52 protein-coding genes, 3 tRNA genes and 1 pseudogene (1 of these 56 running past the window's edge) are annotated in these 56,630 nt (G+C 61.0%); 39 read left to right on the top strand and 17 right to left on the bottom strand.

Annotation, left to right across the window (positions count from 1 at the left end):
* Positions 1-167 carry the 5' portion of a DUF2293 domain-containing protein gene (locus ACT54B_RS13460; protein ID WP_476045491.1) on the bottom strand. The gene continues 115 nt to the left of window position 1, outside the view, so 167 of the gene's 282 nt are visible here — the first part of the coding sequence; the start codon lies at positions 165-167; its stop codon lies beyond the left edge, outside the window.
* 138 nt (positions 168-305) lie between these two features.
* Positions 306-381: transfer RNA gene (locus tag ACT54B_RS13455), tRNA-Val, on the bottom strand.
* A 502-nt stretch (positions 382-883) separates the two neighbouring features.
* Here ACT54B_RS13455 and ACT54B_RS13450 point away from each other — a divergent pair.
* The 27 genes and pseudogenes from ACT54B_RS13450 to dnaE all read left to right on the top strand — a co-directional run bounded on the left by ACT54B_RS13450 (position 884) and on the right by dnaE (position 29,239).
* A tRNA-Asp gene (locus ACT54B_RS13450) sits at positions 884-960 on the top strand.
* Between the two features lie 43 nt (positions 961-1,003).
* A tRNA-Asp gene (locus tag ACT54B_RS13445) sits at positions 1,004-1,080 on the top strand.
* Positions 1,081-1,469: 389 nt separating this feature from the next.
* Positions 1,470-1,835: an NADH-quinone oxidoreductase subunit A gene (locus ACT54B_RS13440; protein ID WP_476045490.1), complete on the top strand. Its 366-nt coding sequence runs from the start codon at positions 1,470-1,472 to the stop codon at positions 1,833-1,835.
* Positions 1,826-2,401 (top strand): NuoB/complex I 20 kDa subunit family protein, encoded by a 576-nt coding sequence (locus ACT54B_RS13435; RefSeq protein ID WP_476045489.1) that lies wholly within the window; start codon positions 1,826-1,828, stop codon positions 2,399-2,401. The genes ACT54B_RS13440 and ACT54B_RS13435 overlap by 10 nt, the downstream gene beginning before the upstream one ends.
* Positions 2,402-2,416: 15 nt before the next feature.
* Positions 2,417-3,019, top strand: a complete 603-nt coding sequence (locus ACT54B_RS13430; protein ID WP_476045488.1) for an NADH-quinone oxidoreductase subunit C — start codon at positions 2,417-2,419, stop codon at positions 3,017-3,019.
* A gap of 50 nt (positions 3,020-3,069) precedes the next feature.
* A pseudogene (locus ACT54B_RS13425) lies at positions 3,070-3,456 on the top strand (four helix bundle protein).
* Between the two features lie 69 nt (positions 3,457-3,525).
* A complete protein-coding gene (locus ACT54B_RS13420; RefSeq protein ID WP_476045487.1) occupies positions 3,526-4,716 on the top strand; it encodes an NADH-quinone oxidoreductase subunit D in 1,191 nt (396 codons plus the stop codon).
* On the top strand, positions 4,716-5,018 hold the full coding sequence (locus ACT54B_RS13415; RefSeq protein ID WP_476045486.1) for a hypothetical protein: 303 nt from the start codon (positions 4,716-4,718) through the stop codon (positions 5,016-5,018). The genes ACT54B_RS13420 and ACT54B_RS13415 overlap by 1 nt, the downstream gene beginning before the upstream one ends.
* A gap of 16 nt (positions 5,019-5,034) precedes the next feature.
* Positions 5,035-6,123, top strand: coding sequence for an NADH-quinone oxidoreductase subunit NuoE (nuoE, locus tag ACT54B_RS13410; protein ID WP_476045485.1), 1,089 nt, complete (start codon positions 5,035-5,037; stop codon positions 6,121-6,123).
* Between the two features lie 9 nt (positions 6,124-6,132).
* Positions 6,133-7,437 carry an NADH-quinone oxidoreductase subunit NuoF gene (nuoF, locus tag ACT54B_RS13405; RefSeq protein WP_476045484.1) on the top strand — a complete coding sequence of 435 codons (1,305 nt, stop codon included), beginning with the start codon at positions 6,133-6,135 and terminating at the stop codon, positions 7,435-7,437.
* 6 nt (positions 7,438-7,443) lie between these two features.
* Positions 7,444-8,097 (top strand): hypothetical protein, encoded by a 654-nt coding sequence (locus ACT54B_RS13400; RefSeq protein ID WP_476045483.1) that lies wholly within the window; start codon positions 7,444-7,446, stop codon positions 8,095-8,097.
* A gap of 189 nt (positions 8,098-8,286) precedes the next feature.
* On the top strand, positions 8,287-10,368 hold the full coding sequence (gene nuoG / locus ACT54B_RS13395) for an NADH-quinone oxidoreductase subunit NuoG (protein ID WP_476045482.1): 2,082 nt from the start codon (positions 8,287-8,289) through the stop codon (positions 10,366-10,368).
* A 12-nt stretch (positions 10,369-10,380) separates the two neighbouring features.
* The gene (gene nuoH, locus ACT54B_RS13390) at positions 10,381-11,424 is read left to right on the top strand and encodes an NADH-quinone oxidoreductase subunit NuoH (RefSeq protein ID WP_476045480.1); all 1,044 of its coding nucleotides are present in this window, start codon (positions 10,381-10,383) and stop codon (positions 11,422-11,424) included.
* A gap of 41 nt (positions 11,425-11,465) precedes the next feature.
* The gene (gene nuoI / locus ACT54B_RS13385; protein ID WP_476045478.1) at positions 11,466-11,957 is read left to right on the top strand and encodes an NADH-quinone oxidoreductase subunit NuoI; all 492 of its coding nucleotides are present in this window, start codon (positions 11,466-11,468) and stop codon (positions 11,955-11,957) included.
* Between the two features lie 144 nt (positions 11,958-12,101).
* The gene (locus tag ACT54B_RS13380) at positions 12,102-12,716 is read left to right on the top strand and encodes an NADH-quinone oxidoreductase subunit J (RefSeq protein WP_476045477.1); all 615 of its coding nucleotides are present in this window, start codon (positions 12,102-12,104) and stop codon (positions 12,714-12,716) included.
* Between the two features lie 28 nt (positions 12,717-12,744).
* Positions 12,745-13,053, top strand: coding sequence for an NADH-quinone oxidoreductase subunit NuoK (gene nuoK, locus ACT54B_RS13375; protein WP_476045475.1), 309 nt, complete (start codon positions 12,745-12,747; stop codon positions 13,051-13,053).
* Positions 13,054-13,059: 6 nt separating this feature from the next.
* Positions 13,060-15,066, top strand: a complete 2,007-nt coding sequence (nuoL, locus tag ACT54B_RS13370; protein ID WP_476045473.1) for an NADH-quinone oxidoreductase subunit L — start codon at positions 13,060-13,062, stop codon at positions 15,064-15,066.
* Entirely contained in the window at positions 15,066-16,577 is a 1,512-nt protein-coding gene (locus tag ACT54B_RS13365) for an NADH-quinone oxidoreductase subunit M (RefSeq protein ID WP_476045471.1), read from the top strand. Before nuoL ends, ACT54B_RS13365 begins: the two co-directional genes overlap by 1 nt.
* A 17-nt stretch (positions 16,578-16,594) precedes the next feature.
* On the top strand, positions 16,595-18,037 hold the full coding sequence (gene nuoN / locus ACT54B_RS13360; protein ID WP_476045470.1) for an NADH-quinone oxidoreductase subunit NuoN: 1,443 nt from the start codon (positions 16,595-16,597) through the stop codon (positions 18,035-18,037).
* Between the two features lie 2 nt (positions 18,038-18,039).
* Positions 18,040-18,801, top strand: coding sequence for a biotin--[acetyl-CoA-carboxylase] ligase (locus tag ACT54B_RS13355; protein ID WP_476045617.1), 762 nt, complete (start codon positions 18,040-18,042; stop codon positions 18,799-18,801).
* A 15-nt stretch (positions 18,802-18,816) separates the two neighbouring features.
* Complete coding sequence (locus ACT54B_RS13350) at positions 18,817-20,490, top strand: ribonuclease J (protein ID WP_476045469.1); 1,674 nt, start codon at positions 18,817-18,819, stop codon at positions 20,488-20,490.
* Between the two features lie 100 nt (positions 20,491-20,590).
* A complete protein-coding gene (gene mce / locus ACT54B_RS13345) occupies positions 20,591-20,995 on the top strand; it encodes a methylmalonyl-CoA epimerase (protein WP_476045468.1) in 405 nt (134 codons plus the stop codon).
* Positions 20,996-21,107: 112 nt separating this feature from the next.
* Positions 21,108-21,377, top strand: coding sequence for a DUF1467 family protein (locus tag ACT54B_RS13340; protein ID WP_476045467.1), 270 nt, complete (start codon positions 21,108-21,110; stop codon positions 21,375-21,377).
* 486 nt (positions 21,378-21,863) lie between these two features.
* A complete protein-coding gene (gene proS, locus ACT54B_RS13335) occupies positions 21,864-23,186 on the top strand; it encodes a proline--tRNA ligase (protein WP_476045465.1) in 1,323 nt (440 codons plus the stop codon).
* Between the two features lie 115 nt (positions 23,187-23,301).
* Positions 23,302-24,609 (top strand): lipoprotein-releasing ABC transporter permease subunit, encoded by a 1,308-nt coding sequence (locus ACT54B_RS13330; protein ID WP_476045464.1) that lies wholly within the window; start codon positions 23,302-23,304, stop codon positions 24,607-24,609.
* 14 nt (positions 24,610-24,623) lie between these two features.
* A complete protein-coding gene (locus tag ACT54B_RS13325; protein WP_476045462.1) occupies positions 24,624-25,307 on the top strand; it encodes an ABC transporter ATP-binding protein in 684 nt (227 codons plus the stop codon).
* A gap of 425 nt (positions 25,308-25,732) precedes the next feature.
* Positions 25,733-29,239 (top strand): DNA polymerase III subunit alpha, encoded by a 3,507-nt coding sequence (gene dnaE, locus ACT54B_RS13320; RefSeq protein WP_476045460.1) that lies wholly within the window; start codon positions 25,733-25,735, stop codon positions 29,237-29,239.
* A gap of 90 nt (positions 29,240-29,329) precedes the next feature.
* On the opposite strand, the gene ACT54B_RS13315 is transcribed toward dnaE, so the two are convergent.
* From ACT54B_RS13315 to ACT54B_RS13300, 4 genes are all read right to left on the bottom strand, one after another.
* Positions 29,330-30,556, bottom strand: coding sequence for a L,D-transpeptidase family protein (locus ACT54B_RS13315; RefSeq protein WP_476045458.1), 1,227 nt, complete (start codon positions 30,554-30,556; stop codon positions 29,330-29,332).
* A 198-nt stretch (positions 30,557-30,754) separates the two neighbouring features.
* A complete protein-coding gene (locus ACT54B_RS13310) occupies positions 30,755-32,062 on the bottom strand; it encodes a DNA polymerase IV (protein WP_476045457.1) in 1,308 nt (435 codons plus the stop codon).
* 96 nt (positions 32,063-32,158) lie between these two features.
* Entirely contained in the window at positions 32,159-32,809 is a 651-nt protein-coding gene (locus ACT54B_RS13305; RefSeq protein WP_476045455.1) for a hypothetical protein, read from the bottom strand.
* Complete coding sequence (locus tag ACT54B_RS13300; protein ID WP_476045616.1) at positions 32,809-33,108, bottom strand: DUF3572 domain-containing protein; 300 nt, start codon at positions 33,106-33,108, stop codon at positions 32,809-32,811. The genes ACT54B_RS13305 and ACT54B_RS13300 overlap by 1 nt, the downstream gene beginning before the upstream one ends.
* A 125-nt stretch (positions 33,109-33,233) precedes the next feature.
* Between ACT54B_RS13300 and ACT54B_RS13295 the strand changes: the two genes are divergently transcribed.
* Positions 33,234-33,605 (top strand): response regulator, encoded by a 372-nt coding sequence (locus ACT54B_RS13295; RefSeq protein WP_476045615.1) that lies wholly within the window; start codon positions 33,234-33,236, stop codon positions 33,603-33,605.
* A gap of 15 nt (positions 33,606-33,620) precedes the next feature.
* A complete protein-coding gene (locus tag ACT54B_RS13290; RefSeq protein ID WP_476045453.1) occupies positions 33,621-34,988 on the top strand; it encodes a PleD family two-component system response regulator in 1,368 nt (455 codons plus the stop codon).
* A gap of 624 nt (positions 34,989-35,612) precedes the next feature.
* On the opposite strand, the gene rpmG is transcribed toward ACT54B_RS13290, so the two are convergent.
* The 6 genes from rpmG to topA all read right to left on the bottom strand — a co-directional run bounded on the left by rpmG (position 35,613) and on the right by topA (position 43,308).
* The gene (gene rpmG, locus ACT54B_RS13285) at positions 35,613-35,780 is read right to left on the bottom strand and encodes a 50S ribosomal protein L33 (protein WP_034795357.1); all 168 of its coding nucleotides are present in this window, start codon (positions 35,778-35,780) and stop codon (positions 35,613-35,615) included.
* Between the two features lie 94 nt (positions 35,781-35,874).
* Positions 35,875-37,059: an MFS transporter gene (locus ACT54B_RS13280; RefSeq protein ID WP_476045452.1), complete on the bottom strand. Its 1,185-nt coding sequence runs from the start codon at positions 37,057-37,059 to the stop codon at positions 35,875-35,877.
* Between the two features lie 10 nt (positions 37,060-37,069).
* The gene (locus ACT54B_RS13275; protein WP_476045450.1) at positions 37,070-37,744 is read right to left on the bottom strand and encodes an NUDIX hydrolase; all 675 of its coding nucleotides are present in this window, start codon (positions 37,742-37,744) and stop codon (positions 37,070-37,072) included.
* Between the two features lie 42 nt (positions 37,745-37,786).
* Positions 37,787-38,242, bottom strand: coding sequence for a DUF983 domain-containing protein (locus ACT54B_RS13270; protein ID WP_476045448.1), 456 nt, complete (start codon positions 38,240-38,242; stop codon positions 37,787-37,789).
* A gap of 24 nt (positions 38,243-38,266) precedes the next feature.
* Positions 38,267-40,528, bottom strand: a complete 2,262-nt coding sequence (rnr, locus tag ACT54B_RS13265) for a ribonuclease R (RefSeq protein ID WP_476045613.1) — start codon at positions 40,526-40,528, stop codon at positions 38,267-38,269.
* A gap of 104 nt (positions 40,529-40,632) precedes the next feature.
* A complete protein-coding gene (gene topA / locus ACT54B_RS13260; RefSeq protein WP_476045446.1) occupies positions 40,633-43,308 on the bottom strand; it encodes a type I DNA topoisomerase in 2,676 nt (891 codons plus the stop codon).
* 256 nt (positions 43,309-43,564) lie between these two features.
* Between topA and ACT54B_RS13255 the strand changes: the two genes are divergently transcribed.
* The gene (locus ACT54B_RS13255; RefSeq protein ID WP_476045444.1) at positions 43,565-43,747 is read left to right on the top strand and encodes a hypothetical protein; all 183 of its coding nucleotides are present in this window, start codon (positions 43,565-43,567) and stop codon (positions 43,745-43,747) included.
* A gap of 28 nt (positions 43,748-43,775) precedes the next feature.
* Here the strand turns inward: ACT54B_RS13255 and dprA are convergent, their stop codons facing one another.
* From dprA to ACT54B_RS13235, 4 genes are read right to left on the bottom strand one after another with little or no spacing between them, the layout of a single operon-like run.
* Positions 43,776-44,927, bottom strand: a complete 1,152-nt coding sequence (dprA, locus tag ACT54B_RS13250; RefSeq protein WP_476045443.1) for a DNA-processing protein DprA — start codon at positions 44,925-44,927, stop codon at positions 43,776-43,778.
* Complete coding sequence (gene plsY, locus ACT54B_RS13245) at positions 44,924-45,541, bottom strand: glycerol-3-phosphate 1-O-acyltransferase PlsY (RefSeq protein ID WP_476045442.1); 618 nt, start codon at positions 45,539-45,541, stop codon at positions 44,924-44,926. Before plsY ends, dprA begins: the two co-directional genes overlap by 4 nt.
* A gap of 20 nt (positions 45,542-45,561) precedes the next feature.
* Positions 45,562-46,866, bottom strand: coding sequence for a dihydroorotase (locus ACT54B_RS13240; protein ID WP_476045440.1), 1,305 nt, complete (start codon positions 46,864-46,866; stop codon positions 45,562-45,564).
* Positions 46,863-47,804 (bottom strand): aspartate carbamoyltransferase catalytic subunit, encoded by a 942-nt coding sequence (locus ACT54B_RS13235; protein ID WP_476045438.1) that lies wholly within the window; start codon positions 47,802-47,804, stop codon positions 46,863-46,865. Before ACT54B_RS13235 ends, ACT54B_RS13240 begins: the two co-directional genes overlap by 4 nt.
* Positions 47,805-48,002: 198 nt before the next feature.
* Between ACT54B_RS13235 and ACT54B_RS13230 the strand changes: the two genes are divergently transcribed.
* From ACT54B_RS13230 to ACT54B_RS13215, 4 genes are all read left to right on the top strand, one after another.
* Positions 48,003-49,643 carry an acyl-CoA dehydrogenase family protein gene (locus ACT54B_RS13230; RefSeq protein ID WP_476045437.1) on the top strand — a complete coding sequence of 547 codons (1,641 nt, stop codon included), beginning with the start codon at positions 48,003-48,005 and terminating at the stop codon, positions 49,641-49,643.
* A gap of 103 nt (positions 49,644-49,746) precedes the next feature.
* Positions 49,747-50,373, top strand: coding sequence for a TetR/AcrR family transcriptional regulator (locus ACT54B_RS13225; protein WP_476045435.1), 627 nt, complete (start codon positions 49,747-49,749; stop codon positions 50,371-50,373).
* A 103-nt stretch (positions 50,374-50,476) separates the two neighbouring features.
* The gene (locus tag ACT54B_RS13220; RefSeq protein ID WP_476045433.1) at positions 50,477-50,650 is read left to right on the top strand and encodes a hypothetical protein; all 174 of its coding nucleotides are present in this window, start codon (positions 50,477-50,479) and stop codon (positions 50,648-50,650) included.
* Positions 50,647-50,976 carry a DUF6105 family protein gene (locus ACT54B_RS13215; RefSeq protein ID WP_476045432.1) on the top strand — a complete coding sequence of 110 codons (330 nt, stop codon included), beginning with the start codon at positions 50,647-50,649 and terminating at the stop codon, positions 50,974-50,976. The genes ACT54B_RS13220 and ACT54B_RS13215 overlap by 4 nt, the downstream gene beginning before the upstream one ends.
* Here the strand turns inward: ACT54B_RS13215 and ruvX are convergent.
* The gene (ruvX, locus tag ACT54B_RS13210; RefSeq protein ID WP_476045430.1) at positions 50,916-51,407 is read right to left on the bottom strand and encodes a Holliday junction resolvase RuvX; all 492 of its coding nucleotides are present in this window, start codon (positions 51,405-51,407) and stop codon (positions 50,916-50,918) included. The two genes, ACT54B_RS13215 and ruvX, sit on opposite strands and share 61 nt — an antisense overlap.
* A 109-nt stretch (positions 51,408-51,516) precedes the next feature.
* Here ruvX and ACT54B_RS13205 point away from each other — a divergent pair, with 109 nt between their 5' ends.
* From ACT54B_RS13205 to gatB, 5 genes are all read left to right on the top strand, one after another.
* Positions 51,517-52,221, top strand: coding sequence for a metal-dependent hydrolase (locus ACT54B_RS13205; RefSeq protein WP_476045429.1), 705 nt, complete (start codon positions 51,517-51,519; stop codon positions 52,219-52,221).
* Positions 52,222-52,290: 69 nt separating this feature from the next.
* Positions 52,291-52,578: an Asp-tRNA(Asn)/Glu-tRNA(Gln) amidotransferase subunit GatC gene (gatC, locus tag ACT54B_RS13200; RefSeq protein ID WP_476045427.1), complete on the top strand. Its 288-nt coding sequence runs from the start codon at positions 52,291-52,293 to the stop codon at positions 52,576-52,578.
* A 58-nt stretch (positions 52,579-52,636) separates the two neighbouring features.
* Positions 52,637-54,118: an Asp-tRNA(Asn)/Glu-tRNA(Gln) amidotransferase subunit GatA gene (gene gatA / locus ACT54B_RS13195; RefSeq protein WP_476045426.1), complete on the top strand. Its 1,482-nt coding sequence runs from the start codon at positions 52,637-52,639 to the stop codon at positions 54,116-54,118.
* Positions 54,119-54,282: 164 nt separating this feature from the next.
* Positions 54,283-54,792 carry an N-acetyltransferase family protein gene (locus tag ACT54B_RS13190; protein WP_476045425.1) on the top strand — a complete coding sequence of 170 codons (510 nt, stop codon included), beginning with the start codon at positions 54,283-54,285 and terminating at the stop codon, positions 54,790-54,792.
* Positions 54,793-54,873: 81 nt separating this feature from the next.
* Positions 54,874-56,379, top strand: coding sequence for an Asp-tRNA(Asn)/Glu-tRNA(Gln) amidotransferase subunit GatB (gatB, locus tag ACT54B_RS13185; protein WP_476045424.1), 1,506 nt, complete (start codon positions 54,874-54,876; stop codon positions 56,377-56,379).
* Positions 56,380-56,630: the final 251 nt, after the last annotated feature.

Raw genomic sequence — 56,630 nt, 5'->3', positions numbered from 1 at the left:
TGATGCCGGAGGACTGTCTGCATGGTGATTCCCACAGCCATACCGATGGTGGCATCGCGCCAATCCTTGCCAGCAATTTCGTTGACAAAGAAGCGCACCGCAAAATCAGGGCAGCCAGGATGCTTCTTGCGGATGTGCTTTTCGATTGCCATAGGCGCAAAACGCATGGCGAAAAACCTTGTGCAGCCCAGGAACCGCGTCGGAACCGCCTTTATGCGGGCCGTTGGCGGCAAAGACAGCCGCAGCTTAGCAGCGGAAAGCAGGTTGCGCAATGAAACGCTAATAAAGAGGTATGTGAGGAGGAATGGTGGGCGATGAGAGACTCGAACTCCCGACATCTTCGGTGTAAACGAAGCGCTCTACCAACTGAGCTAATCGCCCGTCCCGGTGGCCGTTTTGGCCCCGCCGTTGCGGTGGCCGTGATCTATGCGGATCGGAGAAAAACCGCAAGAGCGTTTTTGCGCTTTTCTTGAATTTTTTTTGACGGGCGGCGGGAAAGCCCGGAAATCCGGGATTTTCCATTATGGGGATTTTTTCCGGCGCCGGCGGTGTCCGGCGCACCGGTGCCTGCTCTTCCAGTTGACGGGCGCCCGATCTGCGGGAATCGCTCTCGGCAGGATGGAGAAAGGGAGAGCAGGAAGGAGGAACCTCGCCGACAACTCCCTGATTCCATTCAGCGCTGCATCGAAGAGTGAAGGCGCCGCGAGAATAGGGGCGTCTGTTGCGGGGCCTGTCACAGGATTTTCACAGCTGCCTCGATATTGTGTCGGAAACCTGCTTGACACCCGGGAACGAACCCCTTAGTTAGCCGCTCATCGAACGGCGCGGGCCGGTCGGTACCGCTCCGGAGCGCCAAGCGAAGGGGCGGGTTTCAGAAGGCAATGCGGGTGTAGCTCAGTCGGTTAGAGTGCCGGCCTGTCACGCCGGAGGTCGCGGGTTCGAGCCCCGTCACTCGCGCCACTTCTGAAAACCGGTTGAGCTGACAGGCTCTCCTATGAAATGCGCGGGTGTAGCTCAGTCGGTTAGAGTGCCGGCCTGTCACGCCGGAGGTCGCGGGTTCGAGCCCCGTCACTCGCGCCATTCTCTCTCACGATAAAATAAGTCCTGTAGAGGCAAGATCTTGCCCTTGTTGCGTTTGTCGCAATTCTTACATTTCGACTAAATTCCGTTTTGATTTGAAAGCCTTGTGCGTTGCACAAGTGTTAATGCGGGCTTGCCCGGTGCCGGGATGGGACGCTTTAAACGCAGCCTTCACCGTGCGTCGTAAGGTCTTAGAATGCCGCAACATTTTCTTTCGAAATGGATTCCCTAAGCCGCGATAATCCGGTAGTGGTTGAAAAGCGCGCGCAAGCCTTGCGCTCCCGCGCGTGCTGCGCTAACGACAACCGCATTGTTATATTCTAATCGGCTTGCCGGCTCGCCCGAGTCGTTGCTGCCCCAGGCACGCAAAGCAGGCAGGGATGGACATCATGACTGATCTTCTCAGTTCCTACGTTCCGATCGCGATCTTCATCGGTATTTCACTTGTCATTGGGCTTGCCCTCCTGATCGCGCCCTTCGCTGTTGCGTTCAAGGCGCCCGACTCGGAAAAGCTCTCGGCCTATGAGTGCGGCTTCAACGCCTTCGATGATGCGCGCATGAAGTTCGATATCCGCTTCTATCTGGTGTCGATCCTGTTCATCATCTTCGACCTGGAAGTGGCCTTCCTGTTCCCCTGGGCGGTTTCCTTCAGTGCGATCGGCTGGTTCGGTTTCTGGTCCATGATGGTCTTCCTTGGTGTGTTGACCATCGGCTTTATCTATGAGTGGAAGAAGGGAGCTCTCGAATGGGAGTGATGGATGGAACCCTGGTTGCCCCGCAGCCCAAGGGCATTCTCGACCCGCGCACGGGCAAGCCTGTCGGCAGCGACGATGCCTATTTCGGCGAGATCAACAATGAGCTCGCCGACAAGGGCTTTCTGGTCACCTCCACCGATGAGCTGATCAACTGGGCGCGAACCGGATCGCTGATGTGGATGACCTTCGGGCTCGCCTGTTGCGCCGTGGAAATGATGCAGATGTCCATGCCGCGCTACGATGCCGAGCGCTTCGGTTTTGCGCCGCGCGCCTCGCCGCGCCAGTCGGATGTGATGATCGTCGCAGGCACGCTGACCAACAAGATGGCGCCGGCGCTGCGCAAGGTCTATGACCAGATGCCCGAGCCGCGCTATGTCATCTCGATGGGCTCTTGCGCCAATGGTGGCGGCTACTATCACTATTCCTACTCGGTCGTGCGCGGCTGTGATCGCGTCGTGCCGGTGGATATCTATGTTCCGGGCTGTCCGCCCACGGCAGAGGCATTGCTCTACGGCGTGCTGATGCTGCAGAAAAAGATCCGCCGTACCGGCACGATCGAGCGCTAAGGGCAGGGATCATCCATGAGCATTGAAGTGCTGAACACGCTCGCGACCAAGCTTCAGGAAGCAAAGGGCAACCTGATTGCCGCCTCTGCAGTGAACTACGGTGAGCTGACCCTGGTCTCCACGCCGGACAATCTGATCGCCCTGCTGACATTCCTCCGGGATGACGTCCGCTTCGGCTTCGTCAACCTGATCGATGTCTGTGGTGTCGACTGGCCGGAGCGCGCCGAGCGTTTCGAGGTGGTCTATCACCTGCTCTCTCCGAAGCTGAACCAGCGCGTCCGGATCAAGGTATCCGTTGCCGAAGACCAGCCGGTGCCCTCCGCAACGGCCGTGTTTCCGGGTGCCGACTGGTTCGAGCGCGAAACCTGGGACATGTACGGCATTCCCTTCACCGGGCATCCTGACCTGCGCCGCATCCTGACCGACTATGGTTTTGAAGGTCATCCGCTCCGCAAGGACTTCCCGATGACCGGCTATGTCGAAGTTCGCTACGACGATGCGGCAAAGCGCGTGGTTTACGAACCGGTCGAACTGAAGCAGGAATTCCGTAACTTCGACTTCCTCAGCCCCTGGGAAGGCACCGACTATGTGCTTCCCGGCGATGAGAAGGCAAAGTGAGGGAAAGTGAGTAGTGAGTAGTGAGTAGTGAGTAGTTTGCAGAGGGCTTCATGCAGCCTGAAGGTCGGATTTCCTCGTATCGGGATTTGAAGGTCTGGCAATTTGCGGTCGAATTGGCGGCAAGATGTTATGAACTAACAAAGTCATATCCGAGAGATGAGATCTTCTGCCTGGTCGCCCAGATGCGGCGATGCTCGGTGTCGGTGGCAGCGAATATCGCCGAAGGATACGGGCGGGAGTAGCGAGGAGCCTTCGTGCAGTTTCTGCGCATTGCTCAGGGGTCACTGAAGGAATTGGAAACGCATGTGGTGATTTCGCAGCGTGTGGGCTTTCTCCAGGCAGAAGCTGCTGCGGACTTGCTGGATGCAAGTGAAGAATGCGGAAAGATGCTGCGATCACTGATAAGGGTCGTGCAACGCAAACAGGCGGATGAATAGGCTGGTACCGGATGACCACTACTCACTACTCACTATTCACTACTTACTCCGTATCGGGAGCGCGTTGACATGAACGAACATAATGTCCGCAACTTCAACATCAATTTCGGGCCGCAGCATCCGGCTGCGCATGGCGTTCTGCGTCTTGTGCTGGAGCTTGACGGCGAAATTGTGGAGCGTGTGGATCCCCATATCGGGCTTCTGCATCGGGGCACCGAAAAGCTGATCGAGGCAAAGACCTATCTGCAGGCGCTGCCCTACTTCGACCGCCTCGACTATGTGGCGCCGATGAATCAGGAGCACGCCTATTCGCTGGCCGTCGAGAAGCTGCTCGGGATCCAGATCCCGATCCGTGGGCAGCTGATCCGCGTCCTGTATTCGGAAATCGGCCGTATCCTGTCGCATCTCCTGAACGTGACGACCCAGGCCATGGACGTGGGCGCGCTGACGCCGCCGCTCTGGGGCTTCGAGGAACGCGAAAAGCTGATGGTGTTCTATGAGCGCGCCTCGGGTGCCCGCATGCACGCCGCCTATTTCCGCCCCGGTGGTGTCCATCAGGATCTGCCGCACGAGCTCGTCGAGGATATCGGCAAGTGGTGCGATCCCTTCCTGCAGACGCTGCAGGATATCGATGACCTGCTGACCCCGAACCGCATCTTCAAGCAGCGCAACGTCGATATCGGCGTGGTCGACCTGAAGGATGCCTGGGCCTGGGGCTTCTCGGGTGTGATGGTGCGTGGCTCGGGTGCCGCCTGGGATCTGCGCAAGTCGCAGCCCTATGAATGCTATGCGGATCTGGAATTCGATATTCCAATCGGCAAGAACGGCGATTGCTACGACCGTTACCTCATTCGCATGATCGAAATGCGGGAGTCGGTGAAGATCATCAAGCAGTGCGTCAACCGCCTGCTCGGCGATGCCAAGATCGGCCCGGTCTCTTCTCTCGATGGCAAGGTGGTTCCGCCGAAGCGGGGCGAGATGAAGCGCTCGATGGAATCGCTGATTCACCACTTCAAGCTTTACACTGAGGGCTATCACGTGCCCGAGGGCGAAGTTTACGCCGCGGTCGAGGCGCCGAAGGGCGAGTTCGGCGTGTACCTGGTTTCGGATGGAACCAACAAGCCGTATCGCTGCAAGATTCGGGCTCCGGGCTATGCGCATCTGCAGGCGATGGATTTCCTGTGCCGCGGTCATCAGCTGGCAGACGTCTCGGCCGTACTCGGGTCGCTCGACATCGTGTTCGGTGAGGTTGACCGCTGATGCGAAACCTTGGCCTTGCCCTGATCGGTCTCGTTCTCGTCGTTGCACCTGCCTGGGCGCAATCGGCAAGCGACACCTCGTCGGAAGGGAAAACCACCTTCGACGGCACCGACAGTGGCACGGCCGAAGGCCAGCCCGGCAAAACGGCAACCATGGCCGAGTTGCTGCAGGATGGATACGAGATCAAGTCGTCGGTGCCGTCGGGGACCGACAAGCTGATCATTTTTATGCAGAATGAGAAGTCGGCCTATGCCTGCGAATTCACCAATGTGGAGAATACGCGGTGTGGATCCATAAATTGACAAGGCGTGAGGAAGAATGTCCGTTCGTCGACTAGCCGAAGACCAGTTCCAGCCCGCGAGCTTCGCGTTCAACGCGGAAAATGCCGTCTGGGCAGAGGCAACCATCAGGAAATATCCGGAAGGCCGGCAACAATCGGCGGTCATTCCGCTGTTGATGCGTGCCCAGGAGCAGGATGGATGGGTCACCCGTGCCGCGATCGAGACCATCGCCGACATGCTCGGAATGGCCTATATCCGCGTGCTCGAAGTGGCGACCTTCTACACCCAGTTCCAGTTGAAGCCGGTCGGTACGCGCGCCCATGTTCAGGTCTGCGGCACGACGCCCTGCATGCTGCGTGGCGCGGAAGACCTCATCCGGGTCTGCAAGTCGAAGATCCATGCGGAACCCTTCCACACCAACGCCGATGGCACCTTGTCGTGGGAAGAGGTGGAATGCGCCGGCGCCTGCGTGAACGCGCCGATGGTCACGATCTTCAAGGATACCTATGAGGACCTGACCCCGACCCAGCTTGAGCATATCATCGACCGCTTCGAGGCTGGCCGCGGGGCCGACATCCGTCCAGGCCCGCAGAACGATCGCATCTATTCCGCTCCCCAGGGCGGTCTGACGTCGCTGACCGAAGACATCAAGCCGGTCAACAATTTCGCCAAGGCTGCTGCCGCCGCTCCGGCTGCCGCAGAGCCCGCCGTATCCGTGCCGCCGGCCAATGCTGCAAAGCCTGATTCGTCTGCCGTTGAAACGGCACCGGCGCTGAAGACTCCCGCAGAAGGCAAGACGGCACAGAACGGCCAGGCGCCGATCAAGAACGTCGCGAAGCCTTCGCTGGACGATCCGAACCGGCCGAAGGGCATCGAACGTCCGGCGACCGTCGACAATCTGGAACTGATTTCGGGCGTCGGTCCGAAAATTTCCGGCATCCTGCACGAACTCGGCATCTTCACCTTTGCCCAGATCGCCGGCTGGACCGCCACCGAGCGCGCCTGGGTCGACGGCTACCTGAATTTCAAGGGCCGGATCGATCGCGACGACTGGGTCAAGCAGGCCGAGGCCCTCTCGAAGGGCGAAGAAGAATATATCAGGGTTTTCGGCAAGAAGCCGCGGTAAGAGGTTAGCATGCTCAGAGATCAGGATCGTATCTTTACGAACATCTACGGCCTCAAGGACAAGTCGCTGAAGGGCGCCATGGCCCGTGGCCACTGGGATGGCACCAAGCAGCTGCTCGAAATGGGCCGCGACTGGATCATCAACGAGGTGAAGAACTCGGGGCTTCGCGGTCGCGGTGGCGCCGGCTTCCCGACCGGCCTCAAGTGGTCCTTCATGCCGAAGGAAAGCGACGGTCGCCCGCATTACTTGGTGGTCAATGCCGACGAATCCGAACCCGGCACCTGCAAGGATCGCGAGATCATGCGCCATGATCCGCACACGCTGATCGAGGGCTGCGTGATCGCGTCCTTCGCCATGGCTGCCCATTACGCCTATATTTACGTGCGTGGCGAGTTCATGCGCGAGCGCGAGGCGCTGCAGGCGGCCATCGACGAGTGCTATGAGGCCGGCCTGCTCGGCAAGAATAACAAGCTCGGCTATGACATCGACATCGTGGTTCACCACGGCGCCGGCGCCTATATCTGCGGCGAGGAAACGGCGCTGCTCGAAAGCCTGGAAGGCAAGAAGGGCCAGCCGCGCCTGAAGCCGCCGTTCCCGGCAAACATGGGTCTCTATGGCTGCCCGACGACCGTGAACAACGTCGAATCGATCGCCGTCACCCCCACCATCCTGCGCCGTGGCGCCAGCTGGTATGCGAGCTTCGGCCGTCCGAACAACACGGGAACCAAGCTGTTCTCGATCTCGGGTCATGTGAACCGTCCTTGCACGGTGGAAGAATCCATGTCGATCAGCTTCGAAGAGCTGATCGAGAAGCATTGCGGCGGCATTCGCGGCGGCTGGGACAACCTGCTGGCCGTAATCCCCGGCGGCTCGTCCGTTCCCTGCGTTCCGGGCGAGCAGATCCGCAACGCAGTGATGGATTATGATGGCCTGCGTGAACTGGGCTCCGGTCTGGGTACCGCCGCTGTCATCGTCATGGACAAGTCGACGGATATCGTGAAGGCCATCTGGCGCCTCTCTGCCTTCTACAAGCATGAGAGCTGCGGCCAGTGCACGCCTTGCCGCGAAGGCACGGGCTGGATGATGCGCGTGATGGATCGCATGGTGAAGGGCAATGCCCAGAAGCGCGAGATCGACATGCTCTTCCAGGTCACCAAGCAGGTCGAAGGCCACACCATCTGTGCGCTCGGCGATGCGGCGGCCTGGCCGATCCAGGGTCTGATCAAGCATTTCCGTCCGGTGATGGAAGCGCGCATCGACGAATATACCCGCAATGCGATGGCGCATGGCGTGGTCATGGAAGCGGCGGAGTAACGAATCATGGTTGCGGACCGGGGCGAAAAGGCAGGTATGGCGGGTCGGGAGGCGGAAGCCTTCCAGTCCATGCTGTCCGGCGTTCCGCCCATGGTCCTGCCCCCGTTGATGGCGCCGACCGCTGGAGCTTTCGCTGCAGCAACCGTCATGGGCCTCGGATTCGCCAATCAGATCGCCGGCGCCTATCTCGGTTTCCTGAAAGGCGCGGTCGAAACCGGTCGCCTGATGGCGGAGGTGATGGGTGCACCGGACGCGGAACGGCTGGCGGACGAGGATGGGATCCCCGTTGAAGCGAAAGTCTCGGCCGAACACGAAAATGTCGTTGCGCTGAAGCCGGTGCGCAAATCGGGCGAAGAGGCCTCTCAGCCGGTTGCCCGCAAGCTCGCGGCAAAGCGCGTCGGCGAAAAGAAGGCTTCGGGACGCACGGCAAAAGCCGCCGCCGCACCGAAAGCCGAGGCCGATGTCACGGGCCTGCGCCAGCTTCCGGGCGTCGGGCCGAAACTGGAGAGCCTGCTGAAGGCGAGGGGGCTCGGCACGCTGCAGGCGATTGCCGCGCTGTCCAGCGGTGAGGCCGAGGCACTGGATGACGATCTCGGCCTCGACGGCCGGATTGCACGGGATGGCTGGATCGAAAGAGCCGCCATTCTCGCGAAGGGATAAGAGGCGACCCTTCGGGGTCGGAGACGACGGAAATGCAGTCATCTGCTGTGTTTCCGGGGGGCCGGGGACGGTTCCATGAGGAATGAATGTCAGCGGTACGGGCCGGGGTCATGACCTGCGGCCTGAACCGGTTGGAAAAAATTTGCAGCCATGCCCGGCGGCAACGCGAACAGGACTGAAGTTGAGACAATGGCAAAGCTGAAAGTTGACGGTAAAGAGATCGAGGTTCCGGATCATTTCACGCTTCTGCAAGCGTGCGAGGAAGCCGGTGCCGAAGTCCCGCGCTTCTGTTTCCATGAACGCCTCTCCGTGGCGGGTAACTGCCGCATGTGCCTTGTCGAGGTGAAGGGTGGCCCGCCGAAGCCGGCGGCCTCCTGCGCCATGGGCGTGCGCGACATCCGCGGCGGCCCGAACGGCGAGCTGCCGGAAGTGTTCACCAACACGCCGATGGTCAAGAAGGCCCGCGAAGGCGTGATGGAATTCCTGCTGATCAACCATCCGCTGGATTGTCCGATCTGCGACCAGGGCGGTGAATGCGACCTGCAGGACCAGGCCATGGCCTTCGGTATCGATAGCTCGCGCTACACCGAAGACAAGCGCGCCGTCGAAGACAAGTATATCGGCCCGCTGGTGAAGACGGAGATGAACCGCTGCATCCACTGCACGCGCTGCGTCCGCTTCACCACCGAGGTGGCCGGCATTGCCGAGCTCGGGCTCATCGGCCGTGGCGAGGATGCGGAAATCACCACCTATCTCGAGCAGGCCATGACCTCCGAGCTGCAGGGCAACGTGGTTGACCTCTGCCCGGTCGGTGCACTCACCTCGAAGCCTTTCGCCTTCACCGCCCGTCCTTGGGAACTCGGCAAGACCGAAAGCATCGACGTCATGGATGCGCTGGGTTCGGCCATCCGCGTCGATACGCGCGGCCGTGAAGTCATGCGCATCCTGCCGCGCGTCAATGAAGAGATCAACGAAGAGTGGATTTCCGACAAGTCGCGCTTCATCTGGGATGGCCTGAAGACCCAGCGTCTTGACCGCCCCTATGTTCGCCGCGATGGCCGTCTCCAGCCCGCAAGCTGGGCAGACGCCTTCGGCGCGATCAAGGCGGCCGTATCGGCGACCTCGGGCGAGAAGATCGGCGCGATTGCTGGCGATCTCGCTTCCGTCGAGGAAATCTATGCGCTGCGCGAGCTGATCCGCTCCCTCGGCTCGAACAATCTGGACTGCCGCCAGGATGGCGTTGCGCTCGACCCGTCTCTCGGTCGGGCCTCCTACCTGTTCAATGCCACGATCGAGGGCATCGAGCAGGCCGACGCCATTCTGCTCGTCGGCTCCAGCCCGCGTTATGAAGCCGCCGTCCTGAATGCCCGCATCCGCAAGCGCTGGCGCCGGGGCGGCCTCGCCATCGGCCTGATCGGCGAAGGCGGCGAAATGCGCTACCCTTACGAATATCTCGGGGCCGGGACCGATACGCTTGCCGATCTTGCTGCCGGCAATGGCAGTTTCCTTGCCAGGCTGAAGGGCGCGCAGAAGCCGCTCGTCATCGTCGGCCAGGGTGCGCTGACCGGGCTCAACGGCGCGGAAGTGCTCGCCAATGCCGCCAAGCTTGCCGTCGACGTCGGAGCGGTCAAGGACGGCTGGAACGGTTTCTCGGTTCTCCACACCGCCGCCTCGCGTGTCGGCGCGCTCGATCTCGGTTTCGTGCCGGGCGAGGGCGGCCACAATGCGGCTGCGATGCTCGCCTCCATGGACGTGCTCTTCCTGCTCGGTGCGGATGAACTGGATTTCTCCGCCAAAAGCGCGAAGTTCACCGTTTACCTCGGTTCGCATGGCGACCAGGGCGCGATGCATGCGGATGTCATTCTTCCGGCAGCCGCCTACACCGAAAAATCCGGTACGTGGGTGAATACGGAAGGCCGCGTCCAGATGGGCAACCGCGCCGGCTTCCCGCCGGGCGACGCCCGCGAGGACTGGGCCATCCTGCGCGCGCTGTCCGATACGCTCGGCAAGCGTCTGCCCTTCGATTCGCTCGGCGCGCTGCGCAAGGCCCTGTATGCGGCCTACCCGCACTTTGCGAATGTGGACGAGATCGCCGCCGGCAATGCCGATGACGTGATCGCGCTTTCGAAAAAGGCCGGGAAGATGGCTTCTGCGGGCTTTACGCCGGCGGTCAAGGACTTCTATTTGACGAACCCGATCGCGCGCGCCTCCAAGGTGATGGCCGAGTGCTCGGCATTGGCCCGCAACAATTTCAAGGCTGCGGCAGAGTAAGGGCAGAAAAGCATGGATACCTTTGTTTCTACCTATGTCTGGCCGGCGGCCATCATGGTCGCGCAGTCGCTCTTGCTGCTGGTCTGCCTGCTGTTGCTGATCGCCTACTTCCTGTTGGCCGACCGCAAGATCTGGGCCGCCGTGCAGCTGCGCCGCGGGCCGAACGTCGTCGGTCCCTGGGGTCTGTTCCAGTCCTTCGCCGACCTTCTGAAGTTCGTCTTCAAGGAACCGGTCATTCCGGCAGGTGCCAACAAGGGCGTCTTCCTGCTGGCCCCGCTGGTTGGCGTCACGCTGGCGCTTGCGACCTGGGCGGTGGTGCCCCTGAATGCGGGCTGGGTGATTGCCAACATCAATGTCGGCATCCTCTACGTGTTCGCCATTTCCTCGCTCGAGGTCTACGGCATCATCATGGGTGGCTGGGCATCGAACTCCAAGTACCCCTTCCTCGGTGCGCTCCGTTCCGCGGCACAGATGGTTTCCTACGAAGTCTCGATCGGCTTCGTGATCGTGACGGTGCTGCTCTGCGTCGGCTCGCTGAACCTGACGGATATCGTCATGGCGCAGCATGATGGTCTCGGCACGCGCCTCGGGCTGCCGGCGTCCTTCCTGGACTGGCATTGGCTGTCGCTCTTCCCGATGTTCATCGTCTTCTTCATCTCTGCGCTCGCCGAGACGAACCGCCCGCCCTTCGATCTTCCGGAAGCGGAATCGGAACTGGTGGCCGGCTTCATGGTGGAATACGGGTCCACCCCCTACATGATGTTCATGCTGGGCGAATATTCGGCCATCGTGCTGATGTGCGCTCTCACCACCATCCTGTTCCTGGGCGGCTGGCTCCCCCCGGTCGACGTCTGGTTCCTCAATTGGGTCCCCGGCATCGTCTGGTTCCTGATCAAGGCGTCGCTCGTCTTCTTCATGTTCGCGATGGTCAAGGCCTTCGTGCCGCGCTACCGCTATGACCAGCTGATGCGGCTGGGCTGGAAGGTATTCCTGCCGATCTCGCTCGCCATGGTCATTATCACTGCATTCGTTCTGAAGTTCATGGGCTGGGCCTGATCCATGTCCGTGACCCTGAACGCGAGAATTGGAGGTTGACGATGGCTGCTCTAGGACGCGCTATCAACTCATTGTTCCTGAAGGAATTTGTCGGCGCCTTCGTGCTGTCGATGCGCTATTTCTTCAAGGCGAAGGCCACGGTGAACTATCCCTTCGAAAAGGGTCCGGTTTCCCCGCGCTTCCGCGGCGAACACGCGCTGCGCCGCTATCCCAACGGTGAGGAGCGTTGCATTGCCTGCAAGCTGTGCGAGGCGATCTGTCCCGCTCAGGCGATCACCATCGAAGCCGGTCCGCGCCGCAACGACGGCACCCGCCGCACGGTGCGGTACGATATCGACATGGTGAAGTGCATCTATTGCGGCTTCTGCCAGGAAGCCTGCCCGGTGGATGCGATCGTCGAAGGCCCGAACTTCGAATTCGCCACCGAGACCCGTGAGGAACTTTATTTCGACAAGCAGCGGCTGCTCGACAATGGCGACCGCTGGGAGCGCGAAATCGCGCGCAACATCGCCAAGGATGCCCCTTACCGCTGAGGTGAGGGATATCCCCGGTGGCCGGGCCAGAAGGCCGGGCCGCCACCAGTCAATTTTGAGGGATGTACCGGATGGCCGGTGCATGTCCGACGGGTGAGGGACGGCAAGTGTCCACACCCGGGGGAAGATGAAAAAGGCACCAACATGGGTCTTCAGGCTCTTTTTTTCTATCTTTTCGCCTTTGTCGCAATCGCGTCGGCGTTCATGGTCATCTGGGCGCGGAACCCGGTCCACTCGGTCCTGTTCCTCATCCTGACCTTCTTCAATGCGGCGGGCCTGTTCCTGCTGACCGGCGCTGAATTCCTGGCGATGATCCTGCTTGTGGTCTATGTCGGCGCGGTCGCGGTTCTCTTCCTCTTCGTGGTGATGATGCTCGACATCGATTTCGCGAAGCTCCGTTCCGCCGCGCTCGATTACGCGCCTGTGGGCGTGCTGATCGGACTGATCCTTGCCGCCGAACTGGTGGTGGTTGTCGGTGGAAGCGTGATCTCGCCCGAGATCGGCAAGACGATCGCCAATCCGATCCCGGATATCGCGACCCGCACCAACACGGCCGCCCTCGGCGACCAGCTCTACACAACCTACGTCTACTTCTTCCAGATCGCCGGCCTGGTTCTCCTGGTTGCGATGATCGGTGCCATCGTGCTGACGCTGCGTCATCGCACGAACATCAAGCGTCAGGATATCGCCGCTCAGGTCGCCCGCACGCCCGAAACCGCCGTCGAGGTGGTGAAGGTGAAGCCGGGGCAGGGGCTCTGAGGAGCGGAAAGGTCAAGGAAACAAACACATGGAAATCGGTCTTTCCCACTATCTCACCGTTAGCGCCATTCTCTTCATGCTCGGCGTCTTCGGGATCTTCCTGAACCGCAAGAACGTGATCATCATCCTGATGTCGGTGGAGCTCATCCTCCTTTCGGTCAACATCAACATGGTGGCCTTCTCGTCCTTCCTGCATGACCTGACCGGTCAGGTCTTCGCGCTCTTCATTCTGACGGTCGCAGCCGCCGAAGCGGCAATCGGCCTTGCAATTCTCGTGGTCTTCTACCGCAACCGCGGCTCCATCGCGGTGGAAGACGTCAATATGATGAAAGGCTGACGGCTCATGCTCCTCTACAAGGCTATTGTCTTTCTTCCCCTGATCGGAGCGATCATCGCCGGCCTGTTCGGCAATTCTATCGGCGCCAAGGCATCGGAATATGTCACCACCGGCCTGATGGTCGTGGCAGCCGCGCTCTCCTGGATCGTCTTTCTCAATGTGGGCTTCGGTCATCACGGTGAGGGCGAAGCCGCCATCAAGGTCGAGGTTCTTCGCTGGATCCAGTCCGGCGGCATCGACGTCGCCTGGTCGCTGCGCATCGATACGCTGACCGCGATCATGCTGATCGTGGTGAACTCGGTTTCCAGCCTGGTTCACCTCTACTCGATCGGCTACATGCACACGGATCCGCATCGCCCGCGCTTCTTTGCCTATCTGTCGCTCTTTACCTTCGCCATGCTGATGCTGGTGACCTCCGACAACCTGCTGCAGATGTTCTTCGGCTGGGAAGGGGTGGGTCTGGCGTCGTACCTGCTGATCGGCTTCTGGTTCAAGAAGCCGTCCGCGACCGCGGCCGCCATGAAGGCCTTCATCGTCAACCGCGTGGGCGACTTCGGCTTCGTGCTCGGTATTGCCGGCGTCTTCGTTCTGTTCGGCTCGATCAATTTCGATACGATTTTCGCAGCCGCCGCCACCTACCTGCCGGCTGAAGGTGCCGCGAACGCAGCCGACCCCGTGATCAATCTCTTCGGCATGCATCTCGACAAGGCCCATGCGCTGACCGCGGTCTGCCTGCTGCTCTTCATGGGCGCCATGGGCAAGTCGGCGCAGTTCCTGCTGCACACCTGGCTGCCGGACGCGATGGAAGGCCCGACCCCGGTTTCGGCGCTCATCCATGCCGCGACCATGGTGACCGCCGGCGTCTTCCTGGTCGCCCGCATGTCGCCGCTGTTCGAACAGAGCCATGATGCGCTGACCGTCGTCACGCTGATCGGCGCCATTACGGCATTCTTCGCCGCGACCGTCGGCCTCGTCCAGAACGATATCAAGCGCGTCATCGCCTATTCGACCTGCTCGCAGCTCGGCTACATGTTCGTATCGCTCGGCGTGGGCGCCTATGGGGCGGCCGTGTTCCACCTCTTCACCCACGCCTTCTTCAAGGCACTGCTCTTCCTGGGCGCCGGTTCGGTCATCCACGCCATGCACCACGAACAGGACATGCGCTTCATGGGCGGCCTGCGTTCGAAGATCCCGGTCACCTTCTGGACGATGATGATCGGTACGCTGGCCATCACCGGCGTCGGCATCCCCGGTACGGAATTCGGCTTCGCCGGTTTCCTTTCCAAGGATGCGATCATCGAGAGCGCCTATGCCTCGGAACTGCCGGTTGCCGGCTTTGCCTTCACCCTGCTGGTCATTGCGGCTCTCTTCACGAGCTTCTATTCCTGGCGTCTGGTGTTCATGACCTTCTTCGGCCATACCCGTGCGGATCATCATACCTATGATCATGCCCACGAGAGCCCGAAGGTCATGCTGATCCCGCTCTTCCTGCTCTCCGCCGGTGCGATCCTGGCCGGCATGGTCTTCTACGGCTACTTCGTCGGCGAGGAACAGGCCGAGTTCTGGAAGGGTGCGATCTTCTACGGTCCGAAAAACCATATCCTCGAAGAGGCGCATCACGTGCCGTTCTGGGTGAAGTCCTCGCCGTTCTTCGCCATGCTGATCGGTTTCGTCACGGCCTGGTACATGTATATCAAGTCGCCCTCGACGCCGAAGGTGCTCGCGACCCAGCATCGCGCGCTCTACAATTTCCTTCTCAACAAGTGGTATTTCGACGAGCTCTATGACCTGCTCTTCGTCCGTTCCGCCAAGGCGCTTGGCCGGTTCTTCTGGAAGAAGGGGGATGTCGGCCTCATCGATGCCTATGGTCCGAATGGTGTCGCAGCCCGCGTCGTCGATGTGACCAACCGGATGGTCCGGCTTCAGTCCGGCTATCTCTACCACTATGCCTTCGCGATGCTTCTCGGCATTGCGGCCCTCGTTACCTGGATGATGCTCGGGAGTTCCTTCTGATGACCGATTGGCCCATTCTTTCAACGGTCACGTTCCTGCCGCTTGTCGGCGTGGTACTGCTGCTTCTCATGCGGGAAGACGGCGCGAACGGCCGCCGCAACATCCTGAACATCTCGCTGCTGACGACGGTTGCGACGTTCCTTCTTTCGCTGCTGATCTGGTATGGCTTCGACAATGCCAATCCGGGCTTCCAGATGGTGGAAAGCCATCCCTGGCTCGGCACCGGTATCGGCTACCGGGTTGGTGTGGATGGCATTTCGATGCTCTTCGTCATCCTTTCCACGTTCCTCATGCCCTTCTGCGTGCTGGCGAGCTGGAACTCGATCGAGCATCGCCTGAAGGAATACATGATCGCCTTCCTCATCCTGGAAGTGCTCATGGTCGGCGTGTTCGTCTCGCTCGACATCGTTCTCTTCTACGTGTTCTTCGAGGCAGGCCTCATTCCGATGTTCATCATCATCGGTGTCTGGGGCGGCAAGGATCGCGTCTACGCATCCTACAAGTTCTTCCTCTATACGCTGCTCGGCTCCGTTCTGATGCTGCTGGCCATCATGGCCATGTACTGGGATGCGCAGACCACCGACATCACGAAGCTGCTGGCCCATGATTTCCCGGTCCACATGCAGACCTGGCTGTGGCTTGCCTTCTTCGCCTCTTTCGCGGTGAAGATGCCGATGTGGCCGGTCCACACCTGGCTGCCCGATGCCCACGTTCAGGCGCCCACGGCCGGTTCGGTCATCCTGGCTGGCATTCTGCTGAAGCTTGGCGGCTACGGTCTGCTCCGCTTCTCGCTGCCGATGTTCCCGGTCGCGTCCGATTTCTTCGCGCCTATGGTCTTCGCCCTTTCGGTCATCGCCATCATCTACACCTCTCTGGTGGCGATGATGCAGGAAGACATCAAGAAGCTGATCGCCTACTCCTCCGTCGCCCATATGGGTTACGTCACGATGGGCATCTTCGCGGCCAATACCCAGGGTGTGCAGGGCGCGATATTCCAGATGATCAGCCACGGCTTCGTGTCCGGCGCGCTCTTCCTCTGCGTCGGCGTGGTCTATGACCGCACCCATACCCGCGAGATCGCGGCCTATGGCGGTCTGGTCAACAACATGCCGAAATATGCCGTCGCCTTCATGGTCTTCACCATGGCGAATGTGGGCCTGCCCGGCACGTCCGGCTTCATCGGCGAATTCTTGACGCTGATGGGTGCCTTCCGGGCGAACACCTTCGTCGCGCTCTTCGCCGCCACGGGTGTCATTCTTTCGGCGGCCTATGCGCTCTGGCTCTATCGTCGGGTCGTGTTCGGTCCGCTCGAAAAGGAAAGCCTGAAGAGCCTGCTCGATCTTTCGGGCCGCGAAAAGCTGGTGCTTTACCCGCTGATCGCCGCGACCATCTTCTTCGGTGTCTATCCGGCGCCGATCTTCGATGCCACCGCCGCATCGGTCGACCAGCTGGTCAACCATTATGCGGTGGCGGTTGAAGCCGCGCACAAAGTCGCGGCACTGGTGAATTGAGGACAGGACGTCTGGATATGATTGCTGAAACACTCTCCGCTAGTCTGCATCTGACCTCACCGGAAATCAGCCTTGGCATCGGCGCGCTCGTTCTCCTGATGGTCGGCGTCTTTGCCGGCAAATCGGCGGCCGGGCTTGTCAATACACTGGCGATCCTGCTGCTGGTCGGCGTGGCCGCCTATGTCTTCGTCACGCCGCTCGAAGGCCTCGCCTTCGGGGGCGTGTTCAAGGCGGATGCCTTCGCGCGCTTCATGAAGCTGGCCGCGCTTTTCGCAGCCATCGTCTCGCTTTTCATGGCGGGGCTGCGCGCCAAGGCGGAACAGATCGACCAGTTCGAGTTCCCGGTTCTTGTCGTGCTCGCCACGCTCGGCATGATGCTGATGATCTCGGCCAATAACCTGATCTCGGTCTATATGGGCCTGGAGCTGCAGTCGCTCGCGCTTTACGTGCTGGCCGCCATGAACCGCGACAGCGCGCGCTCGACCGAAGCGGGTCTGAAATATTTCGTTCTCGGCGCGCTTTCCTCCGGCATGATGCTCTACGGCATGTCGCTGGTCTACGGCTTCACGGGCAATACGGGCTTTGCAGAAATCGCAGCTGCCCTGTCTGCTGAAACCCGCTCGCTGGGCTTTGTCTTCGGTCTGGTTTTCGTGCTCTCCGGCTTCGCCTTCAAGATTTCGGCCGTTCCCTTCCATATGTGGACGCCGGACGTGTACGAAGGTGCGCCCACTCCGGTCACGGCTTTCTTCGCCGGTGCGCCCAAGGTCGCAGCCATTGCGATGCTGGCCCGTATCGTGTCCTCGGCCTTCGGTCCGGTGGTGCATGATTGGCAGCAGGTGATCGTGTTCATCTCCATCGCCTCGATGCTGCTCGGCTCCTTTGCCGCCATCGGTCAGACCAACATCAAGCGCCTGATGGCCTATTCGTCCATCGGTCACATGGGCTATGCCCTGGTCGGCCTGGCAGCCCACAGCCGCATCGGCGCGTCCGGACTGATGATCTACATGGCGATCTATGTGGCCATGACGCTGGGTTCCTTCGCCATCATCATGTCGATGCGGAAGGCCGACGGCCAACCGTCGGAGAACATCGACGATCTCGCTGGCCTGTCGAAGACCAATCCGTTCATGGCCTTCGTGCTGACCCTGCTGATGTTCTCGCTTGCGGGCATTCCGCCGCTGGCCGGCTTCTTTGCGAAGTATTTCGTCTTCGTGGCCGCCATCGAAGCCAAGCTTTACGCGCTTGCCATCATCGGTGTGCTCGCCTCGGTGGTCGGTGCCTATTACTATCTGCGCGTCATCAAGGTCATGTGGTTCGATGATGCCAAGGGTGGCTTTGCGCCCGCCTCGGCTGGCCTGAAGCTGGTCTATGGCCTGTCCGGCCTCTTCGTAATGGCCTATGTGCTGTTCGGCAGCATCCTGGGCGATGCCGCGGACGCTGCAGCCAAGTCGCTGTTTTGACGATACCGGCCTCATATGGACGGGACCCGCTCGGCGGGTTCCGTCACGAGCCCCTCGAGGATGTAGGCTCGACCAACACGGAATGCCTGATGCGCGCCCGCGCCGGAGACCCCGGGCATCTCTGGATCACCGCAAGCCGCCAGACCGGCGGCCGCGGTCGCCGCGGCCGGACCTGGATCTCCGAGGCCGGCAATCTCTATGCGTCCCTGCTGCTGATCGATCCCGCTCCGCTGCCATCGCTGGCTTCCCTGCCGCTTGCCGTGGCCGTTGCCGTCCATGATGCAGTTCGGCGGGTCATGCCCACAGACGGGCCCGACTTGGCGATCAAGTGGCCGAACGACCTGCTGATTGCGCGGCAGAAGACGAGCGGCATCCTGCTTGAGGGCGAAAAGCTCCCCGACGGGCGCTATGCACTGGTGATCGGCATCGGTGTCAATGTCGCCTTCCGGCCGGAAGGCACGCCCTATCCGGCCACTTGCCTGGCAGATCACGGCGTCCATATCTCCCCGGACCAGCTCTTTGCCTATCTTTTCGAAAGCATGGCTCATATGTTGGCGGTCTGGAATGGCGGGGCGGGAATTGCCGAGGTGGTGGCGCGCTGGAGCGCGCATGCCTGTGGTCTGGGTGAGAAAATAACGGTCAATTTGCCGGATCGGTCTCTCGGCGGTATTTTCAAGGGCATCGGACCGGATGGGGTCCTGATGCTGGATACGGGTGCCGGTGGGGTGATCCCCATCGCTGCCGGTGATGTTTTTTTCGGATGACAGGATAAGAAGCGGATGAGTGGTCAGGACGAACTGGTTTTCGTACCTTTGGGCGGCGTGGGCGAAATCGGAATGAACCTCGCCCTTTATGGCTATGGGCCCGCAACCAAGCGCAGCTGGATCATGGTGGATTGCGGTGTCACTTTCGCCGGGCCGGATCTGCCGGGCGTGGATCTGGTGCTGCCCGACATCGGCTTCCTCTCCAAGGAGAAGAAGAATCTCAAGGCGATCATCATCACGCATGCTCATGAGGACCACTATGGAGCGCTGAATGACCTCTGGCCCGGTCTCAATGTGCCGGTCTATGCCTCTGCCTTCACGGCCGGGCTTCTGGAAGCAAAGCGCGACTATGATGGCAAGCGCGCCGAGGTGCCCGTCACCCCCTTCAAGGCAGGGGATCGCATCAATATCGGACCCTTCGAGATCGAGGCGATTGCGGTCAATCACTCCATTCCCGAGCCCATGGCGCTTGCCATCACCACGCCGCTCGGGACGGTGGTCCATACGGGTGACTGGAAGATCGATCACAGCCCTTCGCTCGGACCGCTGACCGATGAGAAGCGCCTGCGCGAGATCGGAGATCGCGGCGTCCTGGCACTTCTCTGCGACAGCACCAATGCGCAGCGCGAAGGCGTTTCGCCTTCCGAAGAGGAAGTATCGAAAAGCCTTCAGCAGCTGATCGAAACGGCGGAAGGGCGTGTCGCGATCACCACCTTCTCCTCGAATGTCGGCCGCATACGCTCTGTCGCCAAGGCTGCGGAAGCCGCTGGCCGTGAAGTCCTGCTTCTGGGCAGCTCGCTGAAGCGGGTCGTCAATGTTGCTGACCAGATCGGTCTGATGGAAGGGGTCGCTCCCTTCATCGCCGAAGATGAATATGGCTACATCCCGCGCGACAAGGTGGTTCTGATCCTGACCGGCAGCCAGGGCGAGGCGAGGGCGGCTCTGGCCAAGCTCGCGCGCGACGAAATGCGCCATGTGGCGCTTGCCGCCGGCGACACCGTCGTGTTCTCGTCCAGAGCTATTCCGGGTAATGAAAAAGCCCTGCAGGATATCCGCAACCAGCTCATCGAGCAGGGCGTGAAGATCGTCACCGACGGCGAGGCGCTGGTGCATGTTTCCGGCCACCCGCGCCGGAGCGAACTTGTGCAGATGTATGAATGGGTGCGTCCGCGCATTCTGGTGCCCGTTCATGGCGAAGCGGCGCACCTGACCGCCCAGGCAGAGCTCGCCCGCAACTTCGGAATTCCGGAGGTGCCGAAGGTTCGCAACGGCAATGTGCTGCGCCTGGCCCCCGGGCCGGCGGAAGTGATCGGCGAAGTGCCGCATGGCCGCATCTTCAAAGACGGTAAGCTGATCGGCGAATTCGATGAACTCGGCATCGGTGAACGCCGCAAGCTCTCCTATGTCGGCCATGTCGCGGTGAATGTCCTGCTCGACGGCCGCTATGATTTCCTCGACGAGCCGGAAATCATCTCCAACGGGCTTCCGCTCTATGACGACGAGGGAGAGGAACTGGACGATACGCTCCAGGACGCCGTCGTCGGCGCCATCGAAAGCATACCCAGGGCCCGCCGGAAGGATCTGGAAACCGTCCGCGAGGCGGTGCGCCGCTCGGTGCGCGCGGCGGCCAACGATATGTGGGGCAAGAAGCCGATCGTCAGCGTCTTCCTGACCAAAGTCTCACTTTGAGCGAGAGCCTGCCCCGGTTAAAGAGGGGCAGTTCATCCCATTCCTGCGGGCTTCGTTGCAAGCCCCTGGAACGACTCGAAGATCTGACTGGAGGTTGTTCATGCTCGGACGCGTCAATCACGTCGCCATCGCGGTGCCCGATATGGAAAAGGGCATCGCTGCCTATCGCGACACGCTGGGCGCCCGGGTCTCGGATATCCAGAAGTTGCCTGAACACGGCGTCAGCGTCGTCTTCGTCGAGCTGCCCAACACCAAGGTAGAACTGCTGGAGCCGCTCGGCGAGAATTCACCGATTGCGGCCTTCCTCGAAAAGAACCCGTCCGGCGGCATGCACCACATTTGCTACGAGGTGGAGGATATTCTGGCTGCCCGCGACCAGCTGAAAGCCACCGGTGCCCGCGTTCTGGGAGACGGTACGCCGAAGATTGGCGCTCATGGCAAGCCCGTCCTGTTCCTGCACCCGAAGGATTTCTTTGGCACGCTGATCGAGCTTGAGCAGGTCTGAGGGCAGGGTGCTCTTGCGATCAAATGGCGCAGCTTCGACAAATCCGTGAGGGCAGCCTTTACCGCCGCCGGATCGCACCCTATCAATGCGCCAACACGCCGGAGCGCAACCCATGAACTATTTCAGCCTCTTCGCCATCTATTTCGTGGTCTGGTGGATCACGCTTTTTGCCTGCCTGCCCTTCGGGCTCAAGACTCAGGCGGAGGCAAATGATGTGGTGCCCGGCTCCGTTGAAAGCGCGCCGCATCGATTCCAGGCCAGGAAGGTCCTGTCGCTGACGACGGTCGTTTCGGCGATCATTTGCGGCGTGTGGTGGATCGCCGTGGCGAAATTCGGGATGACGCTCGATTCCCTTCCTGTTCCCATGCCGAACAACGGCTGATGCAAGCAGCGGAATAACCGAACAGGCTTTCATGAGGGCAAAAAAAAACAAGGCGCAGAACGCCTTGTTTTACGAGTTTCGCGTGACCTTTTCACCGTTTCCGGGGCTGCGATGAACGCGCCTAAGATCCAATCCTCCCAAGACTTGACCGCGAGATAGGCAGGAATTGAACTCCCTTGCCTGTTTTGTGGGCAGAAACTAGCCCAAGGTTTGCCGTTTGTCGATAGGGCATTCTACATTTTTGCATCACCTCGGGAAAATTTTCTGTTTGACAAATTTCTGCCATAGAGGCGGGCGAACGCTCTGAAAAAGCCATCATCGCGGCTATCTGCGACACCCACGGCGTTTCCCACCTGACAATTTCGCTTGATCCCGGCTGGCGGGTTTTCTTCATCGTGCGAAGCGTTTATGAACAGGGCCAGTTTCCATCCATTCGTGCCGATTCCGCATGGAAAAATCGGTATCGCCCCAGTTCTGGATTTCATCATGCGTCTGTCTCGCTACTACCTGCCCATCCTCAAGGAAAATCCCAAGGAAGCGGAAATCGTCTCCCATCGCCTGATGCTCCGCACCGGCATGATCCGTCAGCAGTCGCAGGGCATTTACAGCTGGCTGCCGCTCGGCAAGCGCGTGCTGGACAAGGTAAACCGCATCATTCGCGAGGAGCAGGATCGGTCCGGCGCCATCGAGCTTCTGATGCCGACGCTCCAGTCTGCCGAGCTCTGGCAGGAATCCGGCCGCTATGATGCCTATGGCAAGGAAATGCTGCGGATCAAGGATCGGCAGGATCGCCCGATGCTCTACGGCCCCACCAACGAGGAAATGATCACCGACATTTTCCGGTCTACGGTCAAGTCCTACAAGAGCCTGCCGCTGAACCTCTATCACATCCAGCTCAAGTTCCGGGACGAGATTCGCCCCCGGTTCGGCACCATGCGTTCGCGTGAATTTCTGATGAAGGATGCCTACTCCTTCGACCTGACCCGCGAAGGTGCTGAGCACTCGTATAACAAGATGTTCGCGGCCTATCTGCGCACCTTTGCGCGGCTCGGTCTGCGCGCCATTCCCATGCGTGCCGATACCGGCCCCATTGGTGGCAATCTCAGCCACGAATTCATCATCCTCGCCGATACCGGCGAATCGGAAGTCTTCTGCCACCGCGATTTCGTGAATTTCGACATCCCGGCCGAGGATACGAATTTCGACGACATGGAAGGCCTCAAGGCCATCTTCGACAAGTGGACCTCCGTCTACGCCGCCACGTCGGAAATGCATGACGAAGCGGCCTTCGATGCGATCCCGGAAGGTGAACGCCTGTCCGCCCGCGGCATCGAGGTCGGTCATATCTTCTATTTCGGCACCAAATACTCGGAAGCTATGGGCGCCAAGGTCCAGGGTCCTGACGGCAAGGAGCACATTGTCCACATGGGCTCCTACGGGATTGGCCCGACGCGCCTTGTTCCCGCCATCATCGAAGCTTCCCATGACGAGAACGGCATCATCTGGCATGCTTCGGTCGCACCCTTCGATGTGGTTGTGATCAACATGAAGGCGGGTGATGCGGGTTGCGATCAGGCCTGTGAAGCGATCTATGCCGCTCTGACCAAGGCGGGCAAGGACGTGCTTTACGACGACACGGACGATCGTGCCGGGCAGAAATTCGCGACCGCCGACCTGATTGGCGTTCCCACCCAGATCATCGTCGGCCCGCGCGGTGTCGCGGCCGGAGAGGTTGAAGTGAAGGACCGCAAGACCGGCGCGCGGGAAACCATGACCGTCGAAGCCGCAATGAATCGGCTGAACGGCTGAACAGAGCTGTGGAGACCGCCGGGCAGGGCGGTCCGCAGTGAAAATGTCAATGCGTCCGTATCATCCGGCCGGTCCTTCCAGCCGGATGTCGACGCCCAAGGGGGTCGGAGACAACATGGCCGGCAATGAAGCGGCAGAGGCAGCGGCACCGTCGGGAAAAATTCCGGTCGGCCGGCCTTTTTCTGTTTTTGAACGCATGGTGGCTTGGCGCTATTTGCGCGCGCGCCGCAAGGAAGCCTATATTTCCGTCATTGCCGGTTTTTCCTTCATCGGTATCATGCTGGGGGTCGCGACCCTCATCATCGTGATGGCGGTGATGAACGGTTTCCGCACGGAACTGATCTCGCGCATCCTGGGCCTCAACGGGCACATGATCATTTCGCCGATCGATGCCCCGCTCGACAACTATCCGGAACTGGCGACGAAATTCGCGGCTGTTCCGGGCGTCACCATGGCGCTTCCGCTGGTCGAGGGTCAGACCCTCGCCTCCGGCAAGGGCGGCGCGGGAACGGGGGCACTGGTGCGCGGATTGCGCACGGAGGACATGACCAAGCTCAAGACCGTCTCCGGTAACATCAAGGCAGGCGACATGGTCGGCTTTGCCTCCGGCCAGGGCGTTCTGATCGGCACTCGGCTTGCGGCCCAGCTGGGTATCGGCGCCGGCGACGACATCACGCTGATCTCGCCGGAGGGCGATGTCACCCCCATGGGCGTCAATCCGCGTGTGAAGAGCTACAAGGTCTCCGGCCTCTTCGAGGTCGGCATGTCGGAATATGATAGCGGCATCATCTTCATGCCGCTGGAAGAGGCGCAGCTCTATTTCAATGCCGAAGGGATCGTGCAGTCCATCGAACTCTTCGTCCAGAATCCCGATGCCATCGATGAATTGCGGCCCAAGGTGGAAGCCGCCGCCGGTCGGCAGATCTTCATCACAGACTGGCGCCAGCGCAACCAGACCTTCTTCTCGGCCCTTCAGGTGGAACGGAACGTGATGTTCATGATCCTGACCCTGATCGTGATCGTCGCGGCGCTCAATATCATCTCGGGCCTCATCATGCTGGTGAAGGACAAGGGGCGGGATATCGCCATTCTGCGAACGATGGGCGCGTCCTCCGCCTCGATCCTGCGGATCTTCTTCATGACCGGTGCGGCCATCGGCGTGGTCGGCACCTTTGCCGGTGTGATTCTGGGCGTGATCGTCTGCCTCAATATCGAGAGCATCCGGCAGTTCTTCAGCTTGATCTCCGGGACACAGCTCTTCAACCCGGAACTCTATTTCCTGAGCCAGCTTCCGGCTGACATGAACGGCGGGGAAACCATTGCCGTTATCTGCATGGCGCTCGGTCTCTCCTTCGTTGCCACCATCATCCCGGCCTGGCGCGCCTCGCGGCTCGATCCGGTGCAGGCGCTGCGATACGAATAGAAAGAGTGGCCCCCATGGCTTCCAGGATTGCATTACAGCTTTCGGGCATCGAGCGCGCCTATGGTCAGGGCGAGACGACCCTGCAGATTCTCAAGGGTGCCGATTTCAGTCTGCATTCGGGTGAAATCGTCGCGCTGGTCGCGCCGTCCGGTACCGGCAAGTCAACGCTTTTGCACGTGGCAGGCCTGCTTGAGCATCCCGACGCCGGTGAGATCCGCATCAATGGCGAACCCTGTGGGGGGCTGCCCGATGATCGCCGCACCGCCATCCGGCGCGCGGAAATCGGCTTTGTCTACCAGTTCCACCATCTCCTGCCCGAGTTCTCTGCTGTCGAGAACATCATGATGCCGCAGCTGATCGGCGGCTTGTCGAAGGCGGAAGCACGCGAACGGGCAAAGGCGCTTCTCGATTACATGCGGATCGGCCATCGTGCCGAGCATCGCCCGGCGGAGCTTTCCGGGGGCGAGCAGCAGCGAGTGGCGATTGCCCGTGCCGTGGCCAATGCGCCCATGGTCCTCCTGGCTGACGAACCCACCGGCAACCTCGATCCGGAGACCGCCCATTATGTCTTCGAAGCCCTGGAGGCTCTGGTGCGCCAATCCGGACTGGCCGCGCTGATTGCGACGCACAACATGGACCTGGCGAGGCGCATGGACCGTCGCGTCACGATTTCCGGCGGGAAGGTTCTGGAGATCTGATCCCCGCGAATCGCTGACGCCCTCTGAGGCGTGAACGCATTATCCCTTTGTTAACCGCGCCGCGCGCTGAAACAGTGAACGGCAAAATCTGGCTTGACGTTGGAACAAAAATAGAACAAAATAAAAACATACCAGCAATGGAGAGCCGAAATGAGCGATTACATCCGTGATGCCGCAGCCTTTGCTTCCATTATCACTTTTGTTGCCAGCCTTTCCCTGATCGCCATGGCGATGTAACGGATCGGCAGGGCGCTCCTCCGCTGCCTCGGGTCGTAGGCCCTGCCGATCCACTTTTACCTTTGCCTCTTCAGGACCGCTGAGATGTCGGTGCGGGAGGCAAGGGTGGACAATCCCGCTTTTCACTGGACTCTGCCCGAGCGAAATCGGAAAATCCGACGATTCCGAAAATGGCAGGGCGCAAGCACATGGCAGACATATCCTCGGGCGGGGCAGGGGCGGCGATTGCCGCGGCAACGGGGCCGAAATTCGTCCACCTGCGCGTCCATTCTGCCTATTCGCTGCTGGAGGGCGCGCTGCCGCTGAAGAAGATCCTGGCGAAAGCCATGGCCGACAATCAGCCCGCCATTGCGATTACAGATACGAACAATCTCTTCGTCGCCCTCGAATTCGCGGAAAAGGCGACCGGCGATGGCATTCAGCCGATCATCGGGTGCCAGCTGTCCGTCGACATGGAAGACGGTCTTGACATAGAGCGGCGGGGCGCACAGGCCCACCTCGCCAAGATGGCGTCTCTCGTTCTGCTCGCCGCCACGGCCGATGGATATGAACGCCTGGTGGATCTCGTCAGTCGTGCCTATCTCGGAGGCGAGGGGGGTGACAGGGCGGTTCATATCAAGCTCTCCTGGCTCGAAGAATACGGCACGGAAGGGCTGATCGCTTTGACGGGTGCCAGCACCGGGCCGGTCGATACCCTCCTGAAGGAGGGTCATGCCGCCAATGCCGAGCACCGCCTGCAGCGATTGAAATCCTTGTTCGGCGACCGCCTCTATGTGGAATTGCAGCGTCACGGCCGATTTGACCGCAAGCATGAGCGCCGGTTGATCGAGATGGCCTATCGGCTTGATCTGCCACTTGTCGCGACAAACGAGGCCTTTTTCCCCACGCCCGACGACTATGATGCCCATGACGCCCTGATGGCCGTGGCTCATAATGCGATTGTCTCCGACGATGCGCGCTTCCGCTTGACACCGGATCACGCCCTGAAGAGCCAGGATGCCATGGCCAAGCTCTTTGCAGATCTGCCCGAGGCGCTCGAAAACACCATCGAAATTGCCCGTCGCTGTTCCTTCGTGCTGAAGACCCGAAAGCCGATCTTGCCACGCTTCACCGGTGCGACCGCAGACGGGGAAGAAGCAGAGCGCGCCGAAGCCGCCGAACTCCGCCGTCAGGCCGTCGAGGGCCTCGACGAACGCATCCGCAAACTGGGCATTTCGGAGGGCTACACCGAGCAGGACTATCGGGATCGTCTGGATTTCGAGCTGTCCGTCATCGAGCGCATGAAGTTTCCCGGCTACTTCCTGATCGTTGCCGACTTCATCAAATGGGCCAAGCAGCATGATATCCCCGTGGGCCCCGGACGTGGTTCGGGCGCGGGTTCGCTGGTGGCCTATGCCCTGACCATCACGGATGTGGATCCGCTCCGGTTCTCGCTTCTGTTCGAGCGCTTCCTCAATCCTGAGCGCGTATCGATGCCCGACTTTGACATCGATTTCTGCCAGGATCGCCGCGAAGAGGTGATCCGCTATGTCCAGCAGAAATACGGGCGCGATCAGGTCGCGCAGATCATCACCTTCGGTTCGCTTCAGGCCCGCGCCGCCCTGCGCGACGTCGGGCGCGTGCTGGAAATGCCCTATGGTCAGGTCGACAAGATCTGCAAGCTGGTGCCGAACAATCCCGCCAATCCCACGCCACTCTACAAGGCGATCGAGGAAGAGCCGAAGCTGAAGGAGGAGGCCGAGAAGGAACCGGTCGTCGCCCGCCTCCTCGACATTGCCCAGAAGATCGAGGGCCTCTACCGCCACGCCTCCACCCATGCGGCCGGGATCGTGATCGGTGACAGGCCGCTGTCGAAGCTCGTCCCGATGTATCGCGATCCGCGATCCGACATGCCGGTGACCCAGTTCAACATGAAATGGGTCGAACAGGCCGGCCTGGTGAAGTTCGACTTCCTCGGCCTGAAGACGCTGACGGTGATCAAGACGGCGGTGGATTTCATCCGCAAGCGGGCGATCGAGGTCGATATTCCGAGCCTGCCGCTCGACGACAAGAAAACCTATGAAATGCTGTCCCGCGGCGAAACGGTCGGCGTGTTCCAGGTGGAAAGCGTGGGCATGCGCAAGGCGCTGATCGGCATGCGCCCCGACCGCATCGAGGACGTGATCGCGCTTGTGGCGCTCTATCGCCCCGGCCCCATGGAAAACATCCCCGTTTACAACGCCCGAAAGCATGGCGAAGAGGAGATCGAGTCGATCCATCCGATGATCGACCATCTGCTCGCGGAAACCCAGGGCGTTATCGTCTACCAGGAACAGGTGATGCAGATCGCCCAGGTCCTGTCCGGTTATTCGCTCGGCGAAGCCGATCTTCTCCGTCGCGCGATGGGCAAGAAGATCAAGGAGGAAATGGACAAGCAGCGCGAGCGTTTCGTCGATGGCGCCATGAAGAACGGCGTGTCGAAGGCGCAAGCCGATACCATCTTCGACCTTCTGGCCAAGTTCGCGAACTATGGTTTCAACAAGTCGCACGCGGCGGCCTATGCCATCGTGTCCTATCATACGGCCTACCTGAAGGCCCATTACCCGGTTGAATTCCTGGCCGCGTCGATGACGCTCGATATGTCCAATACGGACAAGATCAACGACTTCCGCCAGGACGCCAAGCGACTCGGCATTACCGTCATTCCGCCATCCGTGCAGACCTCTTTCCGGCATTTCGAAACCGGCGAGAACCGGATCTATTACGCGCTGGCGGCGATCAAGGGCGTGGGGGAATCGGCGGTCGACCACATTGTCGAGGTGCGCGGCGAACGGCCCTTTGCCTCCATCGAGGATTTCTGCCTGAGGATAGACCCGAAGCAGATCAACCGACGTGTCTTTGAAAGCCTGATTGCTGCCGGCGCCTTCGATTGCTTCGGTGTCGACCGCGCCGTGCTGATTGCCGGGCTCGACCGCATCATCGGCTATGCCCAGCGCGCCCAGGAAAACAAGGTCAGCGGCCAGTCCGACATGTTCGGGGCAGGGGCGGCGACCGGGCCTGAGACCATCAGCTTCCCCCAGACGGCTCCCTGGCTTCCATCCGAGAAACTGCACCGCGAATTCCAGGTGCTCGGTTTCTATCTCTCGGCCCACCCGCTGGATGCCTACTCCGTTACCCTTTCCAAAATGCGGGTTCAAAACTTCGCCGATTTCTCTGCAGCGGTGAAACAGGGCGCATCCACGGGCCGGCTGGCCGGTACGGTGACCTCGAAGCAGGAGCGCAAGACCCGCACCGGCAACAAGATGGGCATCGTGACCTTCTCCGATAGTTCCGGCCAGTTCGAAGCGGTGCTGTTCTCCGAAGGGCTGAACCAGTATCGCGACATGCTCGAGCCCGGCAAATCGCTGGTGATCACCGTGCAGGCCGACGAGCGGCCGGAAGGCATCGGTCTGAGGATTCAGACGGTTCAGTCTCTGGAAGAGAAGTCCGTACAGATGCAGAAGGCGTTGCGGGTATTCGTGAGGGACAGTGGCCCGCTGAAAGCCGTGGCCAGCCATCTGAATGCCAAGGGCGACGGCCTCGTCTCTTTCATCGTCATCAAGGAGGACGGAAGACGGGAGATTGAGGTCGAACTGTCCGAAAAATATCGGATCAGTCCCGAAATTGCCGCAGCCATGCGCACCGCCCCAGGCGTGATCGACGTGGAACTGGTGTGACGATCCGCAACGGCTGAAATGGATTCCCGTTCAGCCGTTTGCGACCGTTTGCGGACTCTGTCTCTGAGCGTCTTGAATCTGTTTCTGAACTCAGCTCTTGGCTTTTTCGGGATGGGTGAGGGTGATGAAATCCGTGCCCTCCTTGCCGGTTTCAGTGCCCAACCCGCCATCCGTGATCGTTATCAGCGAGCCGGGCGCCAGCTCCGCCTCGATCCGGTTTCGAATGTCCTGGGGGATGGCAATCCGATCCATGGCTTCGGCGAGCGTGCCATGATCCTCGGTAATGCCCAGCCGCTTGCGCGCGGTCTTGCTGATGCCGTCCGGCAAGGTCATGCCGAACCACTCGGCCGTCCCGTCGCCTGCATTCATGTCACGCAATTGCATGACATGGGTTCCGAGAGCCACTTCGGGGCGCTTGATGTCGACCGGCGCGTCGAACAGGGGCTTGAAGTCGCGGCGGACATAGATTTTCCCCGCTGGCGGTTGTGCCTTCCCGGCAGCCTTGAAAATGGCGGCAATGGTCTCATCGGTGAGAAGGTTACCCTTGACGGAAAGATCCTGGGTCAGCTTGAAGGCGTTGATGGCGGCAATGGTCTTCCGGCCCATGTGCCCGTCCGGATTGCCGGCATCGAAACCCAGGCCATTCAGCGAAGCCTGGATATCCCTGATTTCATCGTTCAGGCCGCGGCGCGTGATGAGGATGCGCAGCCCCTTGTCCGCAATCGGCTTGACGATTTCCTGCGGCGGGATCGAGGCTTCGTTGAGGGCCACTTCCGTCGGGGTCAGAAAATCGGCGACCGGTGAAAGCCGCAGCTCCGCATCGGAGAGCAGCGTGTCGCTGGTCTGGGGAATGACCGGTTTGAAAAGAAGCGGATGCTGCACGGAGGCCGGCGTGAGCGGCGCATCCGCGATGATGACCGGCACGCCGGTCTGCGTCATCCCGTAAAGCTCCTTGGCAAAACCGTGCGGCAGCCGCACGCAGCCATGCGAGGCGGGCCGACGCGGCACCGACTTCGATTCATGCAAAGCCACGCCCGACCAGGTAATGCGCTGCATGAAGGGCATCGGAGCGGAATCGTAAAGGTTCGACTCGTGGTACTTCTGCTTTTCGATGATGGTGAATATGCCGGTTGGCGTGGAATGGCCGGGTTTGCCTGTCGATACATTCGACGTCGCCACCACCTGGTCGCCATCATACACCGCAAGGCTCTGCGTATCGCGGGAAACCACGATGGAAAGCGATTTGGAGGAACCGGCATGAGCCGGAGCAACCAGTACAAGGGCAAGACCGAGGCCCAACACCAGGCGAGATGACATCGAGAACCGTCCAACGCAACACAAACAACAGAACCCGGTCATCCATAAGCAGGATTATCCGGTATAATTGTCTCAGACTGTTACAGCGGATCGTTAAAATAAACTCCCGCCGAGGTGGTAGGAGCCGGAGCAGTGCATGGTTTGCGGCGTCAAGTTTGTCGTTATAGTTAACGGTTGTTTGCCGAGATCATGGGCAGCCTATTCTGGCTTGACGGGGTCCTTCTTTCGGACCGTGCCGAAAGTATAGCCCGTTTCCACGGTCCCTTTGCCGAACTTGTCCCGCAGCTTGTCCATGGCCGCCTCGGCTGCGGCACGACGGCTTGCCGCCGGGTCCACCAGGTCAGGGGGATCGGCCAGATCCGGCTTGCTGAGATCGCTGACCCCGATGCCGATCAGCCGGTAGCGCGTGCCGTCCAGTTCCTTTTCGAGCAAGGACAGACCCGTGCGGAAAATCCGGTCGGCAAGCTGCGTTGGATCTTCCAGGCGACGATTGCGGGTGCGGCTTTTGAAGTCGGCGGTCTTGAGCTTCAGGACAACCGTGTGACCGGATGTGCCGGTCTTCTTCAGCCGCCAGGAGACCTTTTCCGAAAGACTTCTGAGGATAGGGACGAGATCCTGCTCCCGCCAAAGATCGTCGAAAAAGGTCGTTTCTGCCGAAACGCTCTTCGCCTCCTCATGGGGATGGACACTGCGCTCGTCGATCCCGCGGGACAGCCGGGCCAGCCGCTGCCCGATGACGCCGTAGCGGCGCATCAGATCGGTTTCTTCCATGACCTGCAACTGTCCGATGGTGGTGATCCCGTCACGAGCCAGCGTTTCAGCGAAGGCCTTCCCGACACCCCAGATGGTGGTCACCGAGCGCGGCTTCAGGAACTCCATCGCTTCGGCTTCGCCCACGACCGAAAACCCGCGTGGCTTGTTGAGGTCGGAAGCGACCTTGGCGAGAAATTTGCAATAGGAAAGGCCTACTGAAACGGTGATTCCGATCTCCTGCTCGATCCGCCGCGCAAATCGGGCAAGGACACGGGCGGCACTCTCGTGATGCAGCCGTTCGGTACCCTTGAGATCGAGAAAGGCCTCATCGATCGAGAGCGGTTGGACGAGCGGGGTAAGCTCCTGCATGAGGGCCCGCACCTGTTTGCCCACCCGTGCATATTTTTCCATGTCCGGCCGAATGACCACCGCGTCCGGGCAGGCCTCCAGTGCCTTGAACATCGGCATGGCGGACCGTACGCCGCGAATACGGGCAATGTAGCAGCAGGTCGACACGACGCCCCGCTTTCCTCCCCCGACGATGACAGGCTTGTCGAGCAGATCCGGATTGTCCCGCTTCTCCACCGAGGCATAAAAGGCATCGCAATCAATATGGGCGACGGCCAGGCGGTCGAGTTCCGGATGTCGCAACAGCCTTGGGCTGCCACAGGCGCGACAACGCCCATCGCCGGCACGGGCAGGCTTCAGGCAATCCCGGCAAAAGCCGGACGGATCGGGCGAGGTGGGTGTCATGGACCGGAACATATGTTGAACGCGGACACGATAACCAAACCGGCCCAGCCCGGCAATATGAAGAGATCGCCCGAACAGGGCGATCCACATGCGTCCTCAGGAGGCGGTGCCGGAAAAATGCCCGCGCAACAAACGACCGGCATGGGGCCAGTCTTCCGCCCGCACCACAGGCTCGGCAGGCTTGGGCGCCATTCGGTGGATCACGCTGTCCGGCATCATGTGGATGAGCAGGCAATGGCGCACATGGTCGCCGACCGAGTGCAGGTTATGCGCCATGTCGTCGATAAAACCGAGGGGCAGGGGGCGCTCCTCATGCAGCGCCTTCACGACTGGCCCCTTCGGCGTCTCGGTCGCAATCATCGGGAATCGTAGATGCAACTGGTCCAGAAGCCGGCGCCTTGCTTCTGCGAAGCGCGGCGGCATGGCCGTAAGGAACACCACATCCGCATCGCCCGACAGGCTCTGCAACGTATCGACCGCTTCGGCGAACGGCGTTTGCCACCGTTCCTGATCATCGAAAAAGGATTCGATCAGACCGCTGACGACGCTATCTTCCAATGCAGCCTCGGTTTCCAGCGAGATGATATTGCCATGCAGCCGGTAGCTGCGATGCAGCAGCTTGTTGCCCCTTGCCTGCAGATAGGCTTCGAAGGGCTTGAGGAATTCGAGCACCACGTCGTCCACGTCGCAGACCACGAGTGGCCTGTCGGAAAGCCGGACATGGCCGAGGGAGGGAAAGGAGTCCATCAATACTGCCCCGAATCAAGGCCGGGACCGGAAATCCGGTTCCAGGCATCCGCAATCTGCTCCGGGCTGTAGCCGCTTTTCGTGGCAAAGGCCACCAGGCTCGGTTCGTGCTGCATGATGAAATCCAGCAAGCCCGCATGAAAGCCCGGATCGCTCATCGCGGCGCGCAGGTCATGGGGGCCAAGGCCCGAAAGTGCCAGAAAACGGGACAGCATGTCCGGTTCCTCTGCCAGCCATTGGAGGACGCCGGCCGCCAATTCCGCCGGATCGAGCTTTTCTATTTTGGGACCGCGCTGCATTTTCGGAAAACGATTACCTATTTCTAAACTAAATCGGGCTAGCGTCTCACTGGGGAAATCGTGCACATGCCGCAGCCCGGTGAATGTACGCCCTGGAAATGCCGACGATGAGGACAGCCGAAACGATGCCGAAGCAGGTCATGATTGTAGAGGACAATGAGCTGAATATGAAGCTCTTTCGCGACCTCATCGAAGCCTCCGGTTACACCACGATCCAGACCCGTAACGGGCTGGAAGCGCTTGATCTGGCGCGCAAGCACAAGCCCGATCTCATCTTGATGGACATCCAGCTTCCTGAAGTCTCCGGACTGGATGTCACCAAGTGGCTGAAGGAAGATCCGGAACTCCATATCATCCCCGTTATCGCCGTTACCGCGTTCGCCATGAAGGGCGACGAGGAACGCATTCGGCAAGGCGGCTGCGAAGCTTATGTTTCGAAGCCGATCTCGGTGCCGAAGTTCATCGAAACCATCAAGACCTATCTTGGTGATGCTTAAGACAGGAAAAACTGCATGACTGCGCGTATCCTTGTCGTTGATGATATTCCCGCCAACGTCAAAGTGCTCGAAGCGAGACTGATCGCTGAATATTTCGAGGTACTGACGGCCGGCGACGGTTTTCAGGCCCTGTCCATCTGTGATCGCACCCAGGTCGATCTGATCCTTCTCGACATCATGATGCCGGGAATGGATGGTTTCGAAGTCTGCGAACGCCTGAAGGCCAATCCGAAGACCACCCATATCCCCGTCGTCATGGTCACGGCGCTCGATCAGCCTTCCGATCGCGTCCGCGGCCTGAAAGCCGGGGCGGACGATTTCCTGACCAAGCCCGTCAACGACCTGCAGCTTGTGTCGCGGGTCAAGAGCCTGTTGCGCCTCAAGACGCTGAGCGACGAACTCCGGGTGCGCGCGGGAGCCGAACATTCGATCGGTGATGCCACCCGTTTGAACGAGGGCAAGGTGGAGGAGGCCGCGCAGATCCTGCTGGTCGACCCGCGCGCCAGCTCGCAGGAGCGCATCGTCAAGGCGCTGAAGCCAGTGGCGGAAGTGGTCGCCATGTCCGATCCGCAGGCAGCCATCTTCGAGGCGGCCGAAAACACGTTCGATCTGGTCATCGTCAATGGCAATCTGGATGGTTACGACCCGCTGCGACTCTGCTCCCAGCTTCGTTCCCTGGAACGCACGCGCTTCATTCCCTTGCTGATCATTACGGAACAGGGCGAAGAAGACCTCATCATCCGCGCGCTTGACCTGGGCGTGAATGACTACATCATTCGCCCGCTCGATCCGAACGAGCTTGTCGCCCGCTCAGTCACCCAGATTCGCCGCAAGCGCTATGCGGACCGGCTGCGAAACAGCATGAAGCAAAGCTTCGAGATGGCGGTTACAGATCCGCTGACGGGGCTCAGCAACCGCCGCTATCTGGATAACCACCTCAAGCACCTCTTCAACCGGGCTGCGGCGCGAGGCCGGCCGCTTTCCGTCTGCATGACGGATATCGACCGCTTCAAGAGTGTGAACGATACCTACGGCCATGATGCCGGGGATGAGGTGCTGAAGGAATTTGCGGCCCGCATCCGCGCAAGCGTGCGGGGTGCCGATCTCGCTTGCCGTTTCGGTGGCGAAGAATTCGTGGTCGTGATGCCGGATACGCTTCCGGATACGGCCAAGGACATCGCCGAGCGCCTGAGAATCGCGATCGAAGGCCAGCCTTTTTCTCTCGGCGCAGGTCAGCCGCCAATCAATCTGACGGCATCGATGGGTATCGCCTCCAATCTGGCTGGCGCCGAAACACCGGAGCACCTGCTGAAGCAGGCCGATCAGGCTTTGTATACGGCCAAGCACAACGGTCGAAACCGCGTCGTCGCAGCCGCCGCCTGAGCGGGCAAGCGGAGCCAACTTCATATCCGGCTATGCATAAGTGATTCTCTTTCGGTGACTGCCGTCGCCGAAAGCCCAAAGGGGCCGGGAAAAACCGGCGCCACTCATTGAATAATTGCTCAAAATATGGGCGATAGCCCACTCTTAAACGTTTAAACAGTTTAATAGTTTGGTAAAAGTATATTTACTACGCATGTTTCATATCTGAATTTAACCATATACACAACGAAATTAGCGTCCCTGTTAAGAAATGGTTGATTTTCATTCAAAATCGGGCAACCTAACTTCAACTCGACATAAACCCTCGGGTTTAAGTGCTACCCCATGATGCTCAGGTCCGCCGCATCTCCTGGATCGTGGGGTCGGCCGACTGGCAAGCTAGACAGCGGTTCCTCGTGCCGTATGCAAGCTGGTCGGCCCCCAATTGACGCCGCGCTTCTTTCCCGGAAGCGCGGCGTTTTCGTTTAGCGGCACGACTCACGCGGAGAGCGCGGCGAGGGGCCAATCCGACGATAAGCACAGACAGAGTATAGTGACCGGCGCGGGCCATGATATGAATTGCCCGCTATCGACCGGGCATAAAAAAAGCGCCCGGAGGGCGCTCTCTTTTCAGTACAAGATCAATTACTTGATCTTGGTTTCCTTGAACTCGACGTGCTTCTTGACGACCGGGTCATACTTGGTCTTGGTCATCTTTTCAGTCATCGTACGGCTGTTCTTGGTGGTGACGTAGAAGAAGCCCGTGTCTGCGGTCGACAGCAGCTTGATCTTGATGGTGGTGGCCTTTGCCATGGTCGTCCTGCCTTTACAAAATTAGGAAGCCGTGGACGATGGTTTGAAGCCCGCGGCAAAACTTGGCGCGAAACTACAAATCGCGCCCGAAAAGTCAAGCCCGATTTGGCCTGAAGGCGAGTCTTACGCCCGTAAACAGCACATAGGCCCCGAAGAAGAAGGCAATTGCCCAGGCAAATCCATCCTTGCCGGTCGCATCGATCGCCGTGCCAATCACCTGTGGACCAGCCACCGTGCCGACGGCATAGCAGAACACGAAGGCAGCGTTGGCGGAGGCAAGGTCCGAACCCTGCAGTTGAGACCCCAGATGAGAAAGGCCGACCGTATAAAGACCGGCAATGCTGCCGCCCCAGAAGAGAAGGATGATGGATAGAAGGCGCCAGTCATCCAGGAAGGTGGGCATCAGGATGGCCCCGACCAGGCCGATGAGGGCCATGATGGTGAGCAGAAGCCGGCGGTCCGGCACCCGGTCGGAAATCATTCCGATCGGGATCTGAAACAACACGTTCCCGACGGCCATGACGGTGAGGAGATTGCCCGCCTGCGATTCGGTAAAGCCCGAGCGGGTTGCATAGACGGGGAACATGGAGAGGCCGCCGGCCTCCACCGCACCGAAGATGAATACGGCTGCGGTGGCCGTCGGGACGATGAAGATGTACCGCCAGAAGCGCATTTCCGGGCCTTCGTCCAGCACCGGGCTCTCGTGACGGGCAATGTAGATCGGAATGGCGGCGAGGAGGATGGCGGCTGCGCCAACGAGAAAGGGCATGACGCCCACGCTGCCGAGAACGGAGAAGATGGCGGAGCCCGCCCCGAAGCCAAGCGAAAGAACGGTCGCGTATATGCCAAGCACAAGCCCGCGGCGATGGGGCGGCGAGGCGACGTTGATCCAGAACTCGGAGAGGATGAACAGTGCCGTGGTCGCTCCATGGAAGACGACGCGGAGCGGGAACCACATCCAGAAATCGTCTGCATAGTAGAAGCCCATGGCACTGACTGCAGAGAGAATCACCGAAAAGATCATGGTGGGCGCAACGCCGAATCGATGCGCGGCACGGGTGGTCAGCGGTGCGGCAATCATGGCCGCAATCCCTGCCATGGCAGAGTTGAGCCCGATCAGGGTGGAGGAAATGCCACGCTTCTCCAGAATGATGCTGAGCAGCGGCAAGCCGAGTCCGATGGCGATGCCTACGGCCGAAATCGACGAAATCGCCGCAATGAGCGAAGGCCAGTGAATCTCGTCAGCGGGATCTGTCGACCCGCGCGCAGGTTCCGTCATGCATCATTCCTTAGAAGGTTGCCCGCACCATAGCGTTCCGTCGAGCGAAGTAAAACGGAACGGGCAATCCATATGGCAGTCCGGGATTGTTATCCATGAGATTGCGCAGCTCTTCAAGAATGGAGCGCGTAATTTCCGGCATGGGAATGTCCTCCGTCGAGCGCAGGCCCACCCATCTCAGATCGTGCAATTCCTGCGAATCGCGAACGGCCGCGGGATCGATGCCCACTTCGTCGCTGAAGGCGGAGAAGAAGCGCGTATCAAAGCGGCGGACCATGCCAGGCGGCGTGATGGCTCGCGCCACATAGCGCAACCCGCCCAGCTGCGCCGTGAGGCCATGGGGGCCCACTTCACCGATCGCCAGTCCCGTTTCCTCGTGCAACTCCCGTATGGCGGCAAGGGCAAGGGCGCGCACGCGGGCGACGCCGCGTGGCACCGCTCTTTCGCTCCGCAGCTTCTCGAGAACGATGGGGTTGATGTCGGAGCGAAAGGGCAGGGCGTGATCGCGCGCATCGCGGCGCCCGCCGGGAAACACGTAAAGATCCGGCATGAAGACATGACGGGCGTGGCGCTTTCCCATCAGCACTTGCCACTGGGGCCCGGACCGGTCGATCAGAATGAGCGTTGCCGCGTCCTTCGGCCGAAGCGTCTTCTGCTTGACGGGATTGTCCCCCTGTTGGTCCATGCCGCCGCCTCCCGCGTCCCGCCTTCGGTCCCAGCTCGACCGTCAGGGATAATCCTGCTGATGACCATGGTCGGGCTCGTTCGCCGGCCCGCCGAAACCATGCATTCTGAGCGCCCATTGCAGGCCGATGACTGCACCCTTGATCGGTTGCAGCAGAAGGAGCGACAGGATGAGCGTAATCGGCACCCAGATGGCGAGATGGAACCAGCTCGACCATTCCGTAAACACCATGTCCGTCATCATGAAGCCGCCGAGCGCCACGTGGCCGACGATGAAAATCACGAGGTAGGGCGGCAGGTCATCCGCGCGCTGGTGGGTGTAATCCTCGTGACAGGCCGCGCAATGCTCGACCGGCTTGATGTAGCTGCGGAACAGCTTGCCGCTGCCGCATGCGGGGCAACGGTTCAGGAAGCCGCGCATCATGGAGCGGTTGAGCGGCCTTTCCGTAATGCCCGTTTCTCCGAAGCGGAGCGTTTCGACGGTATCGTCCGGCTGCATGGCATAACTCCTCGTGGGCAAGGTTCAACGGCGACCGCGGGGTGGCCGGGTTCCCGGCTTCTTCGATCCGCGGCCTCTGGCACGCGATGCCTTATGGAAGGAGCGAACGGCAGTCGGCATCTTTCGGCCCTCGCTCAGCATTTCGAAACGGAGAGCGCCCGCGAGCGGCACCGCCTCGACCAGCCGAACGTCCACATCGTCTCCCAACCGGTATCCCAGACCGGTTTTCTCTCCGGAAAGGGCCTGATGGGCTTCGTCATAGAAGAAGTAATCGGCTCCAAGGGTAGATATGGGGATGAAACCGTCTGCGCCATAGTCGGGCAGCGTGACAAATAGTCCCGCCTTGGTCACCCCGGATACCCTTGCCCTGAATTCCTGATTGATCCGTTCCGCCAGATGATGGGCAATCAGCCGGTCGACCGTCTCGCGTTCGGCTGCCATGGCGCGCCGCTCGAAGGTGGAGATTTCGGCCGCGATATCGTCGAGCTGCCGTTCTTCTTCTGGCGTCAGCCCACCGGGACCGAGATGCAGCGCACTGACCAGCGCCCGGTGCACGATCAGATCCGCATAGCGTCGGATCGGGGAGGTGAAATGCGCGTACTTCAGGAGATTGAGGCCGAAGTGGCCGATATTGTCCGGGCTGTAGACAGCCTGGCTCTGGGAGCGCAACACCATTTCGTTGACCATGGTCTGGTGAACGGTGCCTTCCGCCTTGGCCAGTATGCCGTTGAAGGAATTGGCCCGCACATTGCCGCCCTTGGCCATGGGAATGGAAAGAGTGGCCAGAAACTCGCGCAGCACCTCCTGCTTGGCCAGCGACGGAGCGTCGTGGACGCGGTATATCAGCGCCTGTTCTTTCCGCTCCAGCGTTTCCGCAGCGGCCACGTTGGCCTGGATCATCATTTCCTCGATCAGCTTGTGACTGTCGAGACGGGGCGGCACGACGACACGATCCACCGTGCCGTCCGGCTTCAGGAGGATCTTGCGCTCGGGCATGTCGAGTTCGAGCGGCTGGCGCCTTTCGCGACCGACCGTCATGATCCGATAGGCCTCCCACAACGGCTTCAGGATGGGGTCAAGCAAAGGCCCCGTCTTGTCGTCCGGCTTGCCGTCGATGGCGGCCTGGGCCTGCTGGTAGGAAAGCTTCGCAGCGCTCTTCATCATGATGCGGTGGAAGGTGTGGCCCGCCTTGCGGCCATTCTTCGAGAATACCATGCGCACGGCAAGGGCAGGACGATCTTCGCCCTCACGCAGCGAGCAGAGATCGTTGGAAATCCGTTCCGGCAGCATCGGTACGACCCGGTCAGGGAAATAGACCGAATTGCCGCGTTTCAGCGCTTCCCGGTCCAGTTCCGAACCGGGCCGCACGTACCACGAGACATCAGCAATCGCGACGGTCACGATCATGCCGCCGGGATTGTCGGGCGAGGGGTCGTGTTCCGCGTGCACCGCGTCGTCATGGTCCTTGGCGTCGGCCGGATCGATGGTGACGAGTGGCAGCGCCCGCCAGTCTTCCCGATGGGACAAGGACGCCTTCTCCGCCTCGTCTGCAGCCCGCAGCACCGATTGCGGGAAGATATGCGGAATGCCATGGGCGTAGATGGCGATCATCGAGATCGCCTTTTCAGACGCAACCGAGCCGATGACGGACAGAACCTTTGCCCGGGGCAAGCCGAGCCGGCCCGAGCGGGTGGTTTCCACCTCGACAAGATCGCCGTCCTTTGCGCCGCCGAGGCCGTCTGCCTCGATCTGCATTTCCTCGCCGCGCCTCTCGATCGGCATCAGCCGCGCGCCGCCGCCCGGCGTCTCGCGCAGGACGCCGAGGACCGCATTGCGATGCCGGTCTATAAGCTTGATGATCCGGGCTGTGTAGGCCGGTCCGCCGCGGTCCTTTGCGGGGAAAATCTTCGCAAGCACCCGGTCGCCGATGCCTCCCACCGGGCTTTTGCCCTTCGCCCGGTCCTGCGAGGATTGCCGGATGAGAACGGCGGGTGCAACGCCTGCATCCTCAGGCCATTCGGCGGGGCGGGCCAGCAGCTCGCCGTCCTTGTCCCGGGTGGTGATATCAAGCACCGTCACCGGCGGGAGCGCGCCCGGGCGGGTCAGCGACTTGCGGCTCTTCTGGACGAGACCGTCCTCTTCAAGCTCCTTGAGAAGTGCTTTCAACTCCACACGGGACTCGCCCTTGAGACCGAAAGCCTTGGCAATCTCCCGCTTCGAGGCCCGTTCCGGATAATCGGCGATGAAACGCAGCAGCACATCCTTTGGCGGCAGGGCGCCGTGCACGAGGCTTTCCTCGGACCCGCCCGGCTCCGCCGCCCTGCGTTGACGGCGTTCGGCACGCGTCAGGAATTCATCATGGCCAGATTTGTCCGTTTTGCGGGTTTTCTTCACTCTTTCGCTTTCTTCGCCTTGGCCGCGGTCGCCTTCTTGGGCGCCGCCTTGGTGGCCGATTTCTTTGCCTTGGGCGCCTCCGCGCCGGCATCCGCAGCCTTGCTCTTCGCCGCCGTCTTGCGGGCGGGAGCCTTCTTGCCCGAACTTTCCTTGCCTGCCTTGGCCGCGAGCAAGGCGATTGCCTCTTCAACCGTCAAGGCTGCGGGATCGGTTCCCCGCGGCAGCGTCGCATTGACCTTGCCCCACTTGACATAGGGCCCGAAACGACCGTCCTGAACGGTCATCGCGCCGCCATCGGGATGTTCGCCCAGGTCCTTCAAGGCCGCTGTCGAACCCCGTCCACGCCCCGCGCCCGCCTTGTTCTGCTTGTCGGCAAGCACGGCGACAGCCCGGTTGAGGCCGATGGAAAACACATCCTCGACGCTCTCCAGATTGGCATAGGTGCCGTCATGCAGCACGAAGGGTCCGTAGCGGCCCAGGCCGGATGATATCATCTTGCCGCTTTCGGGATGCTGACCGATATCGCGGGGCAGTGACAGCAGCGCCAGTGCCTTTTCCAGGTCTATGTCGTCGGGCTTCCAGCCCTTGGGCAGGGAAGAGCGCTTTGCATCCTTCGCATCGCCCCGCTGCACATAGGGCCCGAAGCGGCCGCTGCGCAGCGTCACCTGCTCGCCGGTGATGGAGTCGGTGCCGAGCGCCTTCGGTTCGGTAAGCCCGCCGGCTTCCGCCTCCGCGCCGCCTTCGTTCGACAGCTGACGCGTGTAATTGCACTCCGGATAGTTCGAGCAGCCCACGAAGGCGCCGTACTTTCCGAGCTTGAGGCTGAGCTGGCCGGTGCCGCAGACCTGACAGGTGCGAGGATCGCTGCCGTCTTCCCGCTTGGGGAAGACGAGCGGCGCAAGCGCCTCATTCAGCGCATCGAGAACATTCGTGACGCGCAGTTCCTTCGTGCCTTCGATCTGGGCGAAGAAATCGTTCCAGAATTCGCGCAGCACGTCTTTCCAGTTCAGCTCGCCGGCGGAAATCCGGTCCAGCTTTTCCTCGAGATCCGCCGTGAAGTCATATTCCACATACTTGTCGAAGAAGCTTTCGAGGAAGGCCGTCACCAGCCGGCCCTTCGGCTGCGGCAAGAGCTTGCGCTTGTCGATGGTCACATAGTCGCGGTCGCGCAGAGTGGCGAGGGTCGCCGCATAGGTGGACGGGCGGCCGATGCCCAGCTCTTCCATCTTCTTGATGAGCGTGGCTTCCGAATAGCGCGGCGGCGGCTCGGTAAAGTGCTGGGTCGCGTTGATTTTCTGCCTGGCGAGCTTTTCCCGGGCATTGATCTCCGGCAGGCGGCCGTCCTCGTCACCGTCGTCGGAAGGATCTCCTTCCTCACGCTGGTCCGTATAGGCGGCGATGAAGCCGTCGAAACGGATCACGGAGCCCACAGCCCGCAAACCCGCCTTGCCATCGGGGCCTTCCGCCAGAATTTCGGCAGTGGTCCGCTCGATTTCGGCCGATGCCATCTGGCTGGCGATGCCGCGCTTCCAGATGAGGTCGTAGAGCTTCAACTGGTCCGCGTCGAGGAAACGGCGAACCTGATCGGGCGTCCGGCGGAAATCGGTCGGGCGGATCGCCTCATGCGCTTCCTGCGCGTTCTTGGCCTTGGTGGAATAGAGGCGCGGTTTTTCCGGGAGATAACGATCCCCGAATTGTTCGCCGATCGCCCGGCGGGCGGCATCGATCGCTTCCGGCGCCATCTGCACGCCGTCGGTACGCATGTAGGTGATGAGACCGGCCGTCTCGCCGCCGATATCGATGCCCTCGTAAAGCTTCTGGGCGATCTGCATGGTGCGCGATGCGGAGAAGCCGAGCCTCGAGGAGGCCGCCTGCTGCAGCGTGGACGTGGTAAAGGGCGGAGACGGATTGCGCCTTACCGGCTTCGCCTCGACGGACTCGACGGTATAGCTTGCGCTCTCCAGGAGTCGACGCAGCGCGCCGGCCTCTTCCCCATTGGGAATGGAATTCTTCTGCAGCCGCTTGCCGTGCGCCTGAACCAGGCGTGCCTCGAACTCATCGCCGCGGGGCGTTTTCAGGAGTGCCGAGATGTTCCAGTATTCCTCTGAAACGAAGCGTTCGATTTCTCCCTCGCGATCGCAAACGAGACGCAACGCCACCGATTGCACGCGCCCGGCCGAACGGGCACCGGGAAGCTTGCGCCACAGGACCGGCGAGAGATTGAAGCCGACGAGATAATCGAGCGCGCGGCGCGCCAGATAGGCGTCCACCAGCGGTTCATCGATGTCGCGGGGTTCCGCCATCGCGTCGAGAACCGCCTTCTTGGTGATCGCATTGAATACGACGCGCTTCACCGGCTTGCCGCCGAGAACCTTCTTTTTCCTCAGGAGGTCGAGCACGTGCCAGGAGATCGCTTCGCCTTCGCGATCCGGGTCGGTTGCAAGAAAGAGGCCGTCGGAAGATTTCACCGCATCGGCAATATCTTTCATCCGCTTTTGCGAGGCGCTGTCCACTTCCCACAGCATCTCGAAATCCTGATCCGGAAGAACCGAGCCATCCTTGGCGGGGAGGTCGCGGACATGGCCGAAGGAAGCCAGAACCTTGTAGCCCGGACCGAGATACTTGTTGATCGTCTTTGCCTTCGCAGGCGACTCCACCACCACTACATTCATTGTGCTTCTCTGACCTGTCCTTTGGGACGACGCGTTTGGTGCGCGCGACCGGTCCGTGCTCGCCTCATACCGGCTTTTCGACATGGACAGGGATTTGCCCGGGGTCAAGAGGAAACTGCAATTTAATCCCTTGCAACGTTATGCAACCATGTGGCGATTGAGAATATCTTGCAATTCTAAATGAATAAATTATCGTGTGCTTCTATGGCCTGCCGCTGATTCAGCCAGGCGGTTTTGTTGGTAACAGGATGAACGCATGGTCCCCAAAGTTGTACATTCCCCGGAAACGACCGGCCGCATCCGGGAGAGGATCGCCTATATCGAGGAAATGCTCGGACAGTTGGCCCAGGTCGCCCGGGCCGAGCGCGAGGAGTTGCTCGTCTATCTCATCGACATGGCTTATGAGGAGGCGAGGGATGCCGCAAGGCGGATGCGATAAGCAGGCCTCTGTCCGGAAGGTCCAAGGGCTACGCCATGTCCAGCGAGACCGAGCCGCCCGGATGCCGATGAAGGCGGCCGGCGAGATCCAGTTCGAGGAGGACAAGATAGACCGCTGCCGGCGGGATCCCGGTGTGTCGGATAATGTCGTCGATATCGACGGGGGCAGGTCCGAGCGCCTGGATGATACGATCGCGATCGGATTCGTCCGGTGTCTGTGGCATGGGTCTGTCTCCCTCCCGGGGCGGTTCGCGTGCATCCAGCCCCGTCAGCAGGTCGATGCGGGACAGGGGCGCCAGCGCATCCAGAATATCCCGTGGCTCGGTCACCAGCAGCGCGCCCTGTTTCAGCAAACCGTTGGTGCCTTCGCAGCGCGGATCCAGCGGCGAACCCGGCACGGAAAAGACCAGCCTTCCCATTTCCCCGGCAAGTCGCGCCGTGATGAGCGATCCGGAGCGCAAGGCCGCTTCCACGACCACGACGCCCAATGACATGCCCGCGATCAAGCGGTTGCGCCGCGGAAAGTCTCGCGCACGGGGCTCCCACCCAAAGGGCATTTCGCTGACGGCGAGCCCATAGCCGTTCCAGATCTCCTCCAGCAATGGAATGTTTTCGGGTGGATAGGGTCGATCGAGGCCGCCGGCCAGCGCGGCTATCGTGCCCGTCACGAGGCTTGCACGATGGGCTGCCTGATCGATGCCGCGCGCAAGGCCGGACACGACGGCATAACCCGCCCGCCCGCACGACTGCGCCAGATGGCTGGCAAACTTGCAGCCATTGATCGAGGCGTTGCGCGCCCCGACCATTCCGAGCGCGGGACGTGACGTGACATCGAGATTGCCTTTCACGGCCAGAAGCGGCGGAGTCGCATCCATATGCCGGAGTGCTTCCGGAAAGCCGGGTTCGCCGACGCCTAGAAACCGCGCACCGAATGCGGCCGCGCGTTCCAGTTCCGCTTCGGCTTCCTCCCGCGTGGCGATCCGTATGGCCCGCACCGCACCGCCACGGCTGGCCAGATCGGGCAAAGCCTCGATGGCTTTTTCAGCGGAGCCGAAATGGTTTATGAGATCCCGGAACGTCGCCGGGCCGACATTGTCGCTGCGGATCAGCCGGAGCCAGGCGATCCTTTGACGGTCGGAGAGCGCGATGCCTTTTCCTGCTGCGCTCTCCTTTGCGGTCATCCCTTGTCCCCGATCTTGCTTTCCGTGCCGAGTATCAGGCGCTCGATATTGGGCTTGTGCTTCCACCACGTGATGACGGTCAGAAGCGCCATGGCAAGCGCCATTTCAGGTCTTCCTAATATCCACAGAACGACGGGAATGACAAGAGTGGCCGTGAGTGCAGACAGCGAAGAATATCGGCTGAGCTTCGCCATCGACAGCCAGACGAAGGCAAAGACGAGAACCATGACGGGCATGAGCCCCAGCAGCACGCCGAGATAGGTCGCGACGCCCTTGCCGCCCTTGAAGCCGAGCCAGACCGGAAAGAGGTGACCGAGAAAGGCCGCGACCCCTGCGATGATCGCCCCCGCTTCACCGAACAGGGCTTGTGCGAGCAGCACCGCTACGGTTCCCTTGAAAGCATCGAGCAGGAGCGTGGCGGCGGCAAGCTTCCTGTTGCCCGTGCGCAGCACGTTGGTCGCTCCGATATTGCCGGAACCGATCGAGCGGATATCGCCCATCCCCGCCGCACGGGTCAGCAGCAGGCCGAAGGGAATGGAACCGAGAAGATAGCCAAGGCCCGCAGAAGCGGCGGCCGCACCTGCACCGATGGAGAAGAGAGAGAAATCAGGCACGTCAAGCTCCGATCCTGGGTTCAGCCGGCATTGCGGTCGAGCGAGAAAACCCGCTTGCCGCGCACATAGGTGGCGATGGCCCGACCGCTGAAGCGCGAATCCTCGAAAGGTGTGTTCTTGGACCGGGACAGGAGCCGATCCTTGGAGACCAGCCATGGTTCGTCAAGATCGATCAGCGTGACATGAGCGCTGGCACCGGGCTTCAGCGATCCCGCATCGAGGCCGAAGATCTCTGCCGGGCGGGTCGAGAGCGCATCGATGAGCCGCATCAGCGGCACTTCCCCGCTATGATGGAGCCGGAGCGCCGCGGAAAGCATGGTTTCCAGTCCAACGGCACCATCGGCCGCGTCGGCGAAGGGCAGGCGCTTGGTATCCACATCCTGCGGATCGTGGGACGAGACGATGATATCGATCGTGCCGTCGGCCAGCGCTGCGACCATGGCCTTGCGGTCGTCTTCGCTGCGCAGCGGCGGCGACATCTTGAAGAAGGTCCGATATTCGCCGATGTCGTTTTCGTTCAGCGTCAGATGGTTGATGGTGATACCGGCCGTCACCTTCGCACCGCGCTTGCGGGCGGCCCGGATGGCCTCCGCCGATTCCGGCACGGAGATCTCGGCTGCGTGATAACGCGCCCGGGTGAGTGCGGCGATCCGCAGGTCCCGCTCGAGCGGCAGGATTTCCGCTTCCCTCGGCACGCCGGAAAGGCCAAGCCAGCTGGCATAGAGCCCCTCGTTCATGACGCCAGTGGCACCGAGATACCTGTCCCGGGTTTCCAGTGCGACCACGGCGTCGAATTCCCGCGCATAGGTCATGGCGCGACGCAGCACCTGGCTGTCATAGACGCCCTTGCGGCCATTGGTGAAGCAGACGGCACCCGATTCCCGGAGCAGGCCGAATTCGGTCATCTCCTCACCCTTGAGGCCGCGGGTGAGGGCAGCAGCCGGATAGACCAGTACATCCGCCTTGTCGCGGGCGGTTTTCTGCACGAATTCGACCAGTGCGATGTCGTCGATCACGGGATCCGTATCCGGCATCATGATAAAGGCGGCAATGCCACCCGCCGCGGCCGCACGGGACGCTGACTGGATCGTTTCGCGGTGTTCCGCTCCCGGTTCCCCGGTGAACACCCTCGCATCGACAAGGCCCGGCACGGCAAGCAGGCCGGCGCAATCGATGATTTCGGCCCCCTCCGGCGCGCCCTGGTTCTGCGCGTCGCGGCCGGACGCCACGACCTTTCCGTCCGATACGATAATCGTGCCGGTTTCATCCAGATTGCGCGAGGGATCGATGATCCGGGCGTTCTTGAAAACGGTCGTGCCGGTCATGCGCGTTCTCCCTTGTTGGCGCCCACAAGCAGGGTTTCCATGACCGCCATGCGCACGGCGACACCCATTTCGACCTGCTGCTCGATCACGCTCTGCGGACCGTCGGCAATATCGGAGGCAATTTCGACGCCACGATTCATCGGTCCGGGATGCATGACGAGCGCATCCGGCTTGGCATGCTTCAGCTTGTCGGCGTCGAGACCGTAGTAATGGAAGTATTCCCGCACGGAGGGCACGAAGGAGCCTGCCATGCGCTCGCGCTGGAGCCGCAGCATCATCACGACATCGGCACCTTTCAGGCCCTCTTCCATGGAGCGGAACACTTCGACGCTCATGTCGGCGATGCCGGCGGGAAGAAGCGTGGCGGGTGCGATGACCCGAACCCGCGCGCCCATTGTATTGAGAAGCAGGATGTTCGAGCGTGCGACACGCGAATGCAGCACATCCCCGCAGATGGCGACGGTGATGCCCGAAAGCCGGCCCTTGATGCGGCGGATGGTCAGCGCATCGAGAAGCGCCTGGGTCGGGTGCTCGTGCGCGCCGTCTCCGGCATTGACCACCGAGCAGGACACTTTCTGGGCCAGCAGCGCCACCGCGCCAGCCGAGGAATGACGCACGACCAGCACATCGGGCCGCATCGCGTTCAGCGTCATGGCGGTGTCGATCAGCGTTTCCCCCTTTTTCACCGAGGAATTGCCGACCGACATGTTCATCACATCCGCGCCCAGCCGCTTGCCGGCAAGCTCGAAGGAGGACTGGGTACGGGTGGAGGCTTCGAAGAACAGGTTGATCTGGGTGAGACCGCGAAGGGTCGTTGTCTTCTTCTCCCGCTGCCGGCTGATCTTCACGGCCTCATCGGCCCGGTCGAGCAGCAGCTCGATATCGGGTGGGGTAAGGCCCTTGATGCCCAGCAGGTGGCGATGGGGATAATGCACCATGAATGACGACCTCCGCTGACGGTTTGCCGCTCTATAGAGCAAAGATCGGCGCGAGGAAACCGCCGAGCGCAGCGTGCAGGGTCTTGTCACAAACCCGGTTCGGCTGAACACCGCACCGGTCATTGCCTTTGTCTTCCTGTCATGCAAAACCGGGTAACGGACCAAATCAAGAGACGGGGTCATGCCCCCCGGAGCGCCATGCCCGATCCTTTCGCCGCCCTGAACCAGCCATCGCCCTGGACTGGGATCAACGCCTATCGCACGGACCCCCTGATCGTCGATCTGACCTCCGCGATGCCGCGCGCCGTGCGGGAGGATTTCGATCAGACGGGCCGCTACGTTACCTCGCACGAGGCGCAGGAACTGGCCCGCATGGCCAATCGCAGCGTCCCGGAGCTGCGCACCCACGGCATGCGTGGCGAACGGCTGGATGTGGTCGATTTCCACCCCGCCTGGCACGCGCTGATGCGGCGTTCCATGGCAGCCGGCCTGCATTGTTCCGTGTGGGAACGGGACAGCGATCCGGACACGCGGGGCATGGCGCACCGGATCCGCGCGACGCGCTTCTTCCTGACGGCGCAGCTCGAAACCGGCCATCTCTGCCCGCTCACCATGACCAATGCCTCGGTTGCGGCCATCTCCGCCAATGGCGCGGTCCAGCGCGAATGGGCGCCGAAGATCCTGTCGCGGAAATATGATTCGTCCAACAAGCCGCCCATGAAGAAGACCGCCGTGACCCTCGGCATGGGGATGACGGAAAAACAGGGCGGTACGGATGTGCGGGCCAACACCTCCGCAGCGGAGAAGATGGGCAAGGGCATCTACCGGCTTTCCGGCCACAAGTGGTTCATGTCCGCGCCGATGAGCGACGGTTTTGTCATGCTGGCCCAGACGGGCGAGGGGCTTGGCTGTTTCCTGGTTCCGCGCCTGCTGGAGGACGGAGTGGCCAACGGCCTTCATTTCCAGCGGCTCAAGGACAAGGTGGGCAACCGCTCGAATGCGTCTTCGGAAGTGGAGTTCACCGGTGCTTACGGCTTCCTGCTCGGTGCGCCCGACGATGGTATCCGTACCATTCTCGACATGGTCACGCTGACCCGACTCGACTGCGCCCTGGCTTCGGCGGGCATCATGCGCGCCTCGCTGGCGGAAGCGGTCCATCATGCGCGCGGCCGTGCCGTGTTCGGCACATCGCTTGTCCAGCAGCCGATGATGACGCGGGTTCTCGCCGATCTGGCACTGGATGCCGCAGCGGCAACGGCTCTGTGTTTCCGCCTTGCGGAGGCGTTCGACAAGGCGCCGCAGAGCCCCGAGGAGGCAGCCTATGCCCGCCTCATGACGCCGGTGACCAAATATTGGTGCTGCAAGATCGCGCCCGCCCATATTTACGAGGCGATGGAATGCATCGGTGGCAGTGGCTATGTGGAAGAGCGCCCCATTGCCCGGCATTACCGGGAAGCCCCCGTCAATGCGATCTGGGAAGGCTCCGGCAATGTCATGGCGCTCGATGTGCTGCGGGTGCTCCAGCGTGGCCCGAACCTGTTCGATCCGATTCTCGAAAACATTGCCCGCCAGCTCGGCGCCTCGGGGCGCAAGACGGTCGAGGTCCTGCGCGCCGCCATGGCCGTCTGCGAGCGGGACGAGGGGGCGGGGCGCTTCCTGACGGAACAGCTTGCACTCGCCTGTGCGGCGGCGGAACTCGCCCGAATCGGCGCCGGCCGCATCGCCGATGCTTTTGTCGAAACCCGGCTTGCCGCCGGCTGGCGCTCCACCTACGGCATGCTCGACAGCCGCTTCGATGCGGCGACCATCGTCGATCTGCTGTATCCGCCTGCAAGCTGAACCGGTTCGCTGCGCTTCCTGTTGAAAAGCCGTGCAAGCGGTTGAAAGGAAATATTAACCCTCATATTCACCGCTCGGTGACAATGCCGCTGTGAGGGGTTCGATGGCATCTGCAGAGATTGAGGAACGTCCGGTCAAGGACCGGGCGGCAACGGCGGCGCGGATTCTCGCCGCCGGCAAGGCGGTGCTGGCGGAACAGGGCTTTCGTCATTTCGGTATCAATGTCGTGGCACGCCGCGCGGGTTGCGACAAGCAGCTCATCTACCGCTATTTTGGCGGCATAGACGGCCTCATGGAGGCTATCGGCGGCGATCTCGGTGACTGGGTGAAGATCCATATTCCCGAGGATTCCGGCGGCATGTTCCTTCTGACCTATGGCGACCTGATGGAGCGGCTGGCGCTGCTCTATCTCGATGCCCTGAAGGCGGATCCGCTCGTCCGGCAGATCGCTGCCTGGGAGCTGGCGGAAGAATCGGAACAGGTTCGCCGCCTTTCGGAAGCGCGCTCCAAGGCCTTGGCTGGTTGGCTGGAACGCATGCGCGGCAGCCTGCAGCCGCCGAAGGGCACCGATACCTTGAGCCTGAATGCGCTTGTCATTGCCGCGATCCAGCAGCTGGTGCTGGCTTCCGTAACGTCGGGCCGCTTCGCCGGAGTCAGCCTGAAAACGGAAAAGGACTGGGACAAGGTGCGCGGCGCGCTGAAGCGGCTTGTGCACGGGGTTTATGGTTGAAGCTGCGTTACCCACAGCTTCCCCTTCGCCGTTAACCATATCCGGCAGTTTGCGTTGCGCCGGTGGCAGGAAAGGCAGAGAGTGGGTTAACGATTTGTTAACCATGGCTGGCGCGATGCGCGGAAGAATGACTCTTCTCACTGTCTCGGTGCTGTTCTTTGCCTTCCTGGCCAAGGACATCGCGGTACCGGCTGCCATTTTGCCGGTGCTTGCCGCGCTTCGTTGGCTGGGATCGGCCGACATGCGGATGATGCGCATGAAAGGAATGAACCGATGAAATGGTTTCTGGTCTTCTGGGCCGGCCCGATCCTGCTTCTGGGAACGTGGTACGGATTGTCCTACTACGACATGAACTTCGGTTTTTTCATGCTGACCCGGCAGGCGCATGACCTGGTCTTCCAGATCTATGGAAAGGTTCTCGGCCTGCCTCCGGAAATTCTTCCCGGTCTCGTCGCGCGCGCGATCGTGGTCGACAGTATCGTGCTTTTCGCCATCATCGCCTTTCGTCGCCGCAAGCAAATCGCTGCCTGGTGGCGCAATCGCTACAGCACGGGGTCGTCCCGGTCTCTGGCAAGCGACGAAAGCCTGTCCAGCGCGCCCTGAAGAATGAAGCTCGCGGCTGCCGAATCGATCCGTTCTGCGCGCTTGGAGCGGGAAACGTCCATTTCCAGCAGCGCCCGCTCCGCAGCCACGGTCGAAAGCCGCTCGTCCCAATAGACGAAGGGGATTTCTGTCTTCTCGCTCATCAGGCGCACGAAGGCCCGGGTGGCCTGAACACGCGGACCTTCCGACCCATCCATGTTGATGGGAAGGCCTATGATAAAGGCCGCCACCCTTTCCTTCGCCGCGAAGGCCAGCAACACCTCCGCATCCTTGGTGAACTTGACTCGCTTGAGAACCGGGCGAGGGGAGGAAAACCGCCGTCCCAGATCCGAAACCGATAGGCCGATGGTCTTGGTGCCGAGATCGAGACCTGCGACAGGTTCGCCCGGATTCAGCCTCGTGGCCAGTTCCTCGATGGTCAGAACCGTCATTGGATTTTCAATCTCCGCTCTATTTATGCCGATGCGAGGGCTTGGCATCGTCTGCTCCTCGCCTGATAACCTGTGACCGGAACGAAGTCATCCCGAGGGAACGCGCATCATGAAGATAACCTGGCTCGGCCATTCGGCCTTCCGCCTCGATACGGCCCGTGCAAACATTCTGGTCGATCCTTTTTTCACCGGCAATCCAGCCTTTGCGGGGCTCGACCGCAAGGATGCGGTGAAGGGCATCACCCACATCGTCCTGACCCATGGCCATTCCGACCACGTCGGCGATACGCTGGACATTGCCCGCGAGGCCGACATTCCCGTGGTCGCCAATTTCGATCTTTGCATGTGGCTCGCCATGAAGGGCCTGAAGAAATATGAATCCGGCAATACCGGCGGCACGATCCGCCTCGACGGTTTTTCTGCGACCTTCACCAATGCGCTCCACTCATCGGCCGCGATTACCGAGGATGGCGTCTCCCATTCACTCGGCAATGCCAACGGGATCATGTTCCATTTCGATGACGAGCCGACCGTCTTCCACATGGGCGATACGGACATCTTTTCCGACATGGCGCTGATCAACGAACTGCACCAGCCGGATATCGGTCTCGTGCCGATCGGGGACCGCTTTACCATGGGCGGTGCGGTGGCCGCGCTCGCCTGCCAGCGCTATTTCAACTTCTCGACCATCCTGCCCTGCCACTACGGCTCCTTCCCGATCATCGACCAGTCGCCGGAGACATTCATCTCCGCCATGGAAGGCGTGAAGGTAAAGATCGAGACGCCGGCATCGGGCGGATCCGTGAGCCTCTGACAAAACCCCGTTGCGCCGCGCGGTGCGGGCCATTATAGCGGGTCTGACTAAAAGAGCCGGAGTATTCGAATGTCCGTAGACCTTGCTACCGTGAAGCGCGTGGCGCGACTGGCCCGCATCGCCCTCGCTGAGGATGAAGCCGAGCGCATGACCGGCGAACTGAACGGCATCCTCGGCTTCGTCGAGCAGCTTTCCGAAGTGAATGTCGACGGCGTCGAGCCGATGACCTCGGTAACGCCGATGGCGATGAAGAAGCGCGTCGATGCGGTCACCGATGGCGACAAGGCGTCCGATATCGTCGCCAATGCGCCGGCGACCGACCAGAATTTCTTCCTGGTCCCGAAGGTCGTGGAATAAGCCTCCCGACCGCTGCCGCCCGATAGCCTTTAGACCTTAATCGAAGCGAACCATTGCCATGAGCGAACTGACCAGCCTCACCATTGCCGAAGCCCGCGAAAAGCTCCGCGCCCGTGATATCACCGCGACGGAACTGACGGACGCCTATCTCTCCGCAATCGAGGCCGCCAATCCCGCCTTCAACGCCTTTATCACCGTGACGCCCGAAAAGGCGCGCACCATGGCCAAGGCGTCCGACGAGAAGATCGCGGCCGGCACGGCCGGTGCACTCGAAGGCATTCCGCTCGGCATCAAGGATCTGTTCGCGACCGAGGGAGAGCACACGCAAGCCTGCAGCCATATCCTCGATGGTTTCAAGCCGCGCTACGAATCGACCGTCACCCGCAACCTGTGGAATGACGGCGCGGTCATGCTCGGCAAGCTGAACATGGACGAATTCGCCATGGGCTCGTCCAACGAGACCTCCTACTACGGCGCGGTTGTCAATCCCTGGCGCGCCAAGGGCTCGGACGAGAAGCTGGTTCCCGGCGGTTCGTCCGGCGGTTCGGCCGCAGCCGTGGCCGCGCACCTCTGCGCCGGCGCGACGGCGACCGATACGGGCGGTTCCATCCGCCAGCCTGCCGCCTTCACCGGCACCGTCGGCATCAAGCCCACCTATGGCCGCTGCTCGCGCTGGGGCATCGCCGCCTTCGCCTCGTCGCTCGATCAGGCTGGCCCCATCGCCCGTGACGTGCGTGACTGCGCGATCATGCTGAAGTCGATGGCAAGCGTCGACAAGATGGACACCACCTCCGTCGATCTGCCGGTTCCGGATTACGAAGCTGCCCTCGGCCAGTCGCTGAAGGGCATGAAGATCGGTATTCCCCGCGAATACCGCGTCGATGGCATGCCCGACGAGATCGAGGCGCTCTGGCAGCAGGGCATCGCCTGGCTGAAGGATGCCGGCGCCGAGATCGTCGACATCACCCTGCCGCACACGAAATATGCGCTGCCGGCCTACTATATCGTGGCTCCGGCAGAGGCTTCGTCCAACCTTGCCCGTTATGACGGCGTTCGCTACGGCCTGCGCGTCGATGGCAAGGACATTGCCGACATGTATGAAAAGACCCGTGCCGCAGGCTTCGGCAAGGAAGTGAAGCGCCGCATCATGATCGGCACTTATGTGCTCTCCGCGGGCTATTACGACGCCTATTACATCCGCGCCCAGAAGGTTCGCACCCTGATCAAGCGCGATTTCGAACAGGCCTTCCACGCAGGCGTCGATGCGATCCTGACGCCGGCGACCCCTTCCTCGGCCTTTGCCATCGGCGACAAGGAACTGGCCGCCGATCCCGTGAAGATGTACCTCAACGACATCTTCACCGTGACCGTGAACATGGCCGGCCTTCCGGGCCTTGCGCTGCCGGCAGGTCTGGACTCCAAGGGTCTGCCCCTCGGCCTCCAGCTCATCGGCAAGCCCTTCGAGGAGGAAACCCTCTTCAAGACGGCTCACGTGATCGAACAGGCCGCCGGAAAGTTCATCGCGCCGAAGTGGTGGTAAAGGCTTTGGTGCGCGTCTTGCGCGCGCCATTCCCCGCTGATCACGCCACCTGCGCTTTCTTCATCCTTGGTCGCAAGCCTGCGGAAAAAGGTACGGAAGCGCAAAGGACCAGCTGGAAATAACCGCCCATCAATGCTCTACTTCCCCGATATGGGGCAGCGTTCATGATCACACTCAGAAACGCACGAGAGGAAGATTGCGAGGAACTGGCGGAGATCGGCTTGCGATCCTGGGACCAGGCCCTTTCTCGCATCGGTGAAACCGGCCCCATGGTGCAGAGTGCCCGACTGGCGTTCCGCAACTTCACCGCCTCGGCCTGGCTTACCATCACTGTCGTGGAAAAGAATGGCAGCATGGCCGGCTGGGCCGCGCGCGAGCGCCTGGATGAGACCATTACCGACTTCTGGATCGATCCCGCTTTTCAGCGGCAGGGGCTCGGCAAGGCGCTTCTGAATTCCGTTGAGGCTGAAATGATCGTCCAGGGGCTTCACAAGGCGGCCGTCCAGACCCATGCGCGCAACAATCAGGCTGTTGCCTTCTTCGAAAGTCAGGGCTACCGGATCAGCTGGCTGTCGGTGGCCTATCAGCCAAAGGTGGATCGGGATGTGGAATCCGTGGGTCTGATCAAGCAGCTCATTCCCGATGAGCCGGAGCCCTATGGACCGAACCGCTGATCCCGCGCCAAAGCCTTGCGCCGGGCGGATATTTCCTCTACCTCACGACCTCATGAAACTCCCGATTTCGAAGAGAAGTCCATGACCATTGTTGATGTTCGCACGCCTGACCCGAAGCGCTTCATTCCCGGTGCCACCGGCGATTGGGAAGTGGTGATCGGCATGGAAGTCCATGCCCAGGTGCTCAGCCAGTCCAAGCTCTTTTCCGGCGCGTCCACCGCTTTCGGTTCCGCTCCGAATTCCAATGTTTCTCTCGTCGATGCCGCCATGCCCGGCATGCTGCCCGTGATCAACGAGGAATGCGTGAAGCAGGCGGTCCGCACCGGTCTCGGCCTCAAGGCTCAGATCAACAAGCGTTCGATCTTCGACCGCAAGAACTATTTCTACCCGGATCTGCCCCAGGGCTACCAGATCTCCCAGTTCAAGGACCCGATCGTGGGCGAGGGGAAGATCGTCATTTCCATCGGACCGGACCGCAAGGGCCAGTTCGAGGACGTGGAGATCGGGATCGAGCGTCTGCATCTGGAGCAGGATGCCGGCAAATCCATGCATGACCAGCACCCGACCATGTCCTTCGTGGACCTGAACCGTTCCGGCGTGGCCCTGATGGAAATCGTCTCCAAGCCCGACATGCGCTCCTCCGACGAAGCGAAGGCCTACCTGACCAAGCTGCGGACGATCCTGCGCTATCTCGGGACCTGCGACGGCAACATGGACGAAGGCTCCATGCGCGCCGACGTGAACGTCTCCGTCCGCCGCCCGGGCGGCGAATTCGGCACCCGCTGCGAGATCAAGAACGTCAACTCCATCCGCTTCGTCGGTCAAGCGATCGAATATGAAGCCCGCCGCCAGATCGGCATTCTGGAGGATGGCGGATCGATCGATCAGGAAACCCGTCTCTTCGATCCGGGCAAGGGCGAAACCCGTTCCATGCGCTCCAAGGAAGATGCGCATGATTATCGCTATTTCCCCGATCCGGATCTGCTCCCGCTCGAATTCGACGATGCCTTCGTCGAGGAGCTCCGCCAGCACCTGCCGGAATTGCCGGACGACAAGAAGGAGCGTTTCGTCCGCGAACTGGGCTTGACCATCTACGATGCGTCCGTGCTGGTCTCCGAAAAGGCGATTGCCGATTATTTCGAGGTGCTTGCAGAAGGCCGCGACGGCAAGGCGGCCGCAAACTGGGTCATCAACGATCTCCTCGGTGCGTTGAACAAAGCCGGCAAAGCCATTGAAGAGACTCCGGTTTCGCCTGCTCAGCTCGGTGGCATCATCGACCTCATCAAGGCCGGCACCATCTCGGGCAAGCTCGCCAAGGATCTCTTCGAAATCGTCTGGAACGAGGGCGGCGATCCGGCTGCAATCGTCGAGGATCGGGGCATGAAGCAGGTGACCGACACCGGCGCCATCGAAAAGGCGATCGATGAAGTGATCGCCGCCAACCCGGACAAGGTCGCCCAGGCCAAGGCGAAGCCGACGCTGGCCGGCTGGTTCGTCGGGCAGGTCATGAAGGCGACTGGCGGCAAGGCAAATCCCCAGGCCCTACAGCAACTCGTCAAGGACAAGCTGGGCATCGTCGAAGAATAATCCGGTCGCTTCTGCTTGTAACAAAACAAAAGGCGCTCTTTCAAACGAGCGCCTTTCTTGTTTCGTCTTCTTCCGGGGTGATTGTCTTTGCACCTACTGGTTTAGGGGTGTGGGACTGCCTGAGATGTTAAGATCTGGTTAACCTGTTCGGGAATTTCCGGCGCGTCTTTCGCTTTCAACCCATGTTGATACTTCTTGCAGGCTTTATTCAGCCGTTATTCAGCCATTATGATATTTATATCCTATATCAA

The organism is Gellertiella sp. DMC107 (assembly GCF_056313605.1).
This window is presented reverse-complemented; position numbering and strand designations above follow the sequence as displayed.

Bases quoted from the DNA above. Each gene is read 5' to 3' on its own strand.
- ACT54B_RS13440 (WP_476045490.1), top strand. From the start codon at position 1,470: ATGACTGATCTTCTCAGTTCCTACGTTCCGATCGCGATCTTCATCGGT.
- ACT54B_RS13435 (WP_476045489.1), top strand. From the start codon at position 1,826: ATGGGAGTGATGGATGGAACCCTGGTTGCCCCGCAGCCCAAGGGCATT.
- ACT54B_RS13430 (WP_476045488.1), top strand. From the start codon at position 2,417: ATGAGCATTGAAGTGCTGAACACGCTCGCGACCAAGCTTCAGGAAGCA.
- ACT54B_RS13420 (WP_476045487.1), top strand. From the start codon at position 3,526: ATGAACGAACATAATGTCCGCAACTTCAACATCAATTTCGGGCCGCAG.
- ACT54B_RS13415 (WP_476045486.1), top strand. From the start codon at position 4,716: ATGCGAAACCTTGGCCTTGCCCTGATCGGTCTCGTTCTCGTCGTTGCA.
- nuoE (WP_476045485.1), top strand. From the start codon at position 5,035: ATGTCCGTTCGTCGACTAGCCGAAGACCAGTTCCAGCCCGCGAGCTTC.
- nuoF (WP_476045484.1), top strand. From the start codon at position 6,133: ATGCTCAGAGATCAGGATCGTATCTTTACGAACATCTACGGCCTCAAG.
- ACT54B_RS13400 (WP_476045483.1), top strand. From the start codon at position 7,444: ATGGTTGCGGACCGGGGCGAAAAGGCAGGTATGGCGGGTCGGGAGGCG.
- nuoG (WP_476045482.1), top strand. From the start codon at position 8,287: ATGGCAAAGCTGAAAGTTGACGGTAAAGAGATCGAGGTTCCGGATCAT.
- nuoH (WP_476045480.1), top strand. From the start codon at position 10,381: ATGGATACCTTTGTTTCTACCTATGTCTGGCCGGCGGCCATCATGGTC.
- nuoI (WP_476045478.1), top strand. From the start codon at position 11,466: ATGGCTGCTCTAGGACGCGCTATCAACTCATTGTTCCTGAAGGAATTT.
- ACT54B_RS13380 (WP_476045477.1), top strand. From the start codon at position 12,102: ATGGGTCTTCAGGCTCTTTTTTTCTATCTTTTCGCCTTTGTCGCAATC.
- nuoK (WP_476045475.1), top strand. From the start codon at position 12,745: ATGGAAATCGGTCTTTCCCACTATCTCACCGTTAGCGCCATTCTCTTC.
- nuoL (WP_476045473.1), top strand. From the start codon at position 13,060: ATGCTCCTCTACAAGGCTATTGTCTTTCTTCCCCTGATCGGAGCGATC.
- ACT54B_RS13365 (WP_476045471.1), top strand. From the start codon at position 15,066: ATGACCGATTGGCCCATTCTTTCAACGGTCACGTTCCTGCCGCTTGTC.
- nuoN (WP_476045470.1), top strand. From the start codon at position 16,595: ATGATTGCTGAAACACTCTCCGCTAGTCTGCATCTGACCTCACCGGAA.
- ACT54B_RS13350 (WP_476045469.1), top strand. From the start codon at position 18,817: ATGAGTGGTCAGGACGAACTGGTTTTCGTACCTTTGGGCGGCGTGGGC.
- mce (WP_476045468.1), top strand. From the start codon at position 20,591: ATGCTCGGACGCGTCAATCACGTCGCCATCGCGGTGCCCGATATGGAA.
- ACT54B_RS13340 (WP_476045467.1), top strand. From the start codon at position 21,108: ATGAACTATTTCAGCCTCTTCGCCATCTATTTCGTGGTCTGGTGGATC.
- proS (WP_476045465.1), top strand. From the start codon at position 21,864: ATGCGTCTGTCTCGCTACTACCTGCCCATCCTCAAGGAAAATCCCAAG.
- ACT54B_RS13330 (WP_476045464.1), top strand. From the start codon at position 23,302: ATGGCCGGCAATGAAGCGGCAGAGGCAGCGGCACCGTCGGGAAAAATT.
- ACT54B_RS13325 (WP_476045462.1), top strand. From the start codon at position 24,624: ATGGCTTCCAGGATTGCATTACAGCTTTCGGGCATCGAGCGCGCCTAT.
- dnaE (WP_476045460.1), top strand. From the start codon at position 25,733: ATGGCAGACATATCCTCGGGCGGGGCAGGGGCGGCGATTGCCGCGGCA.
- ACT54B_RS13315 (WP_476045458.1), bottom strand. From the start codon at position 30,556: ATGTCATCTCGCCTGGTGTTGGGCCTCGGTCTTGCCCTTGTACTGGTT.
- ACT54B_RS13310 (WP_476045457.1), bottom strand. From the start codon at position 32,062: ATGACACCCACCTCGCCCGATCCGTCCGGCTTTTGCCGGGATTGCCTG.
- ACT54B_RS13305 (WP_476045455.1), bottom strand. From the start codon at position 32,809: ATGGACTCCTTTCCCTCCCTCGGCCATGTCCGGCTTTCCGACAGGCCA.
- ACT54B_RS13300 (WP_476045616.1), bottom strand. From the start codon at position 33,108: ATGCAGCGCGGTCCCAAAATAGAAAAGCTCGATCCGGCGGAATTGGCG.
- ACT54B_RS13295 (WP_476045615.1), top strand. From the start codon at position 33,234: ATGCCGAAGCAGGTCATGATTGTAGAGGACAATGAGCTGAATATGAAG.
- ACT54B_RS13290 (WP_476045453.1), top strand. From the start codon at position 33,621: ATGACTGCGCGTATCCTTGTCGTTGATGATATTCCCGCCAACGTCAAA.
- rpmG (WP_034795357.1), bottom strand. From the start codon at position 35,780: ATGGCAAAGGCCACCACCATCAAGATCAAGCTGCTGTCGACCGCAGAC.
- ACT54B_RS13280 (WP_476045452.1), bottom strand. From the start codon at position 37,059: ATGACGGAACCTGCGCGCGGGTCGACAGATCCCGCTGACGAGATTCAC.
- ACT54B_RS13275 (WP_476045450.1), bottom strand. From the start codon at position 37,744: ATGGACCAACAGGGGGACAATCCCGTCAAGCAGAAGACGCTTCGGCCG.
- ACT54B_RS13270 (WP_476045448.1), bottom strand. From the start codon at position 38,242: ATGCAGCCGGACGATACCGTCGAAACGCTCCGCTTCGGAGAAACGGGC.
- topA (WP_476045446.1), bottom strand. From the start codon at position 43,308: ATGAATGTAGTGGTGGTGGAGTCGCCTGCGAAGGCAAAGACGATCAAC.
- ACT54B_RS13255 (WP_476045444.1), top strand. From the start codon at position 43,565: ATGGTCCCCAAAGTTGTACATTCCCCGGAAACGACCGGCCGCATCCGG.
- dprA (WP_476045443.1), bottom strand. From the start codon at position 44,927: ATGACCGCAAAGGAGAGCGCAGCAGGAAAAGGCATCGCGCTCTCCGAC.
- ACT54B_RS13240 (WP_476045440.1), bottom strand. From the start codon at position 46,866: ATGACCGGCACGACCGTTTTCAAGAACGCCCGGATCATCGATCCCTCG.
- ACT54B_RS13235 (WP_476045438.1), bottom strand. From the start codon at position 47,804: ATGGTGCATTATCCCCATCGCCACCTGCTGGGCATCAAGGGCCTTACC.
- ACT54B_RS13230 (WP_476045437.1), top strand. From the start codon at position 48,003: ATGCCCGATCCTTTCGCCGCCCTGAACCAGCCATCGCCCTGGACTGGG.
- ACT54B_RS13225 (WP_476045435.1), top strand. From the start codon at position 49,747: ATGGCATCTGCAGAGATTGAGGAACGTCCGGTCAAGGACCGGGCGGCA.
- ACT54B_RS13220 (WP_476045433.1), top strand. From the start codon at position 50,477: ATGGCTGGCGCGATGCGCGGAAGAATGACTCTTCTCACTGTCTCGGTG.
- ACT54B_RS13215 (WP_476045432.1), top strand. From the start codon at position 50,647: ATGAAATGGTTTCTGGTCTTCTGGGCCGGCCCGATCCTGCTTCTGGGA.
- ruvX (WP_476045430.1), bottom strand. From the start codon at position 51,407: ATGACGGTTCTGACCATCGAGGAACTGGCCACGAGGCTGAATCCGGGC.
- ACT54B_RS13205 (WP_476045429.1), top strand. From the start codon at position 51,517: ATGAAGATAACCTGGCTCGGCCATTCGGCCTTCCGCCTCGATACGGCC.
- gatC (WP_476045427.1), top strand. From the start codon at position 52,291: ATGTCCGTAGACCTTGCTACCGTGAAGCGCGTGGCGCGACTGGCCCGC.
- gatA (WP_476045426.1), top strand. From the start codon at position 52,637: ATGAGCGAACTGACCAGCCTCACCATTGCCGAAGCCCGCGAAAAGCTC.
- ACT54B_RS13190 (WP_476045425.1), top strand. From the start codon at position 54,283: ATGATCACACTCAGAAACGCACGAGAGGAAGATTGCGAGGAACTGGCG.
- gatB (WP_476045424.1), top strand. From the start codon at position 54,874: ATGACCATTGTTGATGTTCGCACGCCTGACCCGAAGCGCTTCATTCCC.